53 protein-coding genes and 1 riboswitch (2 of these 54 cut by a window edge) are annotated in these 57,671 nt (G+C 66.0%); of the genes, 19 read left to right on the top strand and 34 right to left on the bottom strand.

Features of this window, described 5'->3' with window-relative positions; translation table 11 throughout:
• The 15 genes from ftsZ to CH274_RS12595 form a co-directional block, all read right to left on the bottom strand.
• On the bottom strand, positions 1-593 hold the 5' end (the start) of the coding sequence (gene ftsZ / locus CH274_RS12525) for a cell division protein FtsZ (protein WP_045194914.1). 682 nt of this gene lie to the left of the window's left edge; 593 of the gene's 1,275 nt are visible here — the first part of the coding sequence; its start codon is at positions 591-593; its stop codon lies off the left edge, out of view.
• 171 nt (positions 594-764) lie between these two features.
• Positions 765-1,559, bottom strand: a complete 795-nt coding sequence (locus tag CH274_RS12530) for a cell division protein FtsQ/DivIB (protein ID WP_179275722.1) — start codon at positions 1,557-1,559, stop codon at positions 765-767.
• Complete coding sequence (gene murC, locus CH274_RS12535; protein ID WP_045194912.1) at positions 1,556-3,061, bottom strand: UDP-N-acetylmuramate--L-alanine ligase; 1,506 nt, start codon at positions 3,059-3,061, stop codon at positions 1,556-1,558. Before murC ends, CH274_RS12530 begins: the two co-directional genes overlap by 4 nt.
• 63 nt (positions 3,062-3,124) lie before the next feature.
• Positions 3,125-4,267, bottom strand: a complete 1,143-nt coding sequence (gene murG / locus CH274_RS12540) for an undecaprenyldiphospho-muramoylpentapeptide beta-N-acetylglucosaminyltransferase (protein ID WP_217901423.1) — start codon at positions 4,265-4,267, stop codon at positions 3,125-3,127.
• Entirely contained in the window at positions 4,264-5,850 is a 1,587-nt protein-coding gene (ftsW, locus tag CH274_RS12545; RefSeq protein ID WP_094657631.1) for a putative lipid II flippase FtsW, read from the bottom strand. Before ftsW ends, murG begins: the two co-directional genes overlap by 4 nt.
• A complete protein-coding gene (gene murD / locus CH274_RS12550; RefSeq protein WP_094657632.1) occupies positions 5,847-7,319 on the bottom strand; it encodes a UDP-N-acetylmuramoyl-L-alanine--D-glutamate ligase in 1,473 nt (490 codons plus the stop codon). The genes ftsW and murD overlap by 4 nt, the downstream gene beginning before the upstream one ends.
• A gap of 3 nt (positions 7,320-7,322) precedes the next feature.
• On the bottom strand, positions 7,323-8,408 hold the full coding sequence (gene mraY, locus CH274_RS12555) for a phospho-N-acetylmuramoyl-pentapeptide-transferase (protein WP_032394385.1): 1,086 nt from the start codon (positions 8,406-8,408) through the stop codon (positions 7,323-7,325).
• The gene (locus tag CH274_RS12560) at positions 8,405-9,913 is read right to left on the bottom strand and encodes a UDP-N-acetylmuramoyl-tripeptide--D-alanyl-D-alanine ligase (RefSeq protein ID WP_094657633.1); all 1,509 of its coding nucleotides are present in this window, start codon (positions 9,911-9,913) and stop codon (positions 8,405-8,407) included. The genes mraY and CH274_RS12560 overlap by 4 nt, the downstream gene beginning before the upstream one ends.
• Positions 9,910-11,511, bottom strand: a complete 1,602-nt coding sequence (locus CH274_RS12565; protein ID WP_094657634.1) for a UDP-N-acetylmuramoyl-L-alanyl-D-glutamate--2,6-diaminopimelate ligase — start codon at positions 11,509-11,511, stop codon at positions 9,910-9,912. Before CH274_RS12565 ends, CH274_RS12560 begins: the two co-directional genes overlap by 4 nt.
• 158 nt (positions 11,512-11,669) lie before the next feature.
• Positions 11,670-13,526, bottom strand: coding sequence for a peptidoglycan D,D-transpeptidase FtsI family protein (locus CH274_RS12570; protein WP_094657635.1), 1,857 nt, complete (start codon positions 13,524-13,526; stop codon positions 11,670-11,672).
• Positions 13,523-14,350, bottom strand: coding sequence for a hypothetical protein (locus CH274_RS12575; RefSeq protein WP_256993567.1), 828 nt, complete (start codon positions 14,348-14,350; stop codon positions 13,523-13,525). The genes CH274_RS12570 and CH274_RS12575 overlap by 4 nt, the downstream gene beginning before the upstream one ends.
• On the bottom strand, positions 14,347-15,378 hold the full coding sequence (gene rsmH / locus CH274_RS12580) for a 16S rRNA (cytosine(1402)-N(4))-methyltransferase RsmH (RefSeq protein ID WP_094647698.1): 1,032 nt from the start codon (positions 15,376-15,378) through the stop codon (positions 14,347-14,349). The genes CH274_RS12575 and rsmH overlap by 4 nt, the downstream gene beginning before the upstream one ends.
• A 219-nt stretch (positions 15,379-15,597) precedes the next feature.
• A complete protein-coding gene (gene mraZ / locus CH274_RS12585) occupies positions 15,598-16,029 on the bottom strand; it encodes a division/cell wall cluster transcriptional repressor MraZ (RefSeq protein WP_027497352.1) in 432 nt (143 codons plus the stop codon).
• Positions 16,030-16,537: 508 nt separating this feature from the next.
• Positions 16,538-16,975 (bottom strand): DUF3040 domain-containing protein, encoded by a 438-nt coding sequence (locus CH274_RS12590; RefSeq protein ID WP_094647816.1) that lies wholly within the window; start codon positions 16,973-16,975, stop codon positions 16,538-16,540.
• A gap of 227 nt (positions 16,976-17,202) precedes the next feature.
• Complete coding sequence (locus CH274_RS12595; protein WP_094657636.1) at positions 17,203-17,658, bottom strand: SAV_6107 family HEPN domain-containing protein; 456 nt, start codon at positions 17,656-17,658, stop codon at positions 17,203-17,205.
• Between the two features lie 196 nt (positions 17,659-17,854).
• Here CH274_RS12595 and CH274_RS12600 point away from each other — a divergent pair, with 196 nt between their 5' ends.
• The 5 genes from CH274_RS12600 to CH274_RS12620 are packed head-to-tail and all read left to right on the top strand — an operon-like array spanning position 17,855 to position 22,834.
• The gene (locus CH274_RS12600) at positions 17,855-18,472 is read left to right on the top strand and encodes a GNAT family N-acetyltransferase (RefSeq protein ID WP_094657637.1); all 618 of its coding nucleotides are present in this window, start codon (positions 17,855-17,857) and stop codon (positions 18,470-18,472) included.
• A gap of 4 nt (positions 18,473-18,476) precedes the next feature.
• The gene (locus CH274_RS12605) at positions 18,477-20,084 is read left to right on the top strand and encodes a phytoene desaturase family protein (RefSeq protein ID WP_082073679.1); all 1,608 of its coding nucleotides are present in this window, start codon (positions 18,477-18,479) and stop codon (positions 20,082-20,084) included.
• Complete coding sequence (locus CH274_RS12610) at positions 20,081-20,902, top strand: carotenoid biosynthesis protein (protein ID WP_032394392.1); 822 nt, start codon at positions 20,081-20,083, stop codon at positions 20,900-20,902. Before CH274_RS12605 ends, CH274_RS12610 begins: the two co-directional genes overlap by 4 nt.
• A gap of 10 nt (positions 20,903-20,912) precedes the next feature.
• Entirely contained in the window at positions 20,913-21,668 is a 756-nt protein-coding gene (locus CH274_RS12615) for an LppM family (lipo)protein (RefSeq protein ID WP_179272919.1), read from the top strand.
• Complete coding sequence (locus CH274_RS12620; RefSeq protein ID WP_256993568.1) at positions 21,665-22,834, top strand: glycosyltransferase; 1,170 nt, start codon at positions 21,665-21,667, stop codon at positions 22,832-22,834. The genes CH274_RS12615 and CH274_RS12620 overlap by 4 nt, the downstream gene beginning before the upstream one ends.
• A 5-nt stretch (positions 22,835-22,839) precedes the next feature.
• Here the strand turns inward: CH274_RS12620 and metF are convergent, their stop codons facing one another.
• Positions 22,840-23,766: a methylenetetrahydrofolate reductase [NAD(P)H] gene (metF, locus tag CH274_RS12625; RefSeq protein WP_032394703.1), complete on the bottom strand. Its 927-nt coding sequence runs from the start codon at positions 23,764-23,766 to the stop codon at positions 22,840-22,842.
• Between the two features lie 248 nt (positions 23,767-24,014).
• Here metF and CH274_RS12630 point away from each other — a divergent pair, with 248 nt between their 5' ends.
• The 4 genes from CH274_RS12630 to CH274_RS12645 all read left to right on the top strand — a co-directional run bounded on the left by CH274_RS12630 (position 24,015) and on the right by CH274_RS12645 (position 29,442).
• Positions 24,015-25,073 (top strand): polyprenyl synthetase family protein, encoded by a 1,059-nt coding sequence (locus tag CH274_RS12630; protein ID WP_094631678.1) that lies wholly within the window; start codon positions 24,015-24,017, stop codon positions 25,071-25,073.
• An 11-nt stretch (positions 25,074-25,084) separates the two neighbouring features.
• A complete protein-coding gene (gene crtI, locus CH274_RS12635; protein ID WP_179275723.1) occupies positions 25,085-26,668 on the top strand; it encodes a phytoene desaturase family protein in 1,584 nt (527 codons plus the stop codon).
• Positions 26,669-26,825: 157 nt separating this feature from the next.
• On the top strand, positions 26,826-28,466 hold the full coding sequence (locus tag CH274_RS12640; protein WP_094657638.1) for an alpha-(1->6)-mannopyranosyltransferase A: 1,641 nt from the start codon (positions 26,826-26,828) through the stop codon (positions 28,464-28,466).
• Positions 28,467-28,476: 10 nt separating this feature from the next.
• The gene (locus tag CH274_RS12645) at positions 28,477-29,442 is read left to right on the top strand and encodes a phytoene/squalene synthase family protein (RefSeq protein WP_032394394.1); all 966 of its coding nucleotides are present in this window, start codon (positions 28,477-28,479) and stop codon (positions 29,440-29,442) included.
• Here CH274_RS12645 and CH274_RS12650 read toward each other — a convergent pair.
• Positions 29,439-29,810, bottom strand: coding sequence for an Rv2175c family DNA-binding protein (locus CH274_RS12650; RefSeq protein ID WP_032394395.1), 372 nt, complete (start codon positions 29,808-29,810; stop codon positions 29,439-29,441). The genes CH274_RS12645 and CH274_RS12650 overlap by 4 nt on opposite strands.
• 217 nt (positions 29,811-30,027) lie before the next feature.
• Between CH274_RS12650 and pknB the strand changes: the two genes are divergently transcribed.
• Positions 30,028-32,010 carry a Stk1 family PASTA domain-containing Ser/Thr kinase gene (gene pknB, locus CH274_RS12655; RefSeq protein WP_094657639.1) on the top strand — a complete coding sequence of 661 codons (1,983 nt, stop codon included), beginning with the start codon at positions 30,028-30,030 and terminating at the stop codon, positions 32,008-32,010.
• Here pknB and CH274_RS12660 read toward each other — a convergent pair whose 3' ends face one another.
• Together CH274_RS12660 and CH274_RS12665 are read right to left on the bottom strand one after the other, a co-directional pair.
• A complete protein-coding gene (locus CH274_RS12660) occupies positions 32,011-33,396 on the bottom strand; it encodes a class II 3-deoxy-7-phosphoheptulonate synthase (RefSeq protein WP_032394396.1) in 1,386 nt (461 codons plus the stop codon).
• Positions 33,397-33,441: 45 nt separating this feature from the next.
• Positions 33,442-33,933 carry a polyadenylate-specific 3'-exoribonuclease AS gene (locus tag CH274_RS12665; RefSeq protein WP_032394707.1) on the bottom strand — a complete coding sequence of 164 codons (492 nt, stop codon included), beginning with the start codon at positions 33,931-33,933 and terminating at the stop codon, positions 33,442-33,444.
• A gap of 79 nt (positions 33,934-34,012) precedes the next feature.
• Between CH274_RS12665 and CH274_RS12670 the strand changes: the two genes are divergently transcribed.
• Entirely contained in the window at positions 34,013-35,305 is a 1,293-nt protein-coding gene (locus tag CH274_RS12670; RefSeq protein ID WP_094631675.1) for a glycosyltransferase 87 family protein, read from the top strand.
• A 21-nt stretch (positions 35,306-35,326) separates the two neighbouring features.
• On the opposite strand, the gene CH274_RS12675 is transcribed toward CH274_RS12670, so the two are convergent.
• From CH274_RS12675 to CH274_RS12700, 6 genes are all read right to left on the bottom strand, one after another.
• Positions 35,327-36,055 (bottom strand): lysophospholipid acyltransferase family protein, encoded by a 729-nt coding sequence (locus CH274_RS12675; RefSeq protein WP_032394397.1) that lies wholly within the window; start codon positions 36,053-36,055, stop codon positions 35,327-35,329.
• A 179-nt stretch (positions 36,056-36,234) separates the two neighbouring features.
• Positions 36,235-37,209: an ROK family protein gene (locus tag CH274_RS12680; protein WP_094657640.1), complete on the bottom strand. Its 975-nt coding sequence runs from the start codon at positions 37,207-37,209 to the stop codon at positions 36,235-36,237.
• A 55-nt stretch (positions 37,210-37,264) separates the two neighbouring features.
• Positions 37,265-37,738, bottom strand: a complete 474-nt coding sequence (locus CH274_RS12685) for a hypothetical protein (RefSeq protein WP_094657641.1) — start codon at positions 37,736-37,738, stop codon at positions 37,265-37,267.
• A gap of 40 nt (positions 37,739-37,778) precedes the next feature.
• Entirely contained in the window at positions 37,779-39,005 is a 1,227-nt protein-coding gene (locus CH274_RS12690) for an ArsA family ATPase (protein ID WP_094657642.1), read from the bottom strand.
• A gap of 29 nt (positions 39,006-39,034) precedes the next feature.
• Positions 39,035-39,469, bottom strand: a complete 435-nt coding sequence (locus CH274_RS12695) for an SRPBCC family protein (protein WP_032394401.1) — start codon at positions 39,467-39,469, stop codon at positions 39,035-39,037.
• A gap of 151 nt (positions 39,470-39,620) precedes the next feature.
• Positions 39,621-40,013 carry a polyketide cyclase / dehydrase and lipid transport gene (locus CH274_RS12700; protein WP_082073966.1) on the bottom strand — a complete coding sequence of 131 codons (393 nt, stop codon included), beginning with the start codon at positions 40,011-40,013 and terminating at the stop codon, positions 39,621-39,623.
• Between the two features lie 270 nt (positions 40,014-40,283).
• Here CH274_RS12700 and CH274_RS12705 point away from each other — a divergent pair, with 270 nt between their 5' ends.
• On the top strand, positions 40,284-42,089 hold the full coding sequence (locus CH274_RS12705) for an AMP-dependent synthetase/ligase (protein ID WP_094657643.1): 1,806 nt from the start codon (positions 40,284-40,286) through the stop codon (positions 42,087-42,089).
• 25 nt (positions 42,090-42,114) lie between these two features.
• On the opposite strand, the gene CH274_RS12710 is transcribed toward CH274_RS12705, so the two are convergent.
• From CH274_RS12710 to CH274_RS12730, 5 genes are all read right to left on the bottom strand, one after another.
• Positions 42,115-43,239, bottom strand: coding sequence for a glycosyltransferase family 4 protein (locus CH274_RS12710; protein WP_094657644.1), 1,125 nt, complete (start codon positions 43,237-43,239; stop codon positions 42,115-42,117).
• A gap of 23 nt (positions 43,240-43,262) precedes the next feature.
• Entirely contained in the window at positions 43,263-44,615 is a 1,353-nt protein-coding gene (locus tag CH274_RS12715; RefSeq protein WP_094657645.1) for a hypothetical protein, read from the bottom strand.
• Positions 44,616-44,645: 30 nt separating this feature from the next.
• Positions 44,646-45,632 carry an NlpC/P60 family protein gene (locus CH274_RS12720; RefSeq protein WP_218829216.1) on the bottom strand — a complete coding sequence of 329 codons (987 nt, stop codon included), beginning with the start codon at positions 45,630-45,632 and terminating at the stop codon, positions 44,646-44,648.
• A gap of 382 nt (positions 45,633-46,014) precedes the next feature.
• A complete protein-coding gene (locus CH274_RS12725) occupies positions 46,015-46,569 on the bottom strand; it encodes a C40 family peptidase (RefSeq protein ID WP_032394406.1) in 555 nt (184 codons plus the stop codon).
• Positions 46,570-46,585: 16 nt separating this feature from the next.
• Positions 46,586-46,749: riboswitch (cyclic di-AMP (ydaO/yuaA leader) on the bottom strand.
• 115 nt (positions 46,750-46,864) lie between these two features.
• Positions 46,865-47,146 (bottom strand): hypothetical protein, encoded by a 282-nt coding sequence (locus CH274_RS12730; RefSeq protein ID WP_032394407.1) that lies wholly within the window; start codon positions 47,144-47,146, stop codon positions 46,865-46,867.
• Between the two features lie 147 nt (positions 47,147-47,293).
• Between CH274_RS12730 and CH274_RS12735 the strand changes: the two genes are divergently transcribed.
• Both CH274_RS12735 and CH274_RS12740 read left to right on the top strand, forming a co-directional pair.
• A complete protein-coding gene (locus CH274_RS12735; RefSeq protein ID WP_094657646.1) occupies positions 47,294-49,060 on the top strand; it encodes a DEDD exonuclease domain-containing protein in 1,767 nt (588 codons plus the stop codon).
• Between the two features lie 54 nt (positions 49,061-49,114).
• Positions 49,115-49,390, top strand: a complete 276-nt coding sequence (locus CH274_RS12740) for an Lrp/AsnC family transcriptional regulator (RefSeq protein WP_027497377.1) — start codon at positions 49,115-49,117, stop codon at positions 49,388-49,390.
• Positions 49,391-49,402: 12 nt separating this feature from the next.
• On the opposite strand, the gene trpD is transcribed toward CH274_RS12740, so the two are convergent.
• Together trpD and CH274_RS12750 are read right to left on the bottom strand one after the other, a co-directional pair.
• Positions 49,403-50,464 carry an anthranilate phosphoribosyltransferase gene (trpD, locus tag CH274_RS12745; RefSeq protein WP_094647675.1) on the bottom strand — a complete coding sequence of 354 codons (1,062 nt, stop codon included), beginning with the start codon at positions 50,462-50,464 and terminating at the stop codon, positions 49,403-49,405.
• 53 nt (positions 50,465-50,517) lie between these two features.
• Positions 50,518-50,994 carry a hypothetical protein gene (locus CH274_RS12750; RefSeq protein WP_032394409.1) on the bottom strand — a complete coding sequence of 159 codons (477 nt, stop codon included), beginning with the start codon at positions 50,992-50,994 and terminating at the stop codon, positions 50,518-50,520.
• 151 nt (positions 50,995-51,145) lie between these two features.
• On the opposite strand from CH274_RS12750, the gene ctaE reads away from it, so the two are divergent.
• From ctaE to CH274_RS12775, 5 genes are all read left to right on the top strand, one after another.
• A complete protein-coding gene (ctaE, locus tag CH274_RS12755; protein WP_032394410.1) occupies positions 51,146-51,757 on the top strand; it encodes an aa3-type cytochrome oxidase subunit III in 612 nt (203 codons plus the stop codon).
• Between the two features lie 83 nt (positions 51,758-51,840).
• Complete coding sequence (gene qcrC, locus CH274_RS12760; RefSeq protein ID WP_032394411.1) at positions 51,841-52,689, top strand: cytochrome bc1 complex diheme cytochrome c subunit; 849 nt, start codon at positions 51,841-51,843, stop codon at positions 52,687-52,689.
• Positions 52,686-53,894: a cytochrome bc1 complex Rieske iron-sulfur subunit gene (qcrA, locus tag CH274_RS12765; RefSeq protein WP_230596647.1), complete on the top strand. Its 1,209-nt coding sequence runs from the start codon at positions 52,686-52,688 to the stop codon at positions 53,892-53,894. The genes qcrC and qcrA overlap by 4 nt, the downstream gene beginning before the upstream one ends.
• Positions 53,891-55,663: a cytochrome bc1 complex cytochrome b subunit gene (gene qcrB, locus CH274_RS12770; RefSeq protein ID WP_094657647.1), complete on the top strand. Its 1,773-nt coding sequence runs from the start codon at positions 53,891-53,893 to the stop codon at positions 55,661-55,663. Before qcrA ends, qcrB begins: the two co-directional genes overlap by 4 nt.
• A gap of 230 nt (positions 55,664-55,893) precedes the next feature.
• On the top strand, positions 55,894-56,169 hold the full coding sequence (locus CH274_RS12775) for a helix-turn-helix domain-containing protein (RefSeq protein ID WP_032394413.1): 276 nt from the start codon (positions 55,894-55,896) through the stop codon (positions 56,167-56,169).
• A gap of 168 nt (positions 56,170-56,337) precedes the next feature.
• Here CH274_RS12775 and CH274_RS12780 read toward each other — a convergent pair whose 3' ends face one another.
• Positions 56,338-56,754, bottom strand: a complete 417-nt coding sequence (locus CH274_RS12780) for a cytochrome c oxidase subunit 4 (RefSeq protein WP_032394414.1) — start codon at positions 56,752-56,754, stop codon at positions 56,338-56,340.
• A gap of 18 nt (positions 56,755-56,772) precedes the next feature.
• On the bottom strand, positions 56,773-57,671 hold the 3' portion of the coding sequence (gene ctaC, locus CH274_RS12785) for an aa3-type cytochrome oxidase subunit II (protein WP_032394712.1). Its footprint extends 181 nt past the window's final position; only the last 899 of its 1,080 coding nucleotides appear in the window; its start codon lies off the right edge, out of view — the gene reads right to left on this strand; its stop codon occupies positions 56,773-56,775.

A 57,671-nucleotide genomic window follows, 5' to 3' on the forward strand; every position in this document is an offset into this window, starting at 1 on the left:
ATCAGGTCGGTGATGCCCTGGACGCCGTTGAGCAGTACCTCGTCGGCGCTACGGAACGCGTCCATGAGGCTGACTGCGGCGTCGCCGAGCTGGAGCAGTCGATCGTTGGGGATGACGATGAGCGTGTCGCAGGACTCACGGAGCTGCTGGATGCCCGTGTCGGCCTGGCCACCGCGCCGCTTGCCCTCGAAGGAGAACGGCCGGGTGACGACACCGACGGTCAGCGCACCGAGCTTGCGAGCGATGTTGGCGACGACGGGAGCGCCACCGGTACCGGTTCCACCGCCCTCGCCTGCGGTGACGAACACCATGTCGGCACCCTTGAGCACCTCTTCGATCTCGTCCTTGTGGTCGTCCGCTGCGCGGCGGCCCACCTCGGGATCGGCACCAGCGCCGAGTCCGCGGGTCAGTTCGCGACCGACGTCGAGCTTGACGTCTGCGTCACTCATCAGCAAGGCCTGAGCGTCGGTGTTGACCGCGATGAACTCGACTCCCTTGAGTCCCTGTTCGATCATGCGGTTGACCGCGTTCACGCCGCCGCCGCCGATGCCGACGACCTTGATTACGGCGAGGTAGTTGTGCGGGGGCGTCATGGGCTCTCGCCTTCCGTGGATTGTTGCGTGAAATGTGGAAAACCCTCAACCTAAACCACAGGCTTAGAGTTATGTCAAGTACTGAACTGGTCGAAACGCTATTCATCGCCGACGACTATCGCCATTAGGCGCGCCGACGCCGCGCGAGAAAATCCCGTCGACGCGTCGAAACTATTTGGTGGTGGGCAGATCCGGACTCGACACGTCGAAGATCTGGCCGGGCTGGGACAGCAGGGCGATGGCCACCGCGGCCTTGCGTTCGGAGTCGTCCTTGCTGCCCCACACCACGGTGCGCCCGTCGAGCAGCAGGATGGAGATGTCGGACAACGTGCTCGCCCGCAGCTCTCCTGTCTGATCGCGCAGCAGCGGTGGCAACGTATCGAGAACCGCCAGTGCATCTTTCGTCACCGGATCACCGAACACCGGGTTGTCGGTCACCAGACGCACCACCCCGGGCGGTGGCGGCGCGATCGCGAAATCGACCCCGGTCGAATCGAGGAGATGGGTGCCGTCCGGAGAATCGAAGAACGCCACCGGAACCCGCTCCTCCACCGTCACCTGCACAGTGGACGGATACTTCCGTTGCACACGGACCGTGGCCAGCGCCGGAATCGTGGCCACCCGTTGCGCCGCAGCCGCCGTGTCCACCCGAACCAGCGGAAGGCCGACGGGTACGTCGAGCCGGTCGAGGATCTCCTGTTCGGAGACCGACGATGCTCCCGCGACCGCAATGGTGCGTACGGACAACAGCGGTGTGAAGTACACCAGCGCAGCCGATCCCACCACGACGACCACCAGTACCAGGGCGATGGCCAAGGCCTTGCGCCGCGACCGCTTCACCCGTTCGCGCTCCTGCTCGCGCGCCAGCGCGCGTGCCTGCTTGTCGGTGACCGCGGCCGACGAATCACCCTCTCCTGCAGCTGTTCCCGACCTCGAAGAACGGACTCGATCGGAGCGACGACTCACGTCGACGGCCGATCCTTCGGTACCCCGCGGCCGGTCGCAGCACCGAAATCGGTCTTCGAGCGAAGCGCATCGAGAATCGGTCCGCCGAGCATGGTCACGTCACCCGCGCCCATCGTGATGACGACATCGCCGGGCAGACTCAGATGGGCGACCTGCTTGGCCACCAACGACAGATCCGGCTGATAGTTCACCGGCTTGGTCACCGAAGCGGCAACCAGTGCCCCCGTCACCCCCGGCAACGGTTCCTCACGTGCGCCGTAGACGTCGAGCACGACGATCTCGTCGGCCAAGGACAGCGCGGCACCGAATTCCTCGGCGAACGTCGCGGTCCGCGAGTACAGATGCGGCTGGAACACCACCACCACCCGTCCCTGCTCGTGACCCGAACGGTCCTGGCCTGCAACGAGAGCCTGCGCGGCCGTCAACACCGCGCGCACCTCGGTGGGGTGGTGCGCGTAATCGTCGAACACGCGCACGCCGTGCTCACGTCCGGTGAACTGGAAGCGCCGATGCACGCCGCCGAAACCGGTGAGTCCGGCCAGCAGTTCCTCGACTCCGGCACCGACCTGACGCGCCGCGACGAACGCCGCCAGCGCGTTGAGTGCGGTGTGCCGGCCGGGGACGCCGAGCCGTACGGTGCGGGCCGCGTCCTCGCCTGCGATCTGCAACTGCGCGACGCCGCCGATGTCCTCGGGCTCCCATGCCAGCAGTCGAACGGCCATCTCGACGGGACCGGCGTCGACATCCGAGGACCCGTAACCCAACACCTTCACGCCCGGAAGGTCGCGCTCGACCACACGTCGAGCGAGCGCCGCCGAACCCGGGTCGTCCATGCAGGCCACGAGTACACCGCCGGGACCGAGGAGCGCAGCGAAGTCGTCGAACACCTGAACGTAGGCCTCGGTGGTGCCGAAGTGGTCCAGATGATCGGCCTCGATGTTGGTCACGATGATGACGTCGGCGCTGTACTGCAGCAGCGAGCCGTCGCTCTCGTCCGCCTCGGCTACGAACACGTCGCCGCTGCCGTGGTGGGCGTTGGTGCCGGCCTCGTTCAGCTCTCCCCCGACGGCGAACGACGGATCGAACCCGCAGTGCTGGAGCGCGACCACCAGCATCGAGGTCGTCGACGTCTTTCCGTGCGTTCCCGAGACCAACAACGTGCGGTATCCCTGCATGAGCGAGGACAGCACGGCCGGCCGCAACACCACCGGGATTCCGCGTTCACGCGCTTCGACGAGTTCGGGATTGGTCTTGGGAATCGCGGCGTGGGTCGTCACCACCACGGTGGGTCCGCCCTCGATCATGTCCAGGGCACCGGCGTCGTGACCGATGCGGACCTGGGCACCGCGTGCGCGCAGTGCGAGTACGCCGCGCGATTCCTTGGCATCCGAACCCGACACCTGTCCCCCGCGCGCCAGCAGGATCCGCGCGATGCCGGACATTCCGGCACCGCCGATGCCCACCATGTGTACTCGTTCGAGCTCTGTCGGCAGATTCGACATCGCACCCTCAGTTGTCACGCGGACGTCTCCCTCGTTCTCTTCTCATGCTCGCCGCCGCCGGGCTCAGCGCCGCGCCGCGTGCGCGGTATCGAGCACGATCTGCGCGACGGCAGCCGCTGCGCCCTTGTGCCCGGCACCGGCGGCGGCACGAGACATGGTGGCAATTCGTTCGGTGTCGGCCAGCAGCGAGACCACCGTCTCGCTCACGTACTGCTCGGTCAGTGTCGCATCGGATACCAGGATGCCACCTCCGGCGTCGACCACAGGACGGGCGTTGAGTTCCTGCTCGCCGTTGCCGTGCGGTAGGGGTACGTAGACGGCAGGCAGACCGGTCGCGGACACCTCGGCGACCGTCATGGCACCGGACCGGCAGATCGCCAGGTCCGCAGCCGCATACGCCAGATCCATCCGGTCGATGTACGGCACCGCGACGTACGGCGCGTCCGGATCACGTTGCTCGACGTCGAGCGAGTTCTTCGGACCGTGAGCATGCAGAACCGAAATGCCGGCTGCGGCCAGGGCCGCAGAGGCTCCGGACACCGCGTCGTTGAGCGATCGGGCCCCCTGCGAGCCGCCGAACACCAACAGCACCGGACCGCTGTCGGGCAGGCCGAAGTGGGCGCGAGCCTCCGCGCGGACGGCAGCCCGATCGAGGCCGGTGATGGTGGGACGCACGGGAATTCCGATCACATCGGCGTCGGCAGCACCGCGCGCGGCGATCCCCGAGCCCGCGACCGCGGCGAGCACCCGCTCGGCCGACCGGGCACCGACCTTGTTGGCGATGCCCGCTCGCGCGTTCGCCTCGTGGATGACCACAGGTATTCGGCCGCCACGGCCGAACAATCGACCACGGGCCGCGAGATAGGCCGGCAACGCGACATAGCCGCCGAATCCGACGAGCACGTCCGCCTCGACGGCCGCGAAGATCTCGCGGGTGCGTCGCACCGAGCGCACGACGCGAAGCGGCAACTTGAGCAGGTCGACGGTGGGTTTGCGGGGCAGCGGAACGGGCGGGATGAGTTCGAGTGCGTACCCGCGAGCCGGAACGAGAGTCGTCTCCAGACCACGGCTGCTACCGAGAGCGGTGACGGTGACGGTGGGGTCGAGGACGCGCAAGGCGTCGGCCACAGCGAGCGCGGGCTCGATGTGCCCGGCCGTTCCGCCCCCGGCGACCACGACGGAAATCGGTCGAGATGTCTGGTTCACCGTCGATATCCTCGCTCACCCGAGCGGACAGGCGGGCGGCCGGGTTGTGGTTCCGGCCGCGGACGGTATGCCGAACGCGATCCCGCGGCGGGTTCTCGCCGGACGGGCTCGCTCCGACGGGGGTTGCCGCGGGGTGACTCGCCCCGATGTGCGGTCGATCTGGGCGACATCGTGTCGGTCCGTGAACTGGAGACCCGCGTGCGAGCACGTCCGGGCTCGGCTGCTCTCGCTGCGCGCCCGTCCTTGCCCTGGCCCTTACGGGCCTCGATGCGTTTGCGATCCTGCGCCGCCAGCGTGGGGCGGGTGGACTTCGACCGCGCCATCGCGGCTCGCTTGGGCGAGAACACGGCGGGCAGCGGAAGCTTCAGAGCTCGCGCGATACGGCCCTCCTGCCCAGCGTGCAGGGCTGCGATCGCCTCCGGTTCGTGTCGGGCGGCGCTCGCGATGATGCCGAACATCAGCAGCGTGATCGCGGTCGAGGTACCACCGTAGGACACCAGCGGCAGCTGCAGGCCTGTCACAGGAAGCAGCCCGACGACGTAGCCGATGTTGATCATGGCCTGACCGAACACCCAGCACGTGGCACCTGCGGTCAGCAGACGCAGGAACGGATCCACCGAACGCATGGCGATGCGCAGGCCGGTGTAGACGAAGAGGCCGAACAAACCGATGACCGCCAGGCAGCCGATCATCCCGAGTTCCTCGCCGATGATGGCGAAGATGAAGTCGTTGTGCGCGTTGGGGAGGTAACTCCACTTCGCGCGGCTCTGTCCGAGCCCGCGACCGAACAGTCCGCCGTCGGCCAGCGAGTATTTCGCCTGGGTGGACTGATACGACAGGCCCTGGGTGTCCTCACCCGGATTCAGCCATGCCTTGACGCGATTGGAGCGGTAACCGGCGGTGAACGCGAGCACGGTTGCCAGCGCCAGACCGGTCGTCAGCACCGCACCGAACAGCCGAGCGTTGAGGCCTGCGAACCACAGCAGAGCCACCAGGATGATGCCGAGGGCGATGGCGGTACTGAGGTTCGGCTGCAGCACGACGAGCAGACACATCAGCAGTCCCGCGGGCAGCAACGGCACCAACAGTGACTTGATGTTGCCGTGTTCGCTGCGGCGCGAGGCCAACAGGTGGGCACCCCACAGAACAAGTGCCACCTTGGCGAGCTCGGACGGCTGGAAGGACACGACGCCGAAGTCGAACCAGCGGCGTGCACCCTGGCGTTCGGCACCGATACCGGGAATGAGCACCAGCATCAGCATGGTGATCGAGACCAGGAACAGTGGAAACGACAGCTTTCTGAGGTACCGAACCGGCAGCCGGAGAGCGACGTAGAACGCGACGACTCCCAGCGCGACACCGATCAGCTGCTGGGTGAAGAGGGCGTACCCGGACTCGTCTGCTGCGAAGGATTCGGCGGACGACGCCGACAGGACCATGACCAGGCCCAGCACCGTGAGCAGCACTGCGATCGTGACGATGAGGTGGAAGGACGCGAGCGGCCTGCCGAACCACAGGCCGATTCGGGTACGTGGAGCGGCGGCGCGTCGAGCCGGACGAGGCGGTTGGCCTGCGGCGGTCACGATCGCGGCGATCCGATGTCGGTGGCTTCGAGGAGCTGGACCGACTCGGCGAAGCTACGGCCGCGGTGGCCGTAGTCGGCGAACATGTCCAGTGACGCGGCAGCCGGGGCCAGCAGGACCGTGTCCCCCGGAGCAGCGAGTTCGGCCGCGTGGGCCACGACCGCCCGCATTACCGCATCAGCATCTTCAGCACCATGAGTCACACCAGCATCGTCTCCCGAAGGGAGCCTGACGACCGGAACATCGGGCGCGTGTCGCGCCAAAGCCTCTGCGATCTGCATCCCATCGCGTCCGAGAACGACCGCAGCCACGAGCCGATCGGCGATCTCGATCACCAGATCGTCGATCACCGCTCCCTTCAACAGCCCACCCGCGATCCACACGACGCGATCGTGCGCCGAGATGGAGGAGCGAGCGGCATGCGGGTTCGTCGCCTTCGAATCGTCGATGAACGTCACCCCACCCAGCTCGCGCACCACCGCTGCACGATGCGGTCCCACTCGATAGGTCTGCAGCCCCAGCCGAACAGCGCCTGCCTCAACCCCGATCGACCGTGCGAGCGCGCCTGCCGCGAGCGCATCGAGGACACCGGACGGACCGCTCGGCTCCACGTCGTCCGCCGCGAGAAGATCGACGTTCTCACCGAACGCGTTGTCGACGAGCACCCCGTCACGCACACCCAGCTCACCCGAGGCCGGCTCACCCAACCGGAAACCGACGACGGTCGACGCGGCAGACCCGGCCGACAGCCCCGCCGCCCGCGAGTCGTCCAGACCGACCACCGCGACGTCGCCGTTCAACGCACGAGCCTTGGCCTGAACATAACCGTCCATACCGCCGTGCCAATCCAGATGATCCTCGGCGATGTTGAGCACCACCCCCGCAGCCGGACGCACCGAGGGAGCCCAGAACAGCTGGAACGACGACAACTCCACCGCGAGCACACTCGGATGCGGGGAACCGCGCAACGCGTCGGCGATGGGGAGTCCGATGTTGCCGCAGGCAACCGACTCGATGCCTGCGGCGTCGAGTATCGAGGCCAGCATCGAGGTGGTGGTCGTCTTTCCGTTGGTGCCGGTCACCACCAGCCACCGAGTTCGGGGTCCGTACAGCTCGACCCGGTCCACGTGCCAGGACAACTCGACATCGCCCCATACCGGAATGCCCATCTTCGCGGCCGCTGCCAACACCGGAGAGTCGGGTCGAAACCCCGGGCTGGTGACGACGAGCGAGAACGCCGCGAGTGCCGCGGGATCGGCGAGCAGGTCGTCCTGCAGCACCACCGCAGCACCGGAGTTCGACGCCTCGTCCAGCGCGGCGCGATTCGAGTCGGTGACCGTGACGACGGCACCGAGATCGAGCAGTGGTCGCACGACGGCGAGTCCCGAGATGCGGGCTCCGGTCACCAGCACCGAACTGCCGCGCAACCAGGTCAGATCGGTCCGAGAGTCGGGCACAGATTCGTCCATGCCCTATCCGCCGACAGCAGCGAGATACTCGCTGTAGAACAGAGCGAGTCCGACGGCCGACGCGATGGCGGCCAACAACCAGAATCGGATGATCACCGTCGTCTCGGCCCATCCGGCCAACTCGAAGTGATGGTGGAACGGTGCCATGCGGAACACTCGTCGGCGACTGGATCGGAACACCGCGACCTGGATGACGACCGATGCGGCCTCGGCGACGAACAGTGCACCGATGACCACCATGATCAGCTCGGTCTTGGTCACCACCGACAGGCCCGCGATCAGACCGCCGAGGGCAAGGGATCCGGTGTCGCCCATGAAGATCTTGGCCGGCGCGGCGTTCCACCACAGGAAGCCGATGCAGGCACCGGCGGCCGAGGCGCAGACCAGGGCCAGGTCGAGGGGATCTCGAACGTCGTAACAGCCGGGGGCAGGCCCGGCGGGTCCTGCGCACGCCTGGCGGTACTGCCAGAACGTGATGACGGTGTAGGCGCCGAGTACCAACGTCATCGATCCGGCGGCGAGGCCGTCGAGTCCGTCGGTGAGGTTGACCGAGTTGGACCACGCGATCACGAGCAGGCAGACGAAGAACACGAAGACCACCGCGGACATCGACCAGGTGGCGATGTCGCGCACGTACGACAGTTGAGTGCTGCCGGGAGTGAGCCCGCTCTCGCTCCGGAACTGCAACACCAGAATCGCGAACAGCACGGCCGCCGTTATCTGACCGACGTACTTGCCGGTGGCGTTCAGGCCCAGGTTGCGCTGTTTGCGGATCTTGATGAAGTCGTCGAGAAAGCCGACCAGACCGAGCACTGTGGTCAGGCCGAGAACGAGCAGGGCCGACGCCGACGGACCGTCCGCGTCGTACCCGATGCCGATCAGGTGCGAGCCCCAGTAGCCGGCCCAGATGCCGACCAGAATTGCGACGCCGCCCATTGTCGGTGTGCCCCGCTTGGACTGGTGACTCGCCGGGCCCTCCACTCGAATCTCCTGGCCGAAGCCCTGTTTCGAGAAGGTCTTGATCAGCACCGGGGTCAGCAGGATCGCGACCGCGAGTGCGATACCTCCGGCGAACAGGATCTGCCTCACTGCTCACCCTCCGCAGTGGTGCTCGGCGCGTCGGCCAGCAGGGCGTCCGCGACTGTCCACATCGCCCCGGACTGCGAGGCCTTCACCAGCACGATGTCGCCGGGACGCACCTCCTCGTGCAGTACGTCGATCGCCGTTTCACGGTCGGGCACCAACATCGATTCCTCGCCCCACGAACCCTCCATGACCGCACCCTGGTGCAATGCGCGAGTAGGACGGCCGGAATCGACGATGATCAGGCGATCGACGTCGAGGCGGACGGCGAGGCGGCCGATCGCGTCGTGCTCGACCACCGAGTCCGAACCCAGCTCGCCCATCTCCCCCAGCACCGCCCAGCTGCGGCGTTTGGGTCCGTCGTCGCGACGCGACATCGACACCAGTGCTTTGAGTGCGGCGCGCATCGAATCGGGGTTGGCGTTGTACGAATCGTTGACGACGGTGACGCCGTCGGCGCGGGTGCGGACGTCCATTCGCCTGATCGACGTCGGTGCGGCAGCCCCGAGCGCCTCGGCGACCTGCGTCAGCGTCGCGCCGCACTCGAGTGCGACAGCGGCGGCTGCGAGAGCGTTGCCGACCTGATGCTCGCCGTGTACCGCCAGGGTGATCGGTACCGAACCCGCTGCGCAGTCGAGCGTGAACGACGCTCTGGCGTCGGTATCGACCTGCACGTCGAGTGCTCTGATGTCCGCCTCCACGTTGCGCCCCACTGTGACGACGGATGCCGTTGTGCGAGTTGCCATTTCGGCGACGAGCCGATCGTCGATGTTCAGGATCGCCACTCCCCCGTCGGCAGCACTCGGCAGAGCCTCGACCAGTTCGCCCTTCGCCAGTGCGATGGCCGCGCGCGACCCGAACTCGCCCAGGTGCGCGGTTCCGACGTTGAGGACCACCCCGATCCGGGGCGGTGCGAGCGTGGCCAGTTCGGCGATGTGGCCGATTCCTCGGGCGGACAACTCCAGACAGAGAAAGTCGGTCTCGGCATCGGCTCGCAGCGCCGTCCAGGGATGTCCCAGTTCGTTGTTGAACGATCCGGGCGGTGCCACCACCGAACCGAGGGGTTCGAGTACTGCAGAGATCAGATCCTTGGTCGAGGTCTTCCCCGAGGATCCCGTCACGCCGACGACGGTCAGACCGTGCTCGGCCGTCAACTCGCGCACCGATGCGCGGGCCAGAGCGCCGAGAGCGGTCAACACTGCCGCACCGGAGCCGTCCGGGTCGTTCTCGAGTGCCATCGCGCGACTGTCGTGCGGAACGGGACGCACGACCACGGCCGGTACGCCCACCGGACGCGCAGCCAGCACCAGTGCCGCACCCGCGGCAACCGCGTCGGCGGCATGGTCGTGGCCGTCCACCTTCGCTCCGGGAAGGGCGAGGAAGATACTGCCGGCAGTGACCTTGCGGGAGTCGAACTCCACCGGTCCCGACACCACGACCGTCGGATCCGGCACGTCGTGCACCGTGCCTCCGACGATCTCGGCGATTCGGTCGATCGAGAGCGGGATCACCGTACGCCCGCGCTCGTGCCGACCCGGCGCGCATCGATGGCCGAGGCGAGTATCACTCGGTCGTCGAACGGATACTTCACGCCCGCTACCTCTTGGCCGGTTTCGTGCCCTTTACCTGCGATCAACACAACATCCCCTTCGCGTGCCCACGCCACGGCCTGTTCGATCGCCGCTGCGCGGCCTGCCACGTTCCGTACTTCGCCGCGGGCCTCGTCCGGCACCGACAGCGCGCCGTCCTCGACGGCCGCCCTGATGGTGGCCGGATCCTCGCTGCGCGGGTTGTCGTCGGTCACCACCAACAGCTCGGCACCGCGCGCTCCGGCGGCACCCATCAGGGGACGCTTCGCGGTATCGCGGTCGCCGCCTGCTCCGAGAACAACCGCGATCCGTCCACGCGAGGATTCGCGCAACGTTGCCAGCACGGCCTCGACGGCCGCAGGTTTGTGTGCGTAGTCGACCACTGCCAGGAAGTTCTGCCCGCGATCGATCCGCTGCACGCGACCCGGCACGTCGACCGTCGCGACCCCGGTCACGGCGCTGCGTACATCGGCCCCGGCCACTGCGCAGGTCGCCAACGCCAGGACGGTGTTCGCGACGTTGTAGCGCCCCGGCAACCGGACCGAGACCGGCAGCGACGCACCCTGCGGATCGGCGACGGTGAACGACTGCGTTCCGTCGTCGTGCTTGGCCCAGTCCGAGACCGTCCACTGCGAATCGGCACCGGTCGACGCGGTCACCACGGTCGACCCGGCCGACCGAGCGATGTCTGCCATCCGCACGCCCCACGCGTCGTCGACACAGACGACGGCGGTCTCGGCACGAACCGCCGAGTCGGCCGCGAACAAGCGACTCTTGGCCGCGAAGTAGTCCTCGAGAGAATCGTGAAAATCGAGGTGATCCTGCGAAAGATTGGTGAACGCACCGATCGCGAAGCTAGTGCCGTCGACCCGGCCCAGGGACAACGCGTGCGAGGACACCTCCATCACCACCGTGTCGACGCCCTCCTCGACCATCACCGCGAACAGGGCATGCAGCTGCGGAGCCTCGGGCGTGGTGAGCGCGCTCGGCACGTGCCGGCCCAGCACACGTGTCTCGATGGTGCCGATCAGACCGCACCGACGACCGGCTGCGGTCAGGCCTGCTTCGAGCAGATAGGACGTCGTCGTCTTCCCCGACGTACCGGTGATACCGATGACGGTCATCTTCGACGACGGGTTGCCGTACACCAGAGCGGAGACCGTCCCCAACACCTGGCGCGGACGGTCGTGCACGAGCACCGGAACCTGTCGATCGGTACCTGCCAGAGCGCCCCGCACGATCTCGAGTCCGGCCGGGTCGGTGAACACCGCCACCGCACCACGCTCGACCGCGTCTGCGACGAACTCGGCACCGTGTCGCGACGATCCGGGCAGTGCCGCGAAGAGATCGCCGGGAACAACGGACTGTGCGCGCAGATCGATACCGGTCACGCTCACACCGGCGGGGTCGCCCTCGTCGATCGTTGCACCGACCGCAGACGCCACCTCCCGGACTTCGGTGTGCGGTGGATGCGCCGGACGTGAACCCGGAGCCGGTTGTGAATCCGATGACACAGTCACTCCTGCTCCCTTCCTCTCTACTGCCGGCCGCGCGCCTGCCACGGCTCGATCACGCCGCGGCGGCAGCCGAACGAACACGCCCGAGCCGATGTGTCAGATTACCGGCGTCCGGGATCATGATGTCGCCGCCCCGACTCGCGGACCGGCGGGTTGGGATCTCAGTCCGCCTGCAGAACCAGCTTGGGTCCGGGGTCGGCGGATATCGGCACGCTGTCCCGCTGCAGCATCCAGCTGGCGATGTTGTGGAACAGCGGTGCTGCCGACTGGCCACCGGAACCGTCGGCGCTGCGGGTCGGGGCGTCGAGCATGATTCCGATCACGTAGCGGGGATCGTCCGCGGGCGCGATGCCGGCGAATGTGATCCAGTAGTTCGAGTTCGAGTAGCACTTGCACTCGGGATCGACCTGCTGAGCCGTACCCGTCTTGCCACTGATCTGGTATCCCTCGACGCCCGCGGCAACTCCGGTACCGCGCTGGTTTCCGGTGTCGTCCTGGGTGACGGATCGGAACATGTTGCGGACGGTCTTCGCCGTATCGGGGCTGACCACGTACACACCGTCGGGCTGCTGGGTCTCTGTCCGCTGACCGTTCGCGTCCACCGTCGCCTCGACGATCCTCGGCGGGATGCGTACTCCGTCGTTGGCGATGGCCTGGTACATCCCCGTCATCTGCAGCAGCGTCATCGACAGTCCCTGGCCGATGGGGAGGTTGGCGAACGTGCCGCCCGACCACTGGTCACGGCTCGGAACGTTGCCCGCGCTCTCGCCCGGTAGCCCGACGTCGCTGCGCTGGCCCAGGCCGAACCTGGTCAACATGTCCGCGTAGCGGTCCTCGCCGACGCGTTGGGCAAGCATCAGCGTGCCGACGTTGGAGGACTTACCGAACACGCCGGTCGTCGTGTACGGCGCGACACCGTGGTCCCACGCATCCTTGACCGACACACCGGACATGAAAATGCTGCCCGGCACCTGCAGCACCTCGTCGGGCGTGGTGAGTCCGTACTCGATGGCCGCGGCCGCGGTGATGATCTTGTTCACCGAACCGGGCTCGAACGGCGTGGTGACGGGCAGGTTGCCCATTTCCTTGGTGCGCTCGTTGTTGCCGACTCCGATGCCGGGATTGAAGGTGTTGTCGTTGGACATGGCGAGCACCTCGCCGGTGTGCGAATCCTGCACGTACGCCGAGGCGTTCTTCGCTCCCGACAGGTCCTTGGCCAACTGCACCTGCTGCTGCACGTAGTACTGCAGATCTGCGTCGATGGTCAGTTCGACGGTCGAACCGTTGACGGCAGGCTGCTTGTCCCGCCAGCTTCCGGGGATGACGGCACCGTCGGATCCGCGGTCGTAGGTCTGCGAACCGTCGGTTCCGGCCAGGGTCGCGTCGAGCGCATCCTCTAGACCCAGCAGACCGTGTCCGTCCCAACCGGTGGCACCGACGATGTTCCCGGCCAGCGATCCGCCCGGGTACTCACGGATGTCCTGACGCTCTAGTCCGACCTGCTTGAAATCCTTGCTGATCTTCGACGCCACGGTGGCGTCCACTCCGCGTGCGAGGTAGGTGAATTCGTCGTTGCTCTTCAGCTTCGCGAGCAGATCCTTCTCGCTGATCACATCACCGAGGTCGCCATGGATACGGGCGGCTATGTCCTCGAGGTACTGCTCGGTCTCCGGCTCGGTCGGGTCCTTCGCCCGGGCCTCGTCGAGTTCCTTGCGAACCCGAACCGGTTGGAACGTCAACGCTTTGGCTTCCATCGTGAAGGCGATCGGATTGCCGTTGCGGTCCAGGATGGATCCCCGTAGCGCCGGATCGACGAGAGTGGTGGTGCGTTGCGACGCCGACTCGGCCGACAACCTCGGCGCATCGAATCCCTGAATCCACAGCAACTGTGCCGCCGCAACGGCCAGCGCCAGATACATCAGAACGCGGCCGGTGCCGTGACGAAACCGAAAGGTGGACGAGTCGAGACGCTTTCGGCTCGGTGGTCGACGGCGTGGAGCAGGCGAGGGCCTGGTCACTGCCCGTCACCCGATGCTTCGCCGGTGGGCTCGGGGGCTTCGACCGCAGGTGTTTCGAGCGAGGGGATGCTCATGGGAACCAATTGTTCAGCAAGCGCGGTGTTTCCAGCTCCATTGCTCGCATTCGGCGTGGCGGCGCGGGTGTCGATCGTGCCCGACGTTCGATTCGGCTGCGACGCGCTTCTCGGCGTCTGCAGCTGCGGCGACTGCGTGCTCGGATTCGCGACGGTGCCCTCGCCTGCGGCCGCCGGCGACACCGGATCCAGCGGTGCCACCGGTGCTCCGTCCGCCGGAGCCGGGGTACCGACGACCTGGACCCCGCCGTCCGGCGCGACGATCAGACGCGCGGAGTTCTTCGCCGGGACCATTCCGAGCTCGGCAGCCTTGCGCGCCAATTCCGGAGCCGACTCCGCCAACTCCACATCACGCTGCAGCGACGCCCGCTGCTGAGCCAGTTCGGCGTTGACGGCCTTGGCGGCGCTGAGATCGTAGGAGTCGCCGGCGGACCGAGTGGTCAGGAGCAACGTCAGACCGAGACCGATGGCGAGCAGGCCGATGATCAAGGCTACGAACGGAATTCGCGCGGCAATGGCGCTTCCGTTCAGCGAGGGCCGCGCACCGGCTCCGGAACCATGCGCAGAGTCCGAGGTGTGGATCGACGCGCGCTGCTGTCTGCGCTCGTATGCGCGCAGCGCAGCACCGGATCGTCCACCGCCCTTGCCCGTACGTTCAGGTCGCGAGAGTGGGGCCTGCGGAACGCCCCTGCGCCGCGGGGCCGGAACCCGATTGCGTTGTGTTCCAACGGTTGTGTCTGGAACCGTCATTCCGCTCTCCTTGCAATCCGTTCGGCGGCGCGCAATCTCACCGGAGCCGAACGTGGGTTGACGTCGATTTCTGCATCCGATGCACGCTCGGCACCTCTGGTCAGGAGCCGAAACTCCGGACCCATTCCGGGAAGCTCGACCGGCAGCCCTTCCGGACTGCGGGACTTGATCCGAGGTGCCAACTCCTGCTTGACAACTCGGTCTTCGAGCGACTGATACGACATGAAGACCACCCGGCCTCCGACAGCCAACGCGTCGAGCCCGGCAGGTACCGCCGCCTTCAACGACTCCAGTTCACCGTTGACCTCGATACGCAGGGCCTGGAAGGTGCGCTTGGCAGGGTGCCCTCCGGTGCGCCGCGTTGCGGCCGGAATTGCGGCATAGAGCAATTCGACCAACGGCCCGCTCGTGGTGAAGGGCGTGTGCTCTCGGTGACGCAGAACGGCGGAGGCGATCTTTCCGGCGAACCGCTCCTCGCCGTAGGTGCTCAGGACCCGTGCGATCTCGCCGTGCGAGTACGTGTTGAGGACGTCTGCGGCGGTGATACCCACGGTCGGATTCATTCGCATGTCCAATGGGGCGTCGACCGAGTAGGCGAATCCGCGATCGGATTCGTCCAACTGCATGGACGACACACCGAGATCGAACAGGATGGCGTGAACGGAGCCGACCGCAGGCAGGCCGGCCTCGTCGAGCGCTTCGGCGATGCCGTCGTAGGTCGTGTGCACCAACGTGATTCGATCGGCGAACGGAGCCAACCGGGCTCCGGCCAACTCGAGCGCATCGGGATCCCGGTCGAGCCCGATCAGGTGCAGGTGCGGATAGGTCCGCAAGAAGTGCTCGGAGTGACCGCCGAGTCCGAGAGTCGCGTCGATCATGACTCGGGTATCGCCGGTGGATTCGAGCGCGGGTCCGAGCAATTCGTCGGCTCGCTCGAGACGAACCGGAACGTGGACCGGGCCCGAGGATCGACGATGGGTTCGGTCGGCGGACGAGTCGCTCTCGTCCGGCCCGGTGCCCTCCGTCATGGTTCCTCCCGGTCGCGCGTACGTACTTCTCGCCCGGGTCCGGGCCGTGCAGGTCGCCCACCGAGGCCGATACGAATGCTTCGAGGTCCCTGTCCGATAGGGAACCTGGCGTTGGGGAAGAACGTCAGGGTCCTGATCTGCGAAACCTGGCGTTGGGGAAGAACGTCAGGGTTCTGATCGGGCAGAGGCCTCGCTGCACTCGCAGGCGACCTGGTCGGGCTACAAGATCCCTCCGAGGGACTCGTCGAAAGCGTCGGAGAAATCCTGCTCGTTCTCAGCGGAGTAGCGCGCCCACGCTTCGTCGTTCCAGATCTCGATGAAGTCCATCGAACCGATCACCACGCAGTTTCGTTCGAGCCCCGCATAGCGGCGATGCTCGGGACTGATGGTGATGCGTCCCTGTCCGTCCGGCCGCTGTTCGTCTGTTCCCGAGAAGAACTGGCGAACGTAGGCACGAGCTTTGGGGTTGGCACGAGAAGCCGCCGTCAACTTCCGAGAGCGCTCCGCGAAGTCGGCCGCGGTGTAGACAGCGAGGCTGAAATCCTGCCCCTTGCTCACCATGACCCCTCCTGCAAGCGCGTCCCGAAACTTGGCCGGCAACGTGAGTCGACCCTTGTCGTCGAGCTTCGGCGTGTAGGTACCGAGAAACACTCGCCACCTCCAGCCTCGACTCTCCGCTGCGGACCACTTTACCCCACTCTCCCCCACTTCGAACCATTCATGGCCGGAAAACTTTGGAGAAGTCACTGTCTGCGCTGGTCAAGACGTAGAAGATCGGCGCTGCCGTCAGCGATACCGCGGGCGATTCCGAGGGCTCGAACCGGACGCCATGGCGCACGAGTCCAGCATCGAAGCAGCCTGACCAGGCACGCAGCACCTACGGTGGTGGACGACGGTCGATCTCGGCCCCTCGGTGGGGCCTTGGTGGGGAAAAGTGGGGAGCGTGGGTGACAGTGGGGGACGTGTCCCACAACTTCCGCGCGCGAACACGCGAACCGGCCCTCGACGCGGAGCGGAGGGCTGCAGTCGATCGGGCGGCGTCCGTTCGAGGGCAGAAACGACAACAGCACCTCACCCGAGGGTGAGATGCTGTTCTACGTTGACGCGTGAAGTTGTGGAGACGAGCCGATAAGGGTCGGTTCGGCGAAACCCGGTCGACTCAGTCCTGCTCGAACCTCTTACGGAACCGATCTTCCATGCGAGAGGTGAAGCTGCCGCCCTTGCGACCACCCTTCGATTTCTGTCCGGTACCACGCCCGGACGTCTCGGCAGCATCGTTGGATGCGCTGCCCTCGTCCTGCGACGCTGCGGCTCCCTTGCTGGAACCGCCGAACAGGAACAGTGCCCCGGCACCGAACATGAACAAAAAGCCGATGAGACTGACGACGAGAAAAGCCAGGCTGTTCGTCGACAATGCAACACCGGCGACGAGCAACACGAGTCCCACTACGAACAGCGCGGCAGCCTGAAAGCGCCTCCTGCTCGACGCCGCACGTACGCGACCGCCCCTCACATGAGACGCGAATTTGGGATCCTCGGCGTAGAGAGCGCTCTCGATCTGGTCGAGCATGCGCTGCTCGTGCTCGGAGAGTGGCACGGTACCTCCCCCTGCACAGATATTGAAGGTCATTTCGGTTCCGAAACGACGGGAAGCTGACCTTGGCGGCTACCTGCTGTCGATGATACGAGCTGAATCGGCCGCTTACCACCTACTCGGTCGATGTGTTCCTGAGAAACACCGAAGTTTTCGAGACGCACGTCCCGAAAACCTTGGGCGAACACCCGATGACGTGGCGATTGTCACCTGACGTCCAGCTCGGTGCGCTACGCAGACAGGGGCGCCGTCATGGGGTCGACGGACTCGAATCGAGCCTGCCCGCCGAGTCGGTCCTCGATCGAGTTCAGAAAACGACCGACGTGTCGATGGAAATCGTCGGCATCGAGATCGGCGATCGTGCTCGACGCGCCGGCCTCGACCGCCGCCCTGGTGGCGGAGAAAGACGCGAAATAGTCGGCCCAGACGGCGAGATCCGGTGCCGCCTTTGCCATCAACACCCACGCACTGCGCGAACGAGGACGCGCGCCGATCGAATTCGGCAACGACGCCAGCACAGCTGCCGCGCCTTTCAGTGCAGCGGCGTAGCTACCGAGAAATCGATCTCCGGCATCGCTCTCCCCGATGGACTCGGACAGCAAAGCATCGGCCCGGCCCAGCAGAATCTGAGCCTGACGCGACACCGGCGACCGCACTCCGGCATCGAATGCCTTCGTGATCGTCATACTCGAACACCTCCAGTTCGAATCTCCGGCGCGCACCTGGCGCGGCCGGAACCGTGGCGAAGCCTTACAGTCGAACTCCGGAAGAATCCGACTCGACATACGAGCCGAAGCCACCGGCGCACTCGGCCCCGATTGTCGAACACCCGTTCGACACATTCAATATAGCCGTGCCCACCGACAAGTTGCCGAAGAAAGGTTGAGAACAGTCGTCACCGATGCGCGGACAACGCCGTACCTGGTCGATCTGACGCCCCCGGAATTCCGCCAGCGGCTGTTCGAGGCACTGTCCATCTACGTCGAGGCCATGGGCTATCCGCGTGGAACCGAACAGAGCCGAGCCCCGATGTGGAGTGAACACCTGCACCGCCCGGGCTGGCGAGCCGTCGGCGCACTGCTCCCGAACGCCGATCCGACACAGCTCGATTCGCTGGTGGCCGTCGCGTACGGCTACCACGGTGCCGCGCACCAGTGGTGGCATCAACAGGTTCGCGACGGATTACGGCGCACGGGGCATTCCCCGCAGACCGTCGAAGCCACGCTCGCGGACTACTTCGAGCTGACCGAGTTGCACGTTCTCCCGAGCGCCCAGGGGCACGGTCTCGGTGGACGACTGTGCAGCCGACTGCTGCGCGGCGTCTCGGCGGCCAACGTGATGTTGTCCACACCCGAAGTAGCCGAGGAGGACAACCGAGCCTGGCGGCTCTACCGCAGGCTCGGCTTCGCGGACGTACTGCGCGACTTCACCTTCAGCGGGGACCGACGACCCTTCGCGGTCCTGGGCCGCCGGTTGCCCCTCGACGGGCCAGTAGCCTGAGGGTGTGATCGATGCTGTGGTGGTGGGCTCCGGCCACAATGCCCTGACCTCCGCCTGTTACCTGACCGATGCCGGCATGTCGGTCGAGGTTCTCGAGCGCGACTCCGTCGCCGGCGGCGCGGTCTCGACGGTGGAACGCTTTCCCGGCCACCGAGTGGACCGTGGTTCGTCGGCACACATCATGATTCGGCACACAGGCATCATCGAGGAGCTCGGCCTCGCCGAGTTCGGACTGCGCTACATCGACTGCGACCCCTGGGCGTTCGCGCCGGGAGCCGTCGGCACCGACGAACGCGGAATCGTCTTCCACCGAAGCCTGGAACGAACCTGCGAGTCCATCGCCGCCGCCTGCGGCGCAGCCGACGCGCGCGCCTACCGAACGTTCGTCTCCGTCTGGGGTCCCCGCAGCGAACGCACCATGCGTGCGTTCGGTGGGCCGCCCACCGGTCCGAAACTGCTCCGATCCTTCTGGGGCCTCGGTGCCCCCGACGGCGGAAGCATGCTCTCGCGTGAGTTCCTCGCCACCGGCGATTCCCTGTTGGACGAGATGTTCTCGAGCGAACGACTCAAGGCTGCGCTCGCGTGGTTCGGCGCTCAGTCGGGTCCGCCGATGTCCGAGCCCGGTACCGCACCGATGGTCGGCTTCGCGGCCCTCATGCACACCCTTCCGCCGGGCCGCGCCGTCGGCGGCAGCGGAGCATTGACCGAGGCGATGATCGCTCGGCTGCAACGCGACGGTGCCGAACTGACACTCGGCGACGCGGTCACCTCGCTCGTACGCCGCCCGCACGGCTGGACCACCAGGACCGCGTCGGGACGGGAGATCGACAGCCGCATCGTCGTGGCCGGCTGCCACATCCTGACCACCCTCGACCTTCTCGAAGCCGGTGGACACGACTCGGCGCAGATCGCCCCGTGGCGCAGCACGATTCGGGTAGGACCGGGGATCGGTACTGCGGTCAGACTGGCCACCGACGCTCTTCCGACGTACCCGAGTGCCGACCGCATCGAGGACGGCACCCACGGTCTGGCGCTGCTGGTACGCGACCGCAGCCAGTTGCGGTTGGCACACGGGCACGCCCTGGCCGGCGACCTGCCGCCCACCCCGGCCGTGCTGGGAATGTCCTTCAGCGCACTCGATCCCACCATCGCACCGCCGGGACAGCACCAGATCTCACTGTGGTCGCAGTGGCATCCCCATACCCTCGCCGACGGCAGGCAGTGGCGATCGGACGTTCCGGGCGAGCGCTCGTTGGCCGAGTTCGAGGCAGATCGAATCGTGGCCGAACTGGACCGGTACGCACCCGGTTTCGCCGAGTCCGTGTTGGATCGGTTCGTTCAATCGCCGCCGGACATCGAGCGTGAGCTCGGTCTGATCGGAGGCAACATCATGCACCTGGACATGTCGTTGGACCAGATGATGATGTGGCGGCCGCATCCTCGACTGGCCGGGCATCGGGTCCCCGGTGCCGACGGGCTCTATCTCACCGGCGCATCGACCCACCCCGGCGGAGGGGTCACCGCGGCCAGTGGTCGGTCGGCGGCCCGAATCGCGATCGCCGACGCCCGCGCAGCCCGCCGTCGCACGTTCTTCGGAAGGAAACGGGAATGAAGGTCGTTCCGATCGTCGTGGCGGCCGCTGCCGTGGGCTGCCAGATCCTCTACCCACTGGTGTCGGGATCGACCAGGGACGCAGTGACGGTGGCGGTGGTGGCCCTGCTCGCGCTCGCGTCGATCCTGCACGCGGCGCTGAACCGCGGCGTCGTGTGGGCTACCGTTCTCGTCGTCGTGACCGCAGGAACCGGGTTCGCGTCCGAACTCGTCGGCACGGCCACCGGGATCCCGTTCGGCGAATACTTCTACGCGCAGAATCGCTTGGGCCCGAGCCTGTTCGAGGTACCCGTCGTGGTCCCTCTGGCGTGGACGGCCGGGTTTTACCCGATCTGGTGTGCAGTGACCTTCGTCGTCGGCCGTCTCGACACGACGCAGGCGCGCGCCACCGCACTGCGAATCGTGGCCGTGGCGGTGGGGATGGTCGGCTGGGACCTCTATCTGGATCCACAGATGGTCACCGACGGACAGTGGACCTGGACCGCCGGTTCGGTCGGGCTGCCGGGTGTGCCGTCGATTCCGCTGACCAACTACCTCGGCTGGCTGGTGGTGGCGACGCTGATGGCTGCGGTGATGGAATCGCTCGACCGCGCCGTCGGTCGCCCCCGGTCGTCCGACGACGCAGTGCCCATCGGATTGTTCCTGTGGACGTGGCTCGGGTCGGCGCTCGCGCACGCGGTGTTCCTCGACGGTCCGGAGCTTCGCTTCTCGGCGGTGTACGGATTCGTCGTCATGGGCGTCGTCGGCATACCACTGCTGTGGAATGCCCGTCTGTCCAGGAACACCCGACACGCCTCGCTGACAACCCCTGCCGACTGACATCACCTCGATGCCCTGGCACGATGTCGCTGTGCAGTCGACATCGCGAACACCTCATCGAACCCACCGCCGCCGCGTTCTCTCGGTGGTCGCACTGGCCCTGCTGGTCGCGCCGATGCTGGCCGGTTGCCTGCGCGTGCAGGTCACGATGGGCGTGTCGGCGAACGACCGTGTCGCAGGTCAGATCGTGGCGGCCAGCGTGCCGACATCGGACTCCGACACCGGCCCGGAACTGGTGGTTCCCTCCTCGATCGAGGACAAGGTTCGCGTCGAGCCGTACGACCAGGACGGATACGTCGGATCGCAGGCCATCTTCGACGATCTCTCGTTCGGCGACGTGCAGACCCTCGGCTCGATCTTCCAGAACGCGGCCGGATCGTTCCAGCTGACACTGCAGCGATCGGGTGACACCGTCACTCTTGCCGGCAACGCCGATCTGTCCTCCGTTCCGGTTCAGGGCACGGACGTACAGTTCACCATCGCGTTCCCGGCCCGCATCGGCACCACCAACGGCACCCGCGAGAGCGACAACTCGATCTCCTGGAAGTTGCCGGCAGGCGAGGTCACCTCGGTGCGCGCCGAGGTCAACTATCCCGATCCCAACACCAGAAGCTTCGCCGGCTGGGCCGGCATCGTGGGCGGGGTGACGGTCGGTGTCGCGGCCATCGTCGGAGCCATGGCCTGGGTGTCGCGCAATCCACCGCTGCGGGGCCGCGGCTCGCGCGGTACCGAGCCGGGAAGCTCGACCGAGAGAACATCTGTGTGAAAGACCGCGTGCTCGCGCGAACGACGGCGACCGCTGCCGTCCTCGCGGCTGCGTCGGCCGCGGTGTCGGAGTTCAACTCTCGGTTCATGCCGAGCCTGCACTCCCCGGAGCAGGACGTCACCGAAAGCGTCGTCGTCTGTGTACCCGCCCGCAACGAGGCCGCGACGCTTCCCGCGCTGATCGGCGATCTCGCGATGCAACGATCGTGCACGGATCTGCGAGTGATCGTCCTCGACGACGACTCGACCGACGGAACGGCCTCCGCTGCCCGCGCGGCTGCAGGCGGTGATCCGAGGATTCGCGTCGTGACCTCCGGTGTCGCTCCCCCGGCCGGCTGGACCGGTAAGGCCGCCGCGTGCGCCGAGCTCGCGAGACTGGCCGACGAGGACGACCCGACGACGTCGTTGATCGTGTTCGTCGATGCCGATGTGCGCCTGGAACCGGAGGCCGTGGCGGCAGCGGCCCGCATGCTGCGACGGAGCGGTGCCTCCCTGCTGTGCCCGTGGCCGGAGCAACTGGCCGAGAGCACCGTCGAGCGACTGGTCCAGCCCCTGCTCGCATGGTCGTGGATGTCCACGCTTCCCGTCCCTCTCGGCAACGCGACGCTCGCACCGTCGATGACGGTCGCCTGCGGGCAGTTCATGGCTTTCGACGCCGCCGCCTACCGGGCCGTGGGGGGCCACGGCTGCGTCGCCGCGAGCGCAACCGAGGACCTGGATCTGGCACGCGCTCTGCGTCGGCGGGGGTTCTCGACCGCGGTGGCGTCGGGTGCGGGGTTCGTTCGATGCCGGATGTACCGATCGGCAGCGGAGTTGCGGTCCGGCTACAGCAGGTGGTTGTGGAACGAGTTCGGTGGACCGGCCGGTTCGGTGGCGGCGGCCCTGGCACTGACCGTCGTGTACGTGCTGCCCCCGATCACTGCGCTCACCTCCTCGGGTGTCGCGCGTCGCCTCGGCTGCGCCGGCTATCTCGCAGGCACGGTGTCACGGATGTCCGTGCGGCGGCGCGAGACGGGATCGCGGTTCGGGGTGGGCGACGTAGTCGACGCCGCGCTGCACCCGGTCTCGATTCTCGCCTTCGTCGGACTCGTCGCAGAGTCCCACGTGCGCAGGCGTCGCGGCTCGCTGTCGTGGAAGTCGCGCCCGATGCCTGCGCCGCACACCTGACCGTCTCACACTCTCGCGGCTGCAAGCCCCAGGTTGCTGAGCACCTCACGCGTCGCGCGCGCGAAGTTGAGAGTGATGAAGTGCAGTCCGGGTGCGCCCTCGGAGATCAGGCGCTCACCGATGTTCGTCGCGAGTTCGATGCCCACTTCTCGCACCGCGGCGCGGTCCTCCTCGGGGCCGGATCCCGCTGCGCGCGTGAACTTCTCGTCCAGGTGCGACGGAAGCGTCGTGCCCGAGAGCTCGAGCATCCGGCGAACCGACCGAAGCGAGGTGATGGGCATGATCTCGGGAATGATCGGCTTGGCACCCTGCTCGGCGTCGAACGCCGACACACGATCACGTAGACGCAGGTAGTCGTCCACATCGAAGAACATCTGAGTGATCGAGTACTCCGCTCCCGCCCGCAACTTCCCGACCAGGCATCGGGTGTCCTGTTCGAGATCGCCTGCGCGGTGGTGCCCTTCGGGGAACGACGCCACGCCGACGTGGAAGTCGCCGAGATCGCGAACCAGCCGGACGAGCTCCTCGGCGTACTCGACACCGTCCGGATGCTTCTCCCAGTCGCCGAGCGGATCTCCGGGGGGATCTCCGCGAAGTACGAGGATGTTGGTGATACCGCGGTCCGCGTACGACCCCACCATGGATCGCAGCTCGTCCACACTGTGCGAGACGGCAGTGAGATGCGCCACAGGCAGAAGGGTGGTCTCCTCGGCGATCTGCCCGGTGACACGCACCGTCCGATCACGGGTGGAGCCCCCCGCGCCGTAGGTCATCGACACGAATGCGGGCTGAAGTTGTTCGAACTCACGGACCGCCCGCCACAGCCTGGCCTCGGCGGCCGCGTCTCGCGGAGGCGAGAACTCCACCGAGAACGGGATCCTGGCCTCGGGTTCTGTCCGTAGTCGGTCGACGATGGACGGTGTTCTCGTCACGAATCCTCGACTCGACCGCCCCCTGACGGAATCTTCGCTCACCCGAAGATCATAGGTTGCGGCCCACCGAAGCCCGTCGGGCATCCCTGACGACAGATGTTCGCGGCAGGTCGGTCCAGGGTTTCCACGGCCATTACTGTGGAAACGAGAATTCACGCAATCCACAGCAACCTTGGAGGATCGTCCTGTCCGGAGACTTTTCTTCACCCGTAGTCGACACTCCCGCCGCCGCGCACGACCCGAAGGCGATGCGCACGGCCGTCGACGCGACGCTCGCCGAGTTCTTCACCTCACGCCGAGATGTCGTCGACACCGTCGGTGGCGGCTATCCCGCTGCGGTGGCCGACCTCGAGGCCTTCGTACTTCGCGGTGGCAAGCGCATGCGCCCTGCATTCGCCTGGACCGCATGGCTCGGTGCAGGCGGTGAATCCACCGGTGCCCGAGCGGACGCAGTGCTGCGGGCGTGCTCGGCGCTCGAACTGATCCAGGCCTGCGCCCTCATCCACGACGACATCATCGATTCCTCCAGTACCCGACGCGGTTTCCCGACCGTGCACGTCGGGTTCGCCCAACGGCACCGAGACGCGGGGTGGTCCGGCGGCGCGGACCATTTCGGTGAATCGGCAGCGATCCTCGTCGGCGATCTCGCCCTGTGTTGGGCAGACGATCTCCTGCGCGAGTCCGGCATCGACGCCGATGCCGCACGACGGGTCCAACCGGTGTGGTCGGCGATGCGCACGGAGGTTCTCGGCGGCCAGTTGCTCGACATCGAAGCCGAGGCAGGCACCGACGAGAGTGTCGCGGCTGCCATGCGAGTCAACCGATACAAGACCGCTGCCTACACCGTCGAGCGGCCGCTGCATCTCGGCGCAGTCCTCGCCGATGCCGACGAGAACCTGATCTCGGCCTACCGCAACTTCGGTGCGGACATCGGAATCGCGTTCCAGCTGCGCGACGACCTCCTCGGGGTGTTCGGCGATCCCGAGGTCACCGGCAAACCGTCGGGCGACGACATCACCGAGGGCAAACGCACCGTGCTGATCGCGCTGGCGCTGGAGAAAGCCGACCGGACCCGGCCGGATCGTGCAGCCACGATCAGGGCCAGCCTCGGAACCGAACTCGACGCGAACGAAGTGGCCGACATCCGTTCCATCCTCGTCGAACTCGGCGCAGTGGACGCGGTCGAGAAACAGATCGACGAGCTCGGGACCCGGGCCGTTGCCGCCCTCGACAACAGTTCGATCGAACCGGTCGCTGCCGCGCACCTGCGCGCCATGGCAACCGCCGCCATCCAACGGCAGTACTGAAAGAGAGCGTCATGTCTTCGATCCGCACGGTCTCCGGCACCACCGACACCGTGGTCGTCGTGGGAGCCGGTTTGGCCGGCCTGGCCGCCGGTCTGCATCTGCTGGGAGCAGGCAGGAAAGTCACCATCGTCGAGCGCGAAGAGACCGTGGGCGGCCGCGTCGGGGTGTACCCGGTATCGGACGCCGACGGAACGCACCTGTACGACATCGACAACGGCGCGAGCGTGCTCACGATGCCGAACCTGGTGCTCGAGGCGCTCGCCGCCGTGGGTGCCGACTTCGAGTCGACCACGCCGCCGATTCGGCTGACCGCTCTGTCGCCGTCCTATCACACGCGTTATGCCGACGGCACGTCCATCGACGTCTACTCCGATCCCGAGGCCATGGCGGCCGAGGTCGAGCGAACCTGCGGCCCGGCCGAGGCGCAGGGATATCGAGAACTGCGACGCTGGCTCGCCGACATCTTCGACGCCGAGTTCGACCGCTTCATCGACTCGAACTTCGATTCACCGCTCGATCTCGTGGGATCGAAAGCTGCGATCTCCGACACCGCGACGCTGACCAGACTGGGCGGCTTCGGCCGGCTCGGGCCACGCGTCGACAAGTTCCTGAAGGACACTCGCCTGCGCCGCGTGTTCACGTTCCAGGCGCTCTACGCCGGCATGGCACCTCAGAAGGCGCTCGCGGTCTACGGAGCCATCGCACACATGGACACCTCGCTCGGGGTGTTCTTCCCCGAAGGCGGCATGGCGGCCATCGCACGGGCCATGGCCGACGCGTTCGTCACCGCGGGTGGCACGCTCGAACTCGGCACCGAGATCGTCGACATCACCGTCGACCGAGGTCGTGCCGACTCCGTGATCACTGCAGCCGGCGGTCGAATCGCGTGCGACGCACTCGTTCTCACCGCGGACCTGCCCGTCGTCGACCGACTGCTCGACCGGGCGTCGGTGTCGAAGAAGGGCCGCCGGAACGGATACGGCGTCGTCTCGCCGTCGGCGGTCGTCGCGCACGGAACCGTTCCCGTCGACGTGACGGCGACGTGGCCCGCCCGCGCACATCACACCATCGACTTCGGTGACGAATGGGCCGAGACCTTCCGCCGGATCACCGCAAAGGCGGGCAAGGGGTCCTTGATGGCCGATCCGTCGCTGCTGATCACCCGACCGTCGGTCAGCGATACCCAACTCGAGATGGTGCGTGACGGTGTTCGATGCGAGCCGGTGTCGATCCTCGCACCGTGCCCCAATCTCGACAGCGCGCCCCTTCCCTGGAACGAATTGGCGCAGCCGTACCTTCGCGAGATCCTGACGACCATGGAAGGTCGGGGGTACAAGGGCCTACTCGACGGATTCACACTCGACCACATCGACACTCCCGAGACCTGGGCGCAGAAAGGCATGATCTCCGGTTCGCCGTTCTCGTCGGCGCACGTGTTTCGGCAGACCGGGCCGTTCCGACGCAAGAACATGGTCGCCGGGCTCGACAACGTGGTTCTCGCCGGCTCGGGCACGACGCCCGGAGTGGGCGTTCCCACGGTTCTGGTGTCGGGAAAGCTCGCCGCAGAGCGGGTGACGGGGCGCACGGGACGGTAGGTTCGTTCGATTGACTGCGTCGACCAACTAAGCTGAGCGCGATCGTTTGCCGGTCGCGCTCATTGCTGCGACCATGATCGTTCGGTGGTCGGCGTGAACCATCGGCCGGCGTACGGATCTCGACCCACAACTCGTTGCAGAGGAGGAGCAGGCGGCAATGTCTTCGATCTCGTCGCACTCCACCTCCGAGGATCGATCGTCGGACGGCCCCCTGCCCTCGGATTCGCGACGACCGTCCAGACTGACCGCAACGGGCAACTTCCTTCGCAGTCCCGAGGGCAAGGCCGCGATACTCGGTGTGGTCGGCGCCGTGTGCATCGTGTTCGGCGGGTTCGGGGCCGGCAGTGTGCGCAGGCGCGATCCGTTGCTCGAGGAGATGCACCTGTCGTGGCTGCGATTCGGCCACGGATTCGTCCTGTCGACCATCATCGTCTGGGTCGGCGTACTGCTGATGATCACCGCCTGGGTTCGGCTCGGGCGCGCGACTCTGCACGGCCGCACCACGGTGGGTGAACTGCGCTGGATCGTCCCGGCATGGACCGCACCACTACTGCTGTCGGTGCCGATGTTCAGCCGCGACGCGTACTCGTACCTGGCGCAGGGCGCTCTGCTCCGCGACGGATTCGATCCGTATGCCGTTGGCCCCGTTGCCAATCCGGGAGTTCTGCTCGACAACGTCAGCAATGTCTGGACCACCACCACTGCGCCGTACGGCCCGTTGTTCCTGCTGCTCGGCCGCGGAATCACCAGCCTGACCGGCGACAACGTGATCGCTGGAACCATGTTGCTGCGCCTGACGATGTTGCCGGGTCTGGCATTGATGATGTGGGCGGTTCCGCGGCTGGCGAAGCACCTCGGTGGCCGAGCGACCACCGCGGTGTGGCTCGCCGTCCTCAACCCTCTGGTCCTGATCCACCTGATCGGCGGGGTGCACAACGAGTTGCTCATGGTGGGCCTGATGACCGCGGGAATCGTGCTGACGCTCGAGCATCGACACGTGGGCGGCATCGCGCTGGTCGCCATCGCGGTGGCGATCAAGGCCACAGCAGGCCTCGCGCTGCCTTTCCTGGTGTGGATCTGGATGCTCCATCTGCGGGAGAAGGCACAGGCGGAGGGACGAAAGCCGATGTCGCCCGCCCTGGCGTTCGTCAAGACCGCCGGCATCGGAGCCTCCGTCTTCGTTGCCGTGTTCGCCGTGGCGTCGGTGATCGCCGGAGTCGGAATCGGTTGGCTGACCGCTCTTTCCGGATCGGCCAAGATCATCAACTGGCTCTCGCTGCCCACGATCCTGGCGCACCTGGTGACCGTCGGCACGTCGTGGTTCCTCGATCTCCGCCTCGGACCCGTTCTCGATGTGACTCGTCTGCTGTGCGCGATAGCGCTGGTGGTCGTTCTGGCGGTGGCCTGGTGGTTGGGCCGCAGATCCGAACGCGATGCGGTCAAGGGCATCCTGATCGCCCTGGTCGCCACCGTCGTGCTCTCCCCCGCGGCCCTGCCCTGGTACTACTCGTGGCCACTGGCGATCGCCGCAGGCTTCGCCCTCTCGCGCACGACCCTGATGATCCTGACGGGTCTGTCGACGTGGCTCATGCTCGTCTTCCAACCCGACGGATCGATCGGCCTGTACACCTTCGGACACGTCGCACTGGCGATCTTCGCCGCGGTCGTCGCAGCTCTGGCGCTGACACGCGTCGATCCGCTGCGTTTACGATCGGACCGATCCAGGGAACACCGTGCCGTGCCGAACGCGCCCAAGACCCCAGCAACGGAACCGACCGGAGACGAATCCACGTCATGAGGGCCGCGTGATGAAAGAACTCGACGGTATCGATCCTGAACTGCACGCGGCGTACCGCATCTGCCGCGAACTCAACGCCCAACACGGCAAGACGTATTTCCTCGCCACTCGCCTGCTCCCCACCGACAAGCGCGCAGGCGTACACGCGCTGTACGGGTTCGCCCGGATGGTCGACGACATCGTCGACCTCGAAGGCACCGACATCGCCGTGGGATCGGACGAGCTCAACGCCCGTCGCATCGTCGAACTCGACGTGATCGAATCCAGGGTGCGCGACGCATTGGCGGGAAAACCCCTGTCCGACAGCGTGTCCGATCAGGTGTTGAGCGCGTTGTGCGACACCGTGGCGCGCTACGACATTCCGCACGACTACTTCTTCGCGTTCATGCACTCGATGCGTATGGACATTCCGGGGAGTCCGATGTTCGTCTCGCGCTACCGCACGATGGAGCAGTTGCGCGAGTACATGTACGGCTCCGCCGCCGTGATCGGACTGCAGATGTTGCCGATCCTGGGAACCGTCGTCGAGCGGTCCGTGGCCGAGCCCCCGGCCGCAGCCCTGGGCGAGGCGTTCCAGCTGACCAACTTCATCCGCGACATGGGTGAGGACCTCGATCGCGACCGCATCTACCTGCCCACCGACGAGCTCGCGGCGTTCGGCGTCGACGAAGAACTACTCCGGTGGTGCCGCACCACGGGCAGTGTCGACGCCAGGGTCACCCGCGCCCTCGCACACCTGATCGCCGTCACCCGCTCGATCTACCGCACGTCCGATGCAGGCATCGAGATGCTGGATCCGCGAGTGCGGCCGTCGATGCGCACGGCGTCGATTCTGTACGGCCGCATACTCGACGAGGTCGAGTCACAGGGCTACCGTGTGCTCTCCCAACGCGCGACGGTGCCGCAGTGGACCAGAGCGCGCATAGCGCTGCCGCAGTTCGCCGTCACCGGCTTCAAGCGCGCGACGGTTCGCTAGAAGGCCATGGCCTGTGCGCGCCTGATCACTTCGCGCATCAGGTCGCCGTGCAGAGCAGCGACGGGTGCACCCGGCAGGCTCTCGTCCTCGGTGAACAGCCACCGCAGGATTTCCTCGTCCTCGTAGCCGCCGTCGTGCAGCACGGCCAGGAGACCGGGCAGCCCCTTGACGATGGTGCCCTTGCTCGAATCGAGGAACTGTTCCGGCACGACGGGCACGCGTGAACGCTTCAGGGCGAGCAACTGGCGATCTCGGACGAGCTGTTCGACGCGGGTCTTGGGGACGTCGAGGATCTTCGCGACATCGGCGAACTGCAGCACGGACTCCGACGGATCGAGCACGTCGTCGGCATAGGGAATGGCACTCACGCAGGTAACGTTAACGGGTCCGGCATCGAGACTTCAAAAGCGTCACAGCCGGGTCGTTCCGCAGGCTCCACTCCTGTGCAGCCGACCCAGCCGGTCCGAGACACAAGCCACGATCGTCGGTCGGCATCCCCGGCACCGATACGATCGTCTTCAGTGTCCGGCGACCGAGCCGGAAGACGAGTGGACGACGAGGGGAGGTTCGGTGATACCGGGTTCGATGCTCGATCGTCGATACCGAATAGACGCACCGATCGCGCGCGGCGGTATGTCGACGGTCTACCGCGGACTCGACACCAGGCTCGACCGCCCAGTGGCGGTGAAGATCATGGACCCGAAGTTCGCCCAGGACCCCCAGTTCGTGCAGCGCTTCGAGTTCGAGGCACGGGCCGTGGCCAGGCTCAGCCACCCGGGCCTCGTTGCCGTCTACGACCATGGGCGCGACGGCGAACACGCCTTCCTCGTCATGGAACTCGTCGAGGGCGGAACTCTGCGTGAACTGCTGCGCGAGCGCGGTCCGATGCCCCCGCACGCTGCAGCGGCCGTCGTTCGCCCGGTCCTCGACGCACTCGCCGTCGCCCACCGAGCCGGCCTCGTGCACCGCGACATCAAACCCGAGAACATCCTGATCAGCGACGACGGCGACGTGAAGATCGCCGACTTCGGTCTCGTCCGGGCCATCGCTGCCTCCACCGTGACGTCGAGCAGTGTGATTCTGGGCACCGCCGCGTACCTGTCTCCCGAGCAGGTCACCACCGGCTCCGCGTCCGCGAGCAGCGACGTGTACGGCGTCGGTGTCGTGTTGTTCGAGCTTCTGACCGGACGCACACCGTTCACCGGCGACACCTCACTGTCCATCGCCTACCAGCGCATCGACAACGACGTACCGCGCCCCTCCACCCTCATCGCCGGCGTTCCCCCGCAGTTCGACGAGGTGGTCCAACGGGCCACCGTCCGCGACCCGGAGCACCGGTACCGCAATGCCGACGACATGGCCCGTGCCCTGCGCGCTGCCGCGTCGGCGCTCGCACTGCCCGAGTATCGCGTGCCCGCACCCAAACGCTCGGCCGAGCACCTGAGCTCGGCCGCGGCCGGAGCACCGACGACGGTGGCAGGCAACCGTCCGCCGTCCGCTCGCACCCAGGTCGTGGACAATTCTCCGCCCCCGCCCCAGCAACACGGGGTGCAGCACACCCGGGTGGTCACCTCGCCCACGTCCCGAGGCGTCGATGACAGCCAGGAACCGTTCGACGCGCCGTCGCCAGGGCCACTCCCGACCGGCCGACGGCACTACGAGTTCCCCGACTTCGACGCCGATCGCCAACGATCGCGCCGCGCGATCGTCATCTGGCTCCTCGTCGTCGCCCTGCTCGCCGTCTTGGTCGGCTTCGGCGGTTGGTGGATGGGCTCCGGGCGATACACAGCTGTCCCGATGGTGGACGGGCTCGACACCACCGGTGCGACCAGCGCCGTGGAGGCGGCCGGCCTCGAAACCGCGGTGCGCGGAACCTACTCCGACTCGGTGGACACCGATCTTCTCATCGGCACCGACCCCACCGGCGGATCGCGAATTGCCAAGGGCGACACAGTGTTTCTCCTGGTGTCCTTGGGTAGCCCCACGGTTCCGTCCATCGACGCGGACGCATCCGTCGAAGACATGGAACAGCAATTGCGAGACCGGACTTTCACACCCGTCGACGGCGGCGAGGCCTTCAGTACCTCCGCACCGATCGGCGGAGTCGCGGCACTGGACCCACCGCCGGGCACGGTCCTGACCACCGGCAGCTCGGTCACGGTCCTACGCAGCAAAGGCGCGCCGCCGGTCGAGGTACCCGACGTACGTGGGCAGAGCGTGGACCAGGCCCGAACGACGCTGGAATCGGTCGGCATCACCGTCGGCGAGGTTCGAGAGACCTTCGACGAGGACACCGACGGCGGAAAGGCGATCGGGACGACGCCGGAAGCCGGCGAGACGGTGAGATCCGGGTCGACCGCGGTACTCGAGGTGTCCAACGCGGTCACCGTGCCGTCGCTGCTCGGCCGGTCGGTGGGCTCGGCCCGGACCACCCTCGAAACGTTGGGCCTGCCCATCGACGTCCGTCAGGTGGTGGACACCGACGGATCTCTGGTCATCAGCCAGAGCCCCGGAGCCGGTTCTCGCGTGGAACCGGGCTCCGAGGTCAAGGTCGTCTCGCTGCCCTGATCAGTCGCGAAGCATCTCGGCGACGAGGAATGCCAGTTCGATGCTCTGCTGCGTGTTGAGCCGCGGGTCGCAGGCCGTCTCGTACCGACCGGCGAGGTCGAGATCCGAGATGTCCTGGGCACCGCCGAGGCACTCGGTGACGTTGTCGCCGGTCAGTTCGACGTGAATTCCGCCCGGATGCGTTCCGAGGCCGTTGTGGACCTCGAAGAACCCCTGCACCTCGTCGACGATGCGGTCGAAGTGCCGCGTCTTGTAGCCGGTCGACGCCTCGTGGGTGTTGCCGTGCATCGGGTCGCACTGCCAGATGACCTGGTGGCCGGTGGCCTGCACCTTCTCGATGATCGCGGGCAGGATGTCGCGCACCTTGCCGTTGCCCATGCGTGAGATCAGCGTCAGACGGCCCGGCTTGTTGGTGGGGTCGAGACGCTCGACGTACTCGACGGCCATCTCGGGCGTGGTCGTGGGCCCGATCTTGAGACCGATCGGGTTGGAGATCAGCTCGGCCAGCGCGATGTGCGCCCCGTCGAGCTGGCGGGTGCGGTCGCCGATCCACAGGAAGTGCGCGGACAGGTCGTACAGCTTGGGGTGATCGTCGGTGTTGTCCAGGCGCAGCATCGCACGCTCGTAATCGAGAACGAGCGCTTCGTGGCTGGCGAAGATCTGTGCGGTGTGCAGATTGGGGTCCGAGACGCCGCAGGCATCCATGAACCGCAGTCCGCGGTCGATCTCCCCCGCGAGCGCCTCGTAGCGCGCACCGGCGGGCGACTGCGCGACGAACTCGCGGTTCCAGTCGTGCACCTTGTGCAGGTCGGCCATGCCGGCACCGGTGAGCGCGCGGACCAGATTCATCGCCGCGCTCGCATTGGCGTACGCGCGCACCAGTCGCGACGGATCGTGGCCGCGGACGCTCTCGTCGGCGACGAGGGAGTTGATCATGTCGCCGCGGTAGGACTGCAGACCGAGAGCGTCGATGTTCGACGAACGCGGCTTGGCGTACTGCCCGGCGATACGGGCGACCTTGACCACCGGCATGCTCGCGCCGTAGGTGAGCACCACCGCCATCTGCAGCAGCGTGCGGATGTTGCCCTTGATGTGCGGCTCGGTGTTGTCGACGAACGTCTCGGCGCAGTCGCCTCCCTGGAGCAGGAACGCCTCACCGCGAGCGACGGCAGCGAGCTTGTCCGACAACGCCTCCACCTCACCGGCGACGGTGATCGGAGGAACGCTCTCGAGCACCTTGCGCATGTCGGCAGCATGCTCGGGATCCCACTGCGGCTGCTGCGCAGCCGGCTTGGCCAACGCATCGTCCAATCGAGAGCGCAGCGTCGGCGACAACGGCGGCAGGTCGGGCAAGCGATCGATGGGTACGTCGACAGTCCAGTTCACCGCTACAGGATATTCGCACCGCCGAAGCCGCAGGACAACGGGTGTTCACCCGCGGTAGGAGTGCTCCTCGATCGCCTGGAACTTCGCCAGATTGTGCCGCGCGTCGGCGAGGGCGTCATGAGCGTCGTCCGGCACCGACGGCAGCTCGGGACTGCCGCGATCCTCCCAGTGCTGGCGCAGCTCACGAGTGAACCGCGGCAGCGAACGCGGCAACTCGGTCATCGAGCCCCACAGCTGGCAGAGCGCCACATGGTCGTACGCCGCAACCCACGCCCACAGTTCGACCTCGGCACCGTAGTGCGGAACGAGAAATTCGAGCAGTTCGTCCCGGATTCGCGACCGGCTCATCCACAGCGGCGACGAGTACGGTGGCAACTTGGGAAGTACATTGCGTCGAACCCAGCGGCCGGCGCGCTCGGGGTCGAACTCGGAGGACACCGCATAGAACTCGCGACCGTCCTCCGACACCACACCGATCGAGACCAACTCGATTGTGCGACCATCCTCGATGAACTCTGTGTCGTAGAAGTAGCGCACGCGGCTCACCCTAGCGCGTCCTGGACACGCCCCCCACGTACCGGTAACCCCGATCCGAACAGCCCTGAAAGGGAACGTTGTGACCTCGCCCGACACCAACCGTCCGGTCGCCGAAGCACCGGAGCCTGCCGCGCCGACGCGACGCCGGTGGCCGAGTTGGGCGGTGGCGTCGAGCAGGGTCCTCGTGCTGATCGGTGCCGTCGTGGGCGTGCTGTTCCATCTCAACGGCTTCCCGGGTCTGCGTCCGATCGGTGAGCACTACCGACTGGATCTGGACGTGTATCGACTCGGCGGTCAGGTGTTCGCCGAGGGCGGGGATCTCTACGGTCAACTGCCTCCGATCGCGACCGGTACCACGCTGCCGTTCACCTATCCCCCGATCGCCGCGGCGATCTTCAGCCCACTGTCGTCGGTGTCGCTGTACGCCGCCTCGATCGCGGTCACCGTGCTGTCCATGCTCTTGCTACTGGTGACGATCGTGGTCACTCTCACCTCGCTCGGGGTACGCCCTCGCGCACTGATGTGGTGGTCTGCCGGTGCCGCGTTCGCGGTGGCCGTGCTCGTACTGGAGCCGGTCACCTCGACGCTGAACTACGGGCAGATCAACATCGTGCTGATGGCGTTCGTTGCACTGGACTGCCTACCGAAGAAGACGCCGTGGCCCCGAGGTGTGCTGATCGGTCTCGTGGCCGCCGTCAAACTCACGCCCGCGGTGTTCGTACTGTTCTTCCTGTTGCGCAAGGACTTTCGAGCAGCGGTGGTGTCGGTGCTGAGTTTTGCGGTCTTCACCGCGATCGGTTTCGCGCTCACGTGGTCCGACTCGGTGAGGTACTGGACCGAGACGATCGTCGATTCCGACCGAATCGGCGGCCCGGCCTACCCACCCAACCAGTCGATCACAGGAGTGCTCGCACGGCTCGGGTTGGACGAAGTGCCCCGATCGATCCTCTGGCTCGCGTTGTCGGTGGTGGTGCTCGCCATCGCGGCGGTGGCGATGCGGAAAGCTTTTGCCGCAGGCGAGACTGCGCTGGCGCTGACGATCAACGCCATGTTCGGTCTGCTGGTGTCGCCGGTCTCGTGGTCACACCACTGGGTGTGGGCCATCCCGTTCACCGTTGTGCTCGCCGTTCTCGGTTATCGCCGCCGCAGTGCGCTGCTGGCGACCCTGGTGGCCGTCGGGCTGGCGTTGATGCTCTACCCGCCGCACTGGAAGCTCGGCGAGGGCCGATGGAGCGGCCTCGGCTGGCCGCTCGTGGATCAGTTCGCGGCCTCGGGCTACGTGTGGTGGGCTCTCGCGTCGATCGTCGCGCTTGCTGCGATCGGAAGGACCGACCGAACCGATACGAAGGCCGACACCCGTCCCGCACCCTGATCGCGGAGCGAGCCGGCAGCTTCAGCTTGCCTTGGAATCCGGAATACGCTGCGCGGTCGGAGCCGACTCCGCCGCGGGTGCAGCCTTCTTCAGAGACGCGGCGTACACGTCCACGTACTCCTGACCGGAGAGCAACATCAGGTCGTACATCACCTCGTCGGTGACGGCACGCTCGACGAAACGGTTGCCGGCCATGCCTTCGAAGCGAGAGAAGTCGATGGGCTTTCCGATTCGGATGGTGACCTTCGCCGGACGCCACACTCGCGAACCGATCGGGTTCATCTTCTCGGTACCGATCATCGCAACCGGGATCACCTGGACCCCGGTCTGCAGTGCCAGACGCGCCATCCCGGTCTTGCCCTTGTACAGCCGCGCGTCGGGCGAACGCGTGCCCTCGGGGTAGATACCCAGAACCTTGCCTGCTTCGATCACGCGCACACCTGCGTTGAGAGCGTCCTGTGCCGCGTCGGCTCCGGTGCGATCGATCGGCACCTGACCGACCGCGGTGAAGAACCACTTCTGGAACGCACCCTTGAGACCCGGTCCGGTGAAGTACTCGCTCTTGGCGAGGAAGGTGATGCGCCTGGGCGTCTTGAGTGGGAGATAGAAGGAATCGAGAACGGCCTTGTGGTTGCTGGCCAGAATGACCGGACCCTCCGTCGGGATGTTCTCCGCACCCTCGATCGTGGGCCGACCCAGGGCGATGAGAAGGGGGCCGACGAAAATGTACTTAACCAGCCAGTACCACATTGACATGCTCCCTGAAGATGGTCGGGAAATCGTTTGGTGCCGCCTCGCCCTGGAGCGAATCGACTGCGGCCGTGCCTCCTCGAACCGTGCCGCGTAGTGAACTGTACCCACGGTTTATGACACCAGCCACATCATCTCCGAACCCGGGACAGAGGTCACAGGAAGCGGGCGAAGAACAGTCACCGAACCCCGGTGACGAACTGCGCACGGGCCAACTCCGCGGCCCCGATCATGCCCGCTGCCTCACCGAGTTGAGTACTGCGAATCCGCGCGAGAGGCCGATGCCCCGCACCGGTCACCAGCTCGGCGTACTTGTCGGTCGCGCGGGCCAGGAACTGACTCGACGACGTCGCCACTCCACCGGCCAACACGATCAGATCGGGGTCGTACACGTCGCTGACCATCGAGAGCCCGACGCCGAGCCATTGCGCGAAGTCTTCCATCGTGCGGCGGGCGATGGAGTCGCCCTCGTGCGCAGCGCCGGCGATGCGGCGGCCGGTCAGAGACCCCGGGTCGAGGAACACCTCGCGTGCCAGGGTTGTCGACGACGCCGGGTCCGCCGCCAGTAACTCGACTGCCGTGTCCACCAGAGCGGTGCCGCTGCAGTACCGCTCCCAGCAGCCGCGCTTGCCGCAGGGGCATGCCCGGCCGTCCGGCACGACCTGGATGTGACCGAGTTCCGGTGCCACCCCGTGGCTGCCCCGATAGATCCTGCCGTCGATCAGCAGCGCAGCACCGATGCCGGTACCGATGGCCACCATCACCACGTTGCGACCACCGGACGCGGCACCGAAGCGATACTCGGCCCAAGCCGCAGAATTGGCGTCGTGCTCGAGCAGGACCGGCAGACCGATGCGCATGCTCATCTCCGTCGCCACGGGGGTGTTCACCCACGGCAGATGCGGGGCGAAGAGAACCGTCGTGCGATCGGAGTCGACGAACCCGGCGACGGCGAGCCCTACGGCCGCGATGTCGTGTCGCCCGGCCAGTTCCTGCACGGCGCGGTCGAGACCGCGTTCGAGGGCGCGAGCAGTGTGCGGGGTAGGAGCGGCAGTCGAGTCGAGTACCTGACCGTCCTCGTCGACGACGGACGCGCGCAGGCTCGTCCCGCCCACGTCGATGCCGACCGTCAATCGCTGGTGGTGCCGCTTCATTCGTTCATGCCTTCCTCGGCCGTCCCCCACGCGGCCTGCACCCGAGTCGCTCCGCTCACGGACGCTCCCGCTCGTCCGACTGCGAATTCTTCACTCGAACGGTAATCGGAACGAACGACGCGGGGCGGGCATCCTGCAGTTTCGTGTCGATCGACACGTCCGCGACCTTTGCCGGGTCCGAGGGGATGCCGGCACTGCCGGGTCCGGATTCGGCCGCGGCCTCGGGTGACGGCGACTCGGTGGGTGCCTGCGTCGCAGAATGTGGAGCCCCGGAGGTCGTGTGATCTGCGAGCAACCGACGCAACAGCGCGATCACCACGGCGCTCTCGGAGGCCACGAGCTCGACCAGATCGTGGCGCTCACCGCGCACCAGGGCCGCGAGCGCGCAGACCGGGCACCAACTGCATCCCTGTTGGTCACGATCCTGCTGCGTCTCGGCGACCCGGCGCAGGATCGGCTCGAGTCGCGTCAGCACGGTGTCCGCCAGGGCCAGCAGGTCCGCCCCCAGCTCGGAATGGTCCGAGGTCATCGAATCACCCCGGCCGTCGGGGTCGTAGAGGTCGTCGAAGTCACAGTGGCCACACGTCGGGGTTCGGGCGAAAACGCACAACGAGGAACGGTCCTTCGAGTTCGGCGGAGTCGGCGATGCACCGACGCAGCACCGACGCCAATGTGATGCGCCGTCGCCTCCCGTCGGCACTGACTATCAAGTCGTCCTCCACTCGCCCCAAGCCCAAGGTCGTCGAATCCGCCACCGGCAGCAGCATTCTCATCGCGTACACGGATTCGAGTCCGGTACCCGACTCGAGCACCACCGAAGGCTGCTCACCCCAGCCCGGCGCGCGCCGTTCGAGGGAGTCCGGTTCGAGGCGATCGGCCACATCTTGCAAGGGCCCCAACCCTACCGGTTCACCGGGAGCGTGCTCCACCTCCACGATCGGTACCGTACCGACGCGTCGACGCAGCTCGGCGACCGCGTCGAGCTGCGTCGCCCGCCACCTCTCGAACCAGAACACCGCCGGGTGAGCGCCCACGAGACCGATCGACGACGCGGTGAGCTTCGGCAGGATCTTGTTGACCAGAACACGATCGATTCTGATGCCGAGCAGAGCAGCCGCCGACAGTGTTCTTTCCGCGTCGACGACCGACAGCTTTTCGGCGGTGACGACGACGGTCGCCCCGGTACGAGCGGAGTCGGTGATCAGGGACCGGACGGAGCCGACCTGAGCGAGGATTCGCTCGATCATCGCCACCACGAGGGTCAGACGTGCATCGGAGCCGGTGCCCGAGACCATCCGAGCATGCAGGGGCCAGATCCGCTCGACGTACGCGGCGACGGTATCGGGCAGCTGCAGCATCCGCAGGGCATCCGCGGATGCGGGAAGGTCGACTATCACTGTGTCCCAGTGATAGTCGTCGGCGAGACGGACGATCTCGTGCATGCCGAGCAGCTCTTCGACTCCGGGAAGACCGAGCAGCTCCTCCGGTTCGATCGCCCCGAAACTCACCCCGTGCTCGTGTCCCGCGGACGCCACGGCCATCAGCGAGCCCAGCCCCCGGTACCGCGCTTCGAGCAACGCCAACGTATCGATTTCGACGATGTCGAGACCAGGAGCGATCGAACGAACACCGGACGAATCCTCGGCCTCTGCGTCCCCCGCGAATGCGTCGGCGAGCGAGTGCGCCTGGTCGACGGAGGCGATCAGCACTCGTTCACCGGCCTGAGCCAGTCGCAGACCCGACGCAGCCGCCAACGTCGTCTTACCCGCGCCACCTTTGCCGAGGAACAGCAACACCGTGGTGCGGGCTTCGGTGCGAGCGTCGGTCAGCCTTCGACCCTCTTCTTCAATTCCTTGAGCGCGGTGTCGGTGATGACCTTTTCTGCTTTGCGCTTGAACAGACCGATCATCGGGATGTTCAGATCGACGGTGAGCTCGTACGTCACGTCGGTGCCGCCGCCGGTCTCCTTCAACGTGTACGAGCCGTTCTGAGACTTCTGCATCTCACCGGACACGAGATTCCACGAGACCGAACTGCCGTCCGCCGCCCAGTCGTACTCGAGTTCGTAGGTGTCCTTGACCATTCCCGCATCGAGCACGAACTTGACGCGCTTGCCACGGCCGTCCTCGTCGACCTCGAGGACCTCGACGGATTTCGCGGCCGACACCCACGTGGGGTACGCGTCGAAATCGGCGATGACGTCCATGACCCGACTCGGTGGGGCTTCGACGACGATCGACCTCTGGGTTTTCTCCGCCATGACTACTGGTCCGCTTCCTCTCGGGTACTTCGATCAGCTCGGGTACTTCGATCAGCTCGGTTCGCTTCGGTGCCGTCGAACTCGCGCAGGCCTATCTCACACGATCGATCCGCCGCCGCACAACGCGAACCGGCCGACCGTACCGCGCGGTTCATTCACGAGCCGAAGTCGACGCTACGTGGTGGGGTGCCTCACCTGCAGACCGACCGGCCTCGAGCTCTCGTTTGAGCTCGAACGTCATCGCGCGTCCGGCCACCCGACGGGCATGCTGGTGCGCCGCGACGTCGGTGCCTGCGGCAGGTTCGGCATGCAGGAAGTAATGCACGATCACACCGTCGAGCGCAGGCTCGAGCCACAGTTCCATCGTTCCGACCACACCACCACGCACCGCCCAGCGGATCCCCTTCTCGCCCCGGTCCTCGGTGATGGTCAGGTTCAGATCCGGCCACCATCGACGCCACCGAGCGGGCGATGCGAACGCATGCGCAACCCGCTCGCCCGAGGCGGCCACGAACGTCTGATCCGCAACTTGAATACTGCTCATCGACAGAGCTTCACACATCGGTTCCCCGGCCGTGCGCGTCCCCTCTTCCCTGGTCGTTCCTGCAGGCTCCACTCCCCTCTTTCCGGGTCGTTCCTGCGGGCTCCACTCCCCTGTTCTCGGGACGTTCCTGCGGGCTCCACTCGCCTCTTTCCGGGTCGTTCCTGCGGGCTCCACTCCGGGCGCATTTCGATGCCGCGAGCCCGGGTCTAGAGTATCTGTGAAGCCGAGCTATCGACTTTCGTTCTCCCCGTTCTATCCGGAGGTAATCCCGTGCGCGAGTTCACCGTCGCCGCAAAATACGACATCGCGGACACCGACTCGGCTGTCGACACCGTCTTCGTCCGCGCCCGTAACTCACCGGACGCGACAGTGTTCCGCCGCCAGGTCGATGGGCAGTGGCTCGACGTCACCGCCGCCGAGTTCGAACAACTGGTGGTCGGAGTGGCACAGGGCCTCATCGCCGCTGGCATCGAGCAGGGCGATCGCGTCGCCCTGATGTCGTCGACGCGATTCGAGTGGTCGGTTCTCGACTACGCGATCTGGGCCGCAGGCGGTGTCACGGTGCCGATCTACGAGACCTCCTCCGCCGGGCAGGTGGAATGGATCCTCGAAGACGCCGAGCCCGTCCTGCTGATACTCGAGAACGACGCACACGTGCGGGAAACGAAAACCGTTGTGGCAGCTGCGCCGTCGGTGCGGCAGACGTTCGTGATCGAGAACTCCGCCGGCTCCGACGCCGTGCAGGCCCTGACCGACGGCGGATCCGAGATCACCGAAGATCAGGTACATCAACGTGTTTCGACACTCGCCTCGTCCGACCCGGCCACATTGATCTACACCTCCGGAACCACCGGTCGTCCCAAGGGCGTCCAACTGACCCATGCCAATCTGCTCGCCGAATCACTCGGCATTCGCGAGACCTCGCTGAAATCACTGATGAGGCAGGGCCGCAGCACCCTGATGTTCCTGCCGCTCGCGCATGTCCTCGCCCGCGCAGTGAGCATCGCGTCGTTCGATGCCGGAGTCACGCTCGGCCACACCAACGACATCCCGAACCTCGTCGCGACGTTCGGCACGTTCCAACCGGACTTCATCCTCTCGGTGCCTCGAGTGTTCGAGAAGGTCTTCAACACCGCCAAACAGAAGGCGCACGCCGACGGCAAAGGCAAGATCTTCGACCTGGCCACCGAATGTGCAGTGGCGTGGAGTGAGGCGCAGGACACCGGTGGACCGGGAATCGTGTTGCGCGCCAAGCACACCGTGTTCGACAAGTTGGTCTACGGCAAACTGCGGGCAGCGCTCGGCGGTAAGTGCGAACTCGCGATCTCCGGCGGAGCGCCCCTCGGTTCCCGTCTCGGCCACTTCTACCGAGGCATCGGCGTGACGATCTACGAGGGCTACGGCCTGACCGAAACCACCGCGGCGTTCGCGGTCAACACCATCGGCTTCCAACGCGTCGGCAGCGTCGGGCGTCCACTGCCCGGCAACACCGTACGCATCGCCGAGGACGGCGAGATCCAACTCCGCGGACCGGTCGTGTTCGACGGCTACTGGCGCAACGAGGTCGCGACCGCCGAGTCGCTGGACGACGGCTGGTTCCGCACCGGAGACCTCGGTTCGGTCGACGAAGACGGGTACATCACGATCTCGGGTCGAAAGAAGGAACTGATCGTCACCGCCGGAGGCAAGAACGTCTCACCGGCCGGACTGGAAGACCAATTGCGGGCGGGTGCGCTGATCAGCCAGGCCGTCGTCGTCGGCGATCAGAAGCCCTTCATCGGTGCGCTCATCACCCTCGATCCGGATGCGTTCGATCGCTGGAAGTCCTCCCACGGCAAGGCCGCCGACGCCACCGCAGCCGATCTGCAGACCGACCCCGAACTCGTCGCGGAGATCGACGCCGCCGTTGCCGACGCGAACAAGTCCGTCTCACATGCGGAGTCGATCAAGAAGTATCGACTCCTCCCCCACGACTTCTCGGAGGAGAGCGGTGAGCTGACTCCCACCATGAAGCTCAAGCGCAACGTCATCACCGCCGCCTACGCCGACGAGATCGAATCGATCTACGCCCGGTAGGTGCACCGCATCGCGATGACGCGCGTCAGATCAGCGACCGCAGCTTCTCGGTCAGCACGTCCCAGCGCCATTCCGCGTCCACCCACGCGCGGCCGGCATTGCCCATCTGCGTGGCCAGCGTGCGATCGGACAGGATTCGCACGATCGCGTCCGTGATCTCCGAGATCGACGTCCCGTCGACGACGACACCGGTCTTGTTGTGCTGCACCGCTTCCGGCGCACCCCCGGACATGCCCGCGACGACCGGTACGCCGCAGGACGACGCTTCGAGGTAGACGATGCCGAGACCTTCGACATCGAGACCGGCACCTCGGGTGCGGCTCGGCATCGCGAACACGTCGGCGATGGTGTGGTGGGCGGCGAGCTCCGCCGACGGTACGGTGCCGGTGAACACCACGTGTTGCTCCATTCCGGTGGATCGAACGAGCTCGCGCAGGGTCTTCTCGTAGGGTCCGCCGCCGACGATGACCAGGACCGCTCCGTCGACGGCCCGGCGGATCCCCGGAAGCGCGCGGATCAGGAAATCCTGCCCTTTGCGCGGAACGAGCCGGGACAGGCACAGAATGGTGGGGCGATCACCGAGGCCGTAGCGCGCGCGAAGTTCCGCTCGCGCCGCGTCGTCGGGCACGAAGCGATCGGTGTCGACACCGGGCGGTAGGTGTTCGAGGGCGGCAGTCCGCCCGAACGCCGAGCTGAAGCGCCCCCGGGTGTACTTGCTGACGTAGGTCACCACGTCGGTGTTCTCGCCGATCGTGCGCAGCGTCGCACGCCCTCCCGGCACCATCGACCAACCGACCTCGTGACCGTGCGTACTGGCCACGATGCGATCGGCCCCGGCCTTGCGCAGGTACGACGACATCACCGCCAACGGAGCCGACGCACCGAACCACACGGAATCGCAGCCTCGGGACTTCAGGATTCGAGCTGCGCGACGCGCGACGAGCGGAGTCGGCAACATCAGGGTCGTCGGATGCCTGATCACCTCGAAAGGCTGCGCGGCATCGAACTTCTCGTGCGAGTCGCCCCGCCACCGCGGTGCGTACACCACCAGCTCGTCGGCCGGCAGTTGCGAGGCGAAGCTGTGGAGATAGGACTGAATACCACCCGGGCGAGGAGGAAAGTCGTTCGTCACGAGCAGAGTACGACGCATGGCGACAACCGTAGCGCCCCGTCTCAGCCGGCCTGGCGAGCCACCCAGTCGCCCCACGAGGCGACGAACTGTGCGCGGCTCGTTCCCAACACCGACGCGAAGACAGAATCGGTGGAGCTGTCGGAGGCGAGCGACTCGTACAGGGTGCGCAGCCTCGACTCCCCGAATCTGTCGGCCACGAATGCGAACACCGACCACGCCGATTCGTAGGCCACACTCGATCTGGCCCCGCCTGCACCGAAGTCCTCGTTCTTCGGCAGCACCGTCGGTGGCCCGCCCGCCGCCACGATCGCCGCGAGAGTGGGGGCGAGTTGCACGAACTCGGCACCGGAATTTCGATACCCGGAATAGTCGGCGAACCCTTCCGACACCCACAACTCGGTACCGTCGGACGTCTTCGCCCTCGCCGCCACGTGGGTCAACTCGTGGCGCAGAACCGAGCGCACGGTGAAGGGCGTCAACCGCGTCGCGGCGTCGGGACCGAACACCACACGCTGACCCGTCGGACGGGAGCCGTCGCCCACCACCGCGTCGGACACCGTCACTGCGGCCACCTCGGTGGACGGCGCGGACCCCGTCAGTTCGGCGAACTCCTCCGCGGAGGACGCGACGAACACCAGCCCGTCGCGCGCCCAATCGTCCCCCCAGAAGTCGGTGACGGCCGCGGTTGCCGACGGAAGTTCGGCGGCCAGGCTCTCGACGAACTGCTCGCGGTCCGGATGCCCCATGACCACCGATGTCCCGGCTGCGGTGGGCACCGAGCGCACCTTCAAGGGCCCGAAATCCCACGGCCCACGCCAGGTGTGGCGTCGGTATTCGGTCAGGTCCGCGTCGTCGACCAGCCGCCAGCGACCGTCCCGCTCGGCTACCACCAATGAGACCGGCCGACGCGTCGGCGACGCGTCCGGCCCGGCGACCGCGTACTTCAGATACACCGCCGGTGCCCAGACGTCGGTCGAATCCAGCGCCTCGGCGATCTGCGGCGGCACCGGAGTTTCGGGCTCGTCACCCAACTCGTAGTCGAACTCGGAGAAGGGCACGCCCGGCACCACTGCGGCCCGGCGCACCTGCGCCTCCACGAAGTCGGGGGCGGCCAGAGGATCCATCGACTCCCGCAGTGCATCGAGATCGCCGGAGCGAACCGCACGGGCCCACTGGTCCAGGAGAACGGTCACCTCGGCGCGACGCTGCTGATCGTAGGTCGGTGGGTTTCCCTCGACTGTCGAGTCGGCAGTACCTGCGCTGGACGTGCTGTCGAATCGGTGAACAAGACCGACCGAGACAGCCACCGCGGCCACGAGCACGACGGCGAGCAACCGCACTCGCAGCGATCGGGCGAGAACACGCAATCCGGAGCGCCGGTTCGAGCCACTCATGCAGGCGTTCGTCGATCGTCGAGGCGCACCTCAGTATCGACGCGCACCGTAGTACGGGAACGATGCCATCGACTGAACCTTCACAGGAACACCGAAGGTGGAGGCATGCAGCACGTTGCCGTTCCCGGCATAGATCCCGACGTGAGAGATGTCCGGGTAGAACAGGACGACGTCGCCCGGCTGCAGATCTTTCTGATCCACCGGCGTTCCGCCCGCTGCCTGCGCCTGACTCGACCGCGGCAATGTCTTGCCCACCTGCTTGTAGGCCCACACGACCAAACCGGAGCAGTCGAAGCCGTCCGGACCGGTGCCGCCCCAGACATACGGCTTGCCGATCTGCGTCAGGCCGGCCTGCAACGCACTGGCACCCGATCCCGGCGTCAGATTCTGCAGAATCGTGGTGGGATCGAATCCTTCGGGCAGGGCCGATCCGGCCAGAGCCAACTGCTCCGAGGACGAGAGCGCACTGTAGGCAGCCATGACCTCGGCTACCTGACCCTGCAGCTCACTCTGCCTGGCCTGAAGGTCGTCGCTGACGGCCTTGGCCTGTTCGGCCGCGACACGTGCCTGGTCGGCGGCCGTCGTTGCGGCCTGCTCGGCCGTCACGGCATCCGAGCTCGCCTGCTTGAATCGAGCGACCTGGTCGGCGGTATCGGCAGAGATCACGTCCAGTGCAGACATCTGGTCGAGCAACTGTTGCGGCGAATCGCTGACCATCACGGCGAACAGTCGATTGGTCCGCGCACCCTGGTAATTGACGTTGGCGACCTTGTCCATGGCCGGTTTGAGCTGCGCCAACTGCGCCTGCGCTGCCTCCAGTGCGGCACGACTCCGGTCGACGGCGACCTGTGCGTCGAGTTGCTGCTGGTTCTTGGCGTCGAGATCGATCTGCGCGTTGTGCAGAGCTTCGTTGGTTTGCTCGGACTGGCGAGAGAGCTCGGCGAGTTCGGTCTGCGCGTCGGACGCCGAGTCGAATCCCGGCTGCGCGGTCGCCGTCGTCATCGGGACCACGACCATGCACGCGGTCAGTGCGACAGCAACCACCGAGTTGCGGGCCAGCCGCAACGCTCGGGTAGATCTCGATAGGGCCACGGAAAGCGACTCTCCGTCCTCACACGTGTTGCCTCGAGCGAGGCAACGGTTGGAAAAGTGGACCGAAACCGAACCATACCCATGTTCTTGCGGGCGCGGACGTGAACACGGCCCGAAATCGATGGGGATTCGAGGTGACAGGTCACAAAGTAAACATCGACCAGGTCTCGATCAGATTACGAACTAGGGGCTTCCCTGTCCACCGGACCGGCGTGTCGCGCGGCCGGTGTCCGGATACGACGACAGGGCCGAGCCGATGGACGGCTCGACCCTGTCGGTCGATCACAGCGGACGTCGCTCGCTCGAATCAGTAACGGCGAGCACCGTCGAACGGCATCGAGGCAAGCGGAGCAACCTTGACCGGCACGCCGGAGGTGGATGCATGCACGACATTGCCGTTGCCGACGTAGATACCCGAGTGCGAGCCGCCGTAGAACGACACGACGTCGCCGGGAACCAGGCTGTCGCGCGAGACCGGAGTGCCCGCGGCCGCCTGGTCGTAGCTGGTACGGGGCAGGCTGATGCCGGCCTGCTTGTACGCCCACTGGACGAGGCCCGAGCAGTCGAACGAATCCGGACCCGAAGCGCCGTACACGTACGGTGCTCCGATCTTGGACTCAGCGGCCTGAACGGCCTTTGCTGCCGGGGTGACCTGGGGTGCCAACGGCGCACCCGGTGCAGGCACACCCGGGATGTTGAGGGGAGGGAGGCCCGGGATGTCAGGAATCTCGAAGGTTCCGACGCCGGGAATGGTGAGGGGGGCCGCCATTGCGGGTGCAGCGGGAAGGATGACCACGCCTGCAGTGAGCGCTCCGGCTACGAGGACTCGCCGCAATGATCGGTTGGAAAGTTGTGACGCCACGAAAGATGGTGCTCCGTTTCTTCCTATCGTCCGCCGACCGAGTTAGCTGACGGGTTCGGGCTGGGAAGAGCAGCCCTACCCACCGGCCACCGTGTGGTGGCTCAGCGGGATTCACCCCAGTAGATATCGGGTTCCCGGTACGAACACTCTCGCGAGTGAACGATTAGGCGGTGACTTGCGACGCCACTCCGGTTTGGACTGGCGAGACTCCGCAAGGTCTCAGGAAGGTTACGAAATGGCATACCCCCGTGTCGACCCCAACTCGCCGAGGCGAGCGGATTCGGCTCGATTCTCACTAGCCGGCGCGCTGATCCCCCGGTGTGTCACGAGTCGATAACAAAGGAACCTCGGCGGTGTCGTCATCGTTCACAACGAGCTTGAGTGCGGGCACGAGGCCGACATCGGCGAGCACACCCATGGCACCGAGTTCTTCCTGCTCGAGCGTGATACGAGACGGCGGCCCGACCCACCGGCCGTCCGATCTCGACGGCATCCCCGGAGCCCCCAGAAGCACCGTCACGACGCAGTCCGCGCAGGCGATGTCACGGACCAGGCAGTCACTGCAGTCGATGATCATTGTGATCCTTGTCTCTTTGCGGTTTCCGGCGGCCGAATCGGCCGACGAAGCGAAAGATAGCGACGGGCACCGACAGGTTTCGTGACACGGCGACGTTCGACGGCACCATGAACGTTCTTGTCGGGGGTCGGCCCTAACGTCGTCGCGGTGAGCCTGCCCATCCAGCTGACGTTCGACGAACTCGATACCCCGCTGCACGAGACCACGTTCGTCGTCGTCGACCTCGAGACCACCGGCGGGAGCGCGGATACCGAGGCCATCACCGAAATCGGGGCGGTCAAGGTACGAGGCGGCGAAATTCTCGGCGAATTCGCCACCCTGATCGACCCGGGCAGATCCATCCCGCCGTACATCGTGGAACTGACCGGCATCACATCGGCGATGCTCATCGGCGCGCCGCGCATCGAACGGGTTCTTCCCGGTTTCCTCGAGTTCGCACGCGGTTCGGTGCTGGTGGCGCACAACGCCGGCTTCGACACGGGATTCCTCAGAGCCGCCGCCAGTCGTCTCGACATCGCATGGCCGCGGTTCCAGGTGCTGTGCACGGTCAAGCTGGCTCGACGAGTTCTGACGCGCGACGAGGCACCTTCGGTGAAGCTGTCGGCGCTCTCCACACTGTTCCGATCCGGTACCAGGCCCACCCACCGCGCGCTCGACGACGCCCGAGCGACCGTCGACGTTCTGCACGGACTCATCGAACGGGTGGGCAATCAGGGGGTTCACAGCTACGCCGAGTTGGTCGACTACCTACCCGCAGTGTCGGCCGGCCAGCGCGCCAAACGCGGGCTGGCTGCTCACCTTCCCGGTACGCCCGGCGTCTATCTGTTCCGCGGCCCGTCCGACGAGGTGCTGTACGTCGGTACGTCCAACAACCTCAAGCGGCGTGTGCGCAACTACTTCACCGGTTCGGAGACGAGAGGCCGGATGAAGGAGATGGTCGCACTGGCGACTCGCGTCGACCACGTCGAGTGTGCGCACGCGCTCGAAGCCGGGGTCCGCGAGTTACGTCTGCTCTCGGCGCACGTCCCGCCGTACAACCGCCGCTCGAAGTTCCCCAGGAAGGGGTGGTGGATCACCCTGACCGACGAGGCGTTCCCCCGCCTGTCGATCGTCCGCACACCGACACCGAACAGTCTCGGACCGTTCTCGGTTCGCGGCGACGCCGCAGAGGCCGCTGCGCTCGTCGCCGAGTTCTGCCGCCTGCGAACCTGCACTCGCCGACTCGCGCGCTCGGTTCGACACGGCGACCAGTGCCCGGCAACAGACGTCGGAGGCTGCCCTGCGGCACTGTGCGGCCCGTTGACCGCCGACGAGTACTCGGATGCCCCGAGGCAGTTTCTCGCGCTCGTGTGCGGTCAGGACGATGCCGTGCTGTACTCCATGCGCCGCCGCGTCGCCGAGCTCGCGGACAAGGAGCTGTTCGAGACGGCCGCTCGTCTGCGTGATCGAATCGCGATCACCGTCGATGCACTACGCAGGATGCACCGATCGGCGGCGGTGGCCGCCATTGCCGAACTCGTTGCGGCGAAACGAACGGCCGACGGCGGGTGGGAGTTGATCGTGGTGCGCTTCGGCCGTCTGGCCGGCGCTGCCGTCGCACCGCGCGGAGTGCATCCGATGCCTGTGGTCGATGCCATCACCGCGTCGGCCGAAACGGTGCTGCCCGATACGACGCCGCTTCGCGGTGCGCCGCCGGAAGAAGTGGGACTGATCGCGGCGTGGTTGCGCACGGACGGAGTCCGGATCGTGCGCACGAGCAGCGGGTACTGCAGCCCGGCACGGTCGGCGGGTTCGTGGGAGTCGTGGTGTCGGACGGCGAGAGAAGCAGCGAGGGCAGGAGTGGAGCCTGCGGAACGACCGTTAGGGGCAGGAGTGGAGCCTGCGGAACGGCTCTCGGGATATGGCAGCCATTAGGGTTTGGGGGTAGCTCGCGTCGGACACCGAGCTCGAGATGCGGGAGGAGCACAGATGATCAATGCCATCGTCTTGATCGACGCCGAGGCCGATCTGATTCCGGAGGCGGCGCAGGCCGTGGCCGATGTCGACGGGGTGTCGGAGGTCTATTCGTGTGCTGGGGATGTCGATTTGATCGCCATCGTCAAGGTTCGCGATCATGCTTCGATCGCAGAGGTCATCACCAAGCACATCAATCGAGTGCGGGGCGTGCGCAGCACCACCACTCACATTGCGTTCCAGTCCTATTCGAGTGCCGATGTCGATGCGGGGTTCTCGATAGGCGAATAGGCGCGTTCGGTGTCAGTCGGCGAGTTCGGTGGTGCATCGACCCCAGTCGGCGAGTAGCTGTGCTGCCGCGCCTGAATCGACTGTCTTTGCGGCAGTGACCAATCCGGCTTCGATCCGGGCGTGGAGGTCGTCGGACACGCCGTGGTGCGCTGCCATTGCTGCGGCAGCGTTGAGCAGTACCGCGTCGCGGACGGGGCCGTGTTCACCGGCGAACACTCGGTGCGCCACGGCCGCGTTGAATTCTGCGTCTCCGCCTCTGAGTGCGTCGATGGGCGCTCGGGCGATTCCGTAGTCGACCGGGTCGATCGTCTCGACCGTGACGGCCCCGTCGGACACCACGTGCACGGTGGTCGTGGTGGACAGGGTGATCTCGTCGAGGCCGTCGTCACCGCGCACGACGAGCACCGAACTGCCGCGTTGGGCGAATACGCCCGCGACGACGGGGACAAGATTCTCGAAGGCGCAGCCGATCAGTCCGGCGCGGGGGCGGCCGGGGTTGGTCAGCGGGCCCAGCACATTGAACGCCGTCGGGATCCCGATCTCCTTGCGAGCGGGACCGGAGAAACGCAGCGCGGGGTGATGGATCGGGGCGAAGCAGAACCCGATACCGACCTGCTCGACGCTCGACGCGACTCCGGCAGCGCCCAGGTTCACGTGCACTCCCAGCGCTTCGAGCACATCGGTCGTTCCGCTCTTGGACGACGCTGCGCGGTTGCCGTGTTTGACCACTCGTACACCACTGGCGGCGACGACGATCGCGGCCATCGTGGAGATGTTCACGGTGTCGGCTCCGTCACCGCCGGTTCCGACGACGTCGACGGCGTCACGGTCGGTCTCGACGAGAAGGGCGTGCGAGAGCATCGACTCGGCGAGACCTTCCAGTTCCGCAGGCGTCGGGCCCTTCATCTTCAGCGCCACCCCGAAGGCGGCGATCTGCGCGGCTGTGGCGTTGTCGGACATGATCTCGTCCATCACCCAACCGGTGTCGGCGCTCGACAGGTCGGAGTACGTGGTCAACGCTCCGAGAATTCGACGCCACGTTCGCGGCTGCTCGTCACTGGTCGGTGCGGTCATGGTGGTTGTGCCGTGCCCTTCTGCCGTCGATGCCCGTACGGTGCGGTGGAAGCTTAGCCAGAGGCTGCCCCGGGCTGCGCAGGCTGCAGTGCGTCCCACCCGAGTACCGCTCCCCCTCGTCGCTGGGCGAGCCCGGCCATGCGAGAACGCTCCTGTGAGCAGTGCAAGGCATCGAGCACCTGAACACGTTGCAGTACCAGAGGCACGCCGTCGTCGACCCGAGGGCGGTAACCGGAGCTCTCCGGTAGATCGACGACCGGTCCCACCTCGTAGCCGTCCTGAGCCGCGACCGCCGCAGCGTCCTCGACTTGGTGCGAGGGCAACACCAGATGATGCCGGAGCACCACGTCCGCCGATTCCGTCCACACCGGCTGGGTCCTCGCTGCTTCGTCGAGCACGGCCGAACACGCCTGTGCATCGTCGAAGCAACTCGCCACTGTCACGAGGTCGTCACGGGTGGGGTCCAGAGGTTCTGCCGTCGATCGCGAGAACAGTCTCCGAAACCATCCACCCTCGGTGCGCTTTGCCATGAGGCCAGCCTTGCACGACTGGACCCTACCGGCCCGTACAGGGGCTCTCACCAGCACGGGAACAAGGACGGACCCGGATTCGTTCCGACACGACGCGCCAAGAGCGGACCCGGATATGCCTTCCGTACTACGACGGGTCATACTTCTCTTTGTGACGAGCGCTGTAGGGACTCAAGGATCGGCAATCACCCAACGCGTGCACTCGCTGAACCGTCCCAATATGGTCAGCGTCGGCACGATCGTGTGGCTGTCGAGTGAACTCATGTTCTTCGCCGGACTGTTTGCGATGTACTTCGTCGCACGCGCCCAGGCGAATGGAATTTGGCCGCCCGAGCCGACGGAGCTGAACCTCGCTCTCGCTGTGCCGGTGACCGCGGTGCTGATCGCATCGTCGTTCACCTGCCAGCTGGGTGTGTTCGCCGCCGAGCGAGGTGACGTCTTCGGACTCCGCCGCTGGTACATCATCACTCTGATGATGGGCACGTTCTTCGTGGCCGGCCAGGCGTACGAGTACTACCACCTGGTGCACGAGGGCACGACGATCTCGAGCAGCGTGTACGGCTCGGTCTTCTACATCACGACCGGCTTCCACGGACTGCACGTGATCGGCGGACTCATCGCCTTCGTCTTCCTGATCACCAGGACGTTGGTCAGCAAGTTCACGCCAGCACAGGCCACCGCCGCCATCGTCGTTTCGTACTACTGGCACTTCGTCGACATCGTCTGGATTGCCCTCTTCGCAACGATCTACTTCATCCGCTAGTGACAGTCAGCACGCCAAAGATAACGAGCGAACGGATTCAGCCCCCGACGTTCGGTCCGTCCCGACACGACAAGGGATAGAAGATGAGTTCATCTCCCCCAGCAGCATCCGACGACAACGCCGCCTCCAAGACGAGACGGCAGCGTAAGACGCGCCGACGCATCACCGGTGCGCTCGTTCTGATGATGGGCCTTCTGAGCGCAGGATTCCTCGCCTCGGCTCTGACGCCGGCTCCGCAGGTCGCAACCGCCGATACCGATTCGGCAGCGCTGATCCGCGAGGGCAAGCAGCTCTACGACACGTCCTGCGTCACGTGCCACGGAGCCAACCTGCAGGGTGTTCAGGATCGCGGACCGAGCCTCATCGGCGTCGGCGAAGCGGCTGTCTACTTCCAGGTGTCGAGCGGCCGCATGCCTGCCGTCCGCAACGAGGCGCAGGCGCTGCGCAAGCCGCCGAAGTTCAACGACAAGCAGATCGATGCGCTGGGTGCCTACATCCAGGCCAACGGTGGCGGACCGACGGTCATCCTCGACGAGAACGGCGAGATCGCTCAGGAGTCACTGCGCGGCGACGACATCGGACGCGGAAGCGAGTTGTTCCGACTCAACTGCGCCTCCTGCCACAACTTCACGGGCCTCGGCGGAGCTCTCTCCTCGGGTAAGTTCGCACCCCCGCTCGGACCCGCGAACGAGCAGGAGATCTACACCGCGATGGTCACGGGTCCTCAGAACATGCCGAAGTTCTCCGATCGCCAGCTGACGCTGGAAGAGAAGTCCGACATCATCGCCTACATCAAGTCGTCCACCGAGACGCTGCCCGCAGGCGGATGGAGCATCGGCGGCTTCGGTCCCGGTACCGAGATGATCGCTATCTGGACGGTCGGCATCATCGCCGTCGTCGGAGCAACTTTGTGGATCGGAGCTAGATCATGACCGACGGCGATTCCGGCCGTAAGGACGCGAACAACGACGAATCCGGACGCAAGGATGCGCCCGGTGCCGAAGGCGTGAACGCGGACAAGAAGTACACCGACGAGGAACTCGCCGCGCTCAGCCGCGACGACCTGGTCAAACTGGGCACCAACCTCGACGGTGTCGACGTCGCTTTCCGCCGCAACCGTTGGGCAGTGGAAGGTACCCGCGCCGAGAAGCGCGCCGAGCGCAGCGTCGCCATCTGGTTCTCGATCGCCGGTCTCGCTGCGGTCGCGTTCATCGGTATCTACCTGTTCTGGCCGTGGCAGTACGCCGGTATCGGCGAAGAGAACTACATTGCCTACTCGCTCTACACCCCGCTCATCGGCGCAACGATGGGTCTGGCGATCCTCGCGGTCGGTGTCGGCGCGGTGCAGTTCACCAAGAAGTTCATCCCCGAAGAGGTCTCCATCCAGGACCGTCACGACGGCGGTTCGTCGGAGACGGACCGCAAGACGCTCGTGGCGGAGCTGGGTGACTCCCTCGACACGTCGACCATCGGTCGTCGCAAGGTGATCAAGCGGTCGCTGGTCTTCGGTGGTGGCGCACTCGGTGTGATGGCGCTTCTCCCCCTGGGCGGCCTGATCAAGAACCCGTGGGCGAAGGGCGAAGATTCGCCGTTGTGGGTATCCGGCTGGACTCCTCGCTACGATGGAGAGACCATCTACCTCCGACGAGACACCGGGCGACCGGAAGATGTCGTTCTCGTTCGGCCCGAGGACTTGGACGCTGGTGCCATGGAGACCGTCTTCCCGTTCCGCGAAGCGGATCGCGAGAGCGAGCACGACCTGCTCGTATCCCTGCGTGGTGTTCGCAACTCGGTCATGCTCATCCGCCTTCGCCCGGACGCCGCCAGCAACGTCGTCAAGCGCAAGGGTCAAGAAAGCTTCAACTACGGCGATTACTTCGCCTACTCCAAGATCTGCACGCACCTGGGTTGCCCGACATCGTTGTACGAGCAGCAGACCAACCGAATTCTCTGCCCTTGCCACCAGTCGCAGTTCAACGCGCTCGAGTACGGCAAGCCGATCTTCGGACCGGCTGCGCGTGCGCTGCCCCAACTTCCCATCACTGTCAACGAAGAGGGATTCCTCGTCGCTTCGGGAGACTTCACCGAAGCACTGGGACCCGCCTTCTGGGAACGTCGTCCGGAGCGTGACTCATGAGTACATTGCAAAACCTCGCCGCCAAGCAGGCCGACGGCGTAGACAGTCGCTATCACCTGGCACCTGGGCTACGGCGCCAGATCAACAAGGTGTTCCCCACCCACTGGTCCTTCCTGCTCGGTGAGATCGCGCTGTACAGCTTCGTGATCTTGCTGATCTCGGGCGTGTTCCTCACCCTGTTCTTCGACCCCTCGCTCAGCGAGGTCGTGTACGACGGTGCGTACACCCCGCTCAACGGTGTGACGATGTCCAGGGCGTACGCAACGGCTCTCGACATCACGTTCGAGGTTCGCGGCGGTCTGTTCATGCGACAGATTCACCACTGGGCGGCTCTGATGTTCGCCGCCTCGATCATCGTGCACATGATGCGCATCTTCTTCACCGGCGCGTTCCGTCGCCCGCGTGAGGCCAACTGGGTCATCGGCTGCCTGTTGCTCATCCTCGCGATGTTCGAGGGCTTCTTCGGCTACTCGCTGCCCGACGATCTGCTCTCCGGCACCGGCCTCCGCGCCGCACTGGGTGGCATCACGATGAGCATCCCGATCATCGGTACGTGGATGCACTGGCTCATCTTCGACGGCGACTTCCCCGGCACGATCATCATCCCGCGCCTGTACGTCGCTCACGTTCTTCTGCTGCCGGCAATCATCCTGGCCCTGATCGCGGCCCACTTGGCTCTGGTCTGGTACCAGAAGCACACCCAGTTCCCCGGACCGGGCCGCACGGAACAGAACGTCGTCGGCGTTCGTATTCTCCCGGTCTTCGCAGTCAAGTCCGGTGCCTTCTTCGCCGTCACCTTCGGCATCCTGGCAGCAATGGGCGGACTGCTCCAGATCAACCCGATCTGGAATCTCGGACCGTACAACCCGTCGCAAGTGTCGGCCGGTGTGCAGCCCGACTTCTACCTGATGTGGACCGACGGCATGGCCCGTCTGTGGCCTGCCTGGGAGATATACATCGCTGGGCGCTACACCATCCCGGCAGTGTTCTGGGTGGCAGTGATCATGGGTCTCGTCTTCTCCGTGATGATCGCCTACCCCTGGATCGAGAAGCGTCTCACCGGAGACACTGCGCATCACAACCTGTTGCAGCGTCCCCGCGACGTTCCGGTGCGTACCGCGATCGGCGCGATGGCTCTCACCTTCTACGTGATCCTCACGCTCTCGTGCATCAACGACCTCATCGCGTACAAGTTCGACATCTCGCTCAACGCGATGACGTGGATCGGTCGTATCGGAATTCTCACCATGCCTCCGCTCGCCTACTTCATCGCGTACCGATTCTGCATCGGATTGCAGCGCAGTGACCGGGCAGTTCTCGAGCACGGCATCGAAACCGGAATCATCAAGCGCCTCCCGCACGGCCAGTACGTGGAAATCCACCAGCCGCTCGGACCGGTCGACGATCACGGACACCCGATCCCCCTCGACTACCAGGGCGCACCCGTACCGAAGAAGATGAACAAGCTCGGCTCGGCCGGAAAGCCTGGCTCGGGATCGCTGTTCAGTCCGGATCCGGTGGCACAGAGCAAGGCTCTCGAAGATGCCCTGCACAAGGGTGAACACGAGCAGCTCACGATGCTCCGCAACTACCAGGCGGGCATTCACGGCAACGGCCACTCGAACGGGAACGGTCACTCGAACGGCAACGGCCACTCGAACGGCCATGCCAATGGCAATGGCCACGCGAACGGCAACGGCAATGGACTCCATGCGGACGAGGACGCTGCTATTGCTTCGGGTCGAAGTGACAACGACAGAGAACACTGACATCTGACAGAGTCCGAAAGAGGGCGACACCGGCAACGGTGTCGCCCTTTTTTCTTGTCTGCCGACACCATCCGGACCCACAGCCGGGGCTCGCTGTCCTGAGCACGACGGCTGAGGATCCGCGAGAGTCCCGGGCGGCCCTCCCCTCCCCCACCGGCGGACGACCCACTCGCTGTATCGGCCGATCTCGGCGCGCGGGTTCTCGACGAACCGGTATTACTATCGGTCTCATGGTCCGCATTCCCCTCACCCCCGGCGAACTCGCCCGAGGTGCCAGGCTAGGCTCTGCGCTCCGTCTTGCCCGTGGTGGCCGAACCATGACCGAGGTTGCCGACAAGGCCGGCATCTCGGTCGAAACTCTGAGGAAGATCGAGACCGGCCGGATTCCGACGCCGGCGTTCTTCACCGTCGCCGCATTGTGCGGTGCGCTGGACATCTCCCTCGACTCGCTTGCCGATTCGACGTCCTGTTCCGGTCGGACCCACTCGGAGGCCGACGTCTCCTGACTGTCCCCTGTGGTGCACCTCCCGCTTACACCTCCCGAGTTCATAGCTCCGTCGACGTCACAGCCGCCGTGAGCCGAGCATCCGGACCGGCCTGTGCGTGTACAACAGACAAGGGCCCTGATCGTTCGTGAGAACGACCAGGGCCCTTGTCGGGTGGAGCTGGTGGAGTCAGTGGCGCTCGGCACCTACGTGGTACTCGAAGACCAAACCTGCGGCCGCGGCGATGACACAGAAGACGCCCAGAGCGATGAGCCACGGCTGGAAGAAGGCAAAGCCGATGGCAGTGACGGCTGCAAAGGCTGCCAGCACGATCGGCCAGAAGCTGCCGGGGCTGAAGAAGCCCAGGTCGCCTGCACCGTCGCTCACCTCGGCGTCGTCGAAGTCTTCCGGGCGCGTATCGAGGCGTCGGGCGACGAACCTGAAGTAGGTGCCGATGATCAGCGTCAGACCCACCGACAGGAAGATCGCGGTGACTCCGGCCCACTCCACTCCTGTGCGGCTCAGGCCCGTGAACAACGTGTACACGATGCCGACCAGGAGGAAGAAGACAGTGAGGATTTCGAAGATCTTGGCTTCGATTTTCATATCAGCATGCTTCCTTGGTCAGTTGCCTTCAGCGACAGCGGCTGTTCGGAGGGTGCGGTCGGTAGAGAACGGCGAGGTGCTCGTTGCGAGGGGGCTTTCGCCGATGGCTTCGAGTGCCTGCGCATTGGTCAGTGCATCTCCGCCCTCGGACAGGGGCTTGCGCAGCTCGATGTACTGCTCGAACCGCTCCGGAGACACTGCACGAACCTCGAAGTTCATCATCGAGTGGAAAGTGCCGCACATCTCGGTGCACCGTCCGACGAAGGAGCCTTCGCGTTCGATCTCGCTGATCTGGAAGACGTTGTCGGAGTGGTTCTCCTCGGGGTTCGGGAGGACGTCGCGCTTGAACAGGAATTCCGGAACCCAGAATCCGTGGATGACGTCCGAGGACGCGAGCACGAACTCGATGCGCTTGCCGGTCGGCAGAACCAGAACCGGGATCTCGTCGCTGGATCCGACCGTTTCGATCTTGTTGTAGTGCAGGTACGACAGATCCTGCGTGGAAGCACCGTTGATCGGTCCCGGAACGAATTCGCCGTCCTCGCTGCCCTCGGCACCTTCGCCCGGGGTTGCCGCGGCCTCGGCTGCAGCCTGCTCTTCCTCGTCGGTGCCCTCGTACTTGGCGGCACCGTCCTTGAGGTCGATGGTCCGGTATCCGAACTTCCAGTTCCACTGGTAAGCGGTGACATCCACCTGGACATCGGGATCTGCCTGCTTCTCGTCGACGTAGTTCTGCACCACGACCGTGAAGTAGAACAGCACCGCGATGATCACGAACGGAACCGCCGTGTAGAACAGCTCGAGCGGAACGTTGTACGCCGTCTGGCGAGGGAACTCCGGTGAGCTCTTCTTCTTACGATGGAACAGCACCACCCAGAAGATGAGAACCCACACGATGATGCCCATGACCAGGGCTG

This window comes from Rhodococcus sp. 06-418-5, from assembly GCF_002258285.1.
Taxonomy (GTDB): domain Bacteria; phylum Actinomycetota; class Actinomycetes; order Mycobacteriales; family Mycobacteriaceae; genus Rhodococcoides.

Bases quoted from the DNA above. Each gene is read 5' to 3' on its own strand.
- CH274_RS12720 (WP_218829216.1), bottom strand. From the start codon at position 45,632: ATGGTCGTGGTCCCGATGACGACGGCGACCGCGCAGCCGGGATTCGAC.
- trpD (WP_094647675.1), bottom strand. From the start codon at position 50,464: ATGACCGCACCGACCAGTGACGAGCAGCCGCGAACGTGGCGTCGAATT.
- CH274_RS12780 (WP_032394414.1), bottom strand. From the start codon at position 56,754: ATGAAAATCGAAGCCAAGATCTTCGAAATCCTCACTGTCTTCTTCCTC.
- CH274_RS12715 (WP_094657645.1), bottom strand. From the start codon at position 44,615: ATGAGTGGCTCGAACCGGCGCTCCGGATTGCGTGTTCTCGCCCGATCG.
- CH274_RS12700 (WP_082073966.1), bottom strand. From the start codon at position 40,013: ATGAGCAGTATTCAAGTTGCGGATCAGACGTTCGTGGCCGCCTCGGGC.
- murD (WP_094657632.1), bottom strand. From the start codon at position 7,319: ATGGACGAATCTGTGCCCGACTCTCGGACCGATCTGACCTGGTTGCGC.
- CH274_RS12640 (WP_094657638.1), top strand. From the start codon at position 26,826: ATGTCTTCGATCTCGTCGCACTCCACCTCCGAGGATCGATCGTCGGAC.
- CH274_RS12740 (WP_027497377.1), top strand. From the start codon at position 49,115: ATGATCAATGCCATCGTCTTGATCGACGCCGAGGCCGATCTGATTCCG.
- pknB (WP_094657639.1), top strand. From the start codon at position 30,028: ATGCTCGATCGTCGATACCGAATAGACGCACCGATCGCGCGCGGCGGT.
- CH274_RS12595 (WP_094657636.1), bottom strand. From the start codon at position 17,658: ATGACGATCACGAAGGCATTCGATGCCGGAGTGCGGTCGCCGGTGTCG.
- CH274_RS12680 (WP_094657640.1), bottom strand. From the start codon at position 37,209: ATGAAGCGGCACCACCAGCGATTGACGGTCGGCATCGACGTGGGCGGG.
- CH274_RS12750 (WP_032394409.1), bottom strand. From the start codon at position 50,994: ATGGCAAAGCGCACCGAGGGTGGATGGTTTCGGAGACTGTTCTCGCGA.
- CH274_RS12685 (WP_094657641.1), bottom strand. From the start codon at position 37,738: ATGACCTCGGACCATTCCGAGCTGGGGGCGGACCTGCTGGCCCTGGCG.
- CH274_RS12730 (WP_032394407.1), bottom strand. From the start codon at position 47,146: ATGATCATCGACTGCAGTGACTGCCTGGTCCGTGACATCGCCTGCGCG.
- murC (WP_045194912.1), bottom strand. From the start codon at position 3,061: ATGTCGAATCTGCCGACAGAGCTCGAACGAGTACACATGGTGGGCATC.
- CH274_RS12615 (WP_179272919.1), top strand. From the start codon at position 20,913: ATGCCCTGGCACGATGTCGCTGTGCAGTCGACATCGCGAACACCTCAT.
- CH274_RS12695 (WP_032394401.1), bottom strand. From the start codon at position 39,469: ATGGCGGAGAAAACCCAGAGGTCGATCGTCGTCGAAGCCCCACCGAGT.
- rsmH (WP_094647698.1), bottom strand. From the start codon at position 15,378: ATGACGGAGGGCACCGGGCCGGACGAGAGCGACTCGTCCGCCGACCGA.
- CH274_RS12610 (WP_032394392.1), top strand. From the start codon at position 20,081: ATGAAGGTCGTTCCGATCGTCGTGGCGGCCGCTGCCGTGGGCTGCCAG.
- CH274_RS12645 (WP_032394394.1), top strand. From the start codon at position 28,477: ATGAAAGAACTCGACGGTATCGATCCTGAACTGCACGCGGCGTACCGC.
- CH274_RS12575 (WP_256993567.1), bottom strand. From the start codon at position 14,350: ATGACGGTTCCAGACACAACCGTTGGAACACAACGCAATCGGGTTCCG.
- crtI (WP_179275723.1), top strand. From the start codon at position 25,085: ATGTCTTCGATCCGCACGGTCTCCGGCACCACCGACACCGTGGTCGTC.
- qcrC (WP_032394411.1), top strand. From the start codon at position 51,841: ATGAGTTCATCTCCCCCAGCAGCATCCGACGACAACGCCGCCTCCAAG.
- CH274_RS12710 (WP_094657644.1), bottom strand. From the start codon at position 43,239: ATGCGTCGTACTCTGCTCGTGACGAACGACTTTCCTCCTCGCCCGGGT.
- CH274_RS12675 (WP_032394397.1), bottom strand. From the start codon at position 36,055: ATGTGGTACTGGCTGGTTAAGTACATTTTCGTCGGCCCCCTTCTCATC.
- qcrA (WP_230596647.1), top strand. From the start codon at position 52,686: ATGACCGACGGCGATTCCGGCCGTAAGGACGCGAACAACGACGAATCC.
- CH274_RS12630 (WP_094631678.1), top strand. From the start codon at position 24,015: ATGCGCACGGCCGTCGACGCGACGCTCGCCGAGTTCTTCACCTCACGC.
- qcrB (WP_094657647.1), top strand. From the start codon at position 53,891: ATGAGTACATTGCAAAACCTCGCCGCCAAGCAGGCCGACGGCGTAGAC.
- CH274_RS12775 (WP_032394413.1), top strand. From the start codon at position 55,894: ATGGTCCGCATTCCCCTCACCCCCGGCGAACTCGCCCGAGGTGCCAGG.